Raw genomic sequence first — 57671 nt, 5'->3', positions numbered from 1 at the left:
CAACCCTGACTGGCTGCAACAGCGCCTGTTAGAGAGCGGTTTTGGCCAGCGGGCACCGCAGGATATTCAAGCCACTTTGCTGGAACTGACCGCGGTCAGTATCAGCAATGAAATCATGCAGGTTACGGATGCGGGCTGCGACATTTTTCTCTGTGGCGGTGGCTGCCATAACAGTCTGCTAACAAAGCGCCTGGAAACACTGCTGCAACCTTATACCCTTAGCACGACAGCGACGCTGGGACTGGATCCTGACTGGGTCGAGGCCTGCGCCTTCGCCTGGCTGGCCGGACGCAGGCTCGACGACCTCAGTGGCAACATGCCTGCCGTAACCGGGGCCGTGAACGAACGGGTGCTCGGTGCGGTGTATTCCCCCTAAGTACTGCAGACATGCAGATACGCCCGCGTAGCGGCGGTGCAGGGATACAGGGTCTTATTGGTGTAAACAGAAGAGAAAACGGACAGCGAGTGCTGTCCGTTTTGCCGATCAGATCGAGAAAGACGATCCACAACCACAGGTCGTGGTTGCATTGGGGTTGTTAATTACGAACTGGGAGCCCTGCAGGCCAACCTTGTAGTCAACCTCGGCACCCGCCAGGTACTGATAGCTCATGGCGTCCACCACCAGCGTGACACCGTCGTTATCTACGGCGGTATCGTCTTCGGCTACCGATTCATCAAAGGTAAACCCGTAGGAGAAACCGGCACAACCTCCTCCGGTGATGTAAACCCGGAGCTTGAGGTTGGTGTTATCTTCCTCCTCCATCAGGCTTTTCACCTTCGCAGCCGCCGCGTCGGTGAAGACCATCGGGGAGCTCTGCTCAAAGGACTCAGTCATACCTACTCCAACAAACGTCAATCAGGCCGCTATTCTTTCTTACCCAACTAAACTAGTCAAGTATTATGGCATCAAGCCAACCAGGTTCAGGCCCGCGCGCTCATCCAGCCCGAACATGATGTTCATGTTCTGCACCGCCTGGCCGGCAGCCCCCTTGACCAGGTTATCGATCACCGAGAGCACCACCACCGTATCATCATCCTGCGGCCGGAAAACACTGATACGACAGGTATTGGCACCCTTCACGCTGCGGGTTTCGGGGTGGCTGCCCGCCGGCATCACATCGACGAAGGGCTCGTCGGCGTAACGGGACTCAAACAGCGCCTGCAGACCATCGTTCGGATCCTTGAGTACCGAATACAGGGTGGCGTGGATACCCCGAATCATTGGCGTGAGATGCGGCACGAAGGTCAACCCCACCGGGCGGCCCGCCACGGTGCTCAGCCCCTGCTTGATTTCCGGCAGATGGCGATGCCCTGCCACACCATAGGCTTTCATGCTCTCGCTGGTTTCACACAGCAGCGCACCCACGCTCGCTCCACGACCGGCACCGCTGACGCCTGACTTGCAGTCAGCGACCAGCCGACGCGTGTCCACCAGTCCGTTCTCGATCAGCGGCAAGAAGCCCAGCTGTGCTGCAGTGGGATAGCAGCCCGGGCAGGCGATCATCTGTGCCGTGCGTATCTGCTCCCGGTTGACTTCCGGCAAACCATATACGGCCTGCTCCACCAGCGCCGCCGCCGTATGCTCCATGCCGTACCAGCTCGACCAGAGGTCGATGTCCTTGATACGGAAATCCGCACCCAGGTCAATCACGCGTACGCCGCGCTCTACCAACTCGGGCGCCATGCGCATGGCCACGCCATGGGGTGTGGCGAAAAACACCACATCACAGCTCGCCAGGCGGTCGACATCCGGCACTGTAAAGGCGAGATCAAAGTGACCACGCAGGTTCGGGAACATGTCCGCCACCTTGATGCCGTCTTCAGAGCGGGAGGTGATCACATCGACTTTCACATCGGGATGATTCGCCAGAATCCGCAACAGCTCTACACCGGTATAGCCAGTGCCGCCCACGATACCTACCTTAATCACATCCACCTCTCTTCAGAGTCGAAAACTGTTACCCTTAATCATACAAAGCACACAGCCTAAAAACTATCGGAACACTGCCCATTGATACGCAAGGACCTCTTATCGCTGGAGCATTTCCGCGATCGACTGGCACATATCGACTCGCTGCCGCAAATGCTGCTGCTTGGCGTCCTCTCTGGCCTCACTGCCGGGTTGATCATTATGGCGTTTCGACTCGTCATCGAAATCCCGCTCAGTATCTACCTTCCTGAACAGAATCCCGAAAACTTTGAAGGCCTCCCCGACGCGCTGCGCTTCCTGTTACCGGTCGCAGGCAGCCTGACGTTGATTCTGCTGTTCTGGCGCCTGGCGCCGACCCAGCGCAAGGTGGGTGTGGTACATGTACTGGAGCGCCTGGGCTATCACCAGGGGCAGTTGCCGGCAACCAATCTGCTGGTCCAGTTCAGTAGTGCTACGATTGCGCTGCTCAGCGGCCACTCGGTGGGGCGCGAGGGACCGGCCATTCACCTGGGCGCAGGAGGTGCCAGCCTGATCGGCCAGTGGCTGCGTTTGCCCAATAATTCAATGCGACTGCTGATTGGCTGCGGTACCGCAGCGGGTATATCGGCCGCGTTCAACACACCACTGGCAGGCGTGGTGTTCGCCATGGAGGTAGTGTTGCTTGAGTACACCGTACTGGGATTCACCCCCATCATGGTCGCGGCCGTCACGGCTGACCTGGTCATCCGCGCCAGTATCGGATCAACACCCCTGTTCAGCGTACCCCAGTTCAGTATTGGCGACCTGAGTGAGATCCCTCTGGTCATGCTTTTGGGGCTGGCGATCGGCCTGCTGGCCGGCGGGTTTAACCTCATCATGCTGCACACCGCACGACTCGCGAGGTTTGCCTGGCCGTGGAGACTGCTTCTGGCCGGTGTTCTGACCGGCGCCGTGGCACTGCTGTTTCCGCAAATCATGGGGGTCGGCTATGACACTGTCAGTGACACCTTACTGGGCCCGCAACCATTGCTATGGCTGACCGGACTCTTACTGGCAAAGTGGCTGCTCACACCAATCATACTGGGGCTCGGCGTTCCCGGAGGCCTGATAGGCCCCACATTTTTTATCGGCGCCGTAGCCGGCGCCCTGATCGGATCCCTGGCCCAGTTGCTCAACGACGAAATGCTGTCGCAGACCGGCCTCTATGCCATGATCGGCATGGGTGCCATGATGGGCGCCGTCCTCAATGCACCGCTGGCGGCCCTGATTGCCTTGCTCGAACTGACCGGCAACCCTCACATCATTCTGCCCGCCATGCTCGCCATCGTCATCAGCAACCTGACAGTACGACACCTGTTCAAGCTGCCATCCATTTTCCAGTCGCTGTTGCGCGCCCAGGGCCTCAATCAGACCCAGTCACCACTCGCCCAGGCACTGTCGCGAGCGGCCGTCGGCAGCCTGATGCATCGGAATTTTTTACAGGCCGGCGCACACGAATCCCGTGCCCAGGCGGTATTCCTGTCGGAACAGACTCCAGACTGGATACTGATTCGCGATCCTGAGCTGCGCGCACTCCTGCCACGCTCGGAGTTGATGCTCTGGTTGCAACAGACTGAGACGGATGCTGACGTGGACCTGCTGGAACTGCCGGCCAATCGTCGAGATCCGGTTACCATCAGCTTTCGAGCCACACTGAAAGAAGCGGTCGATTGCATGCAACAGCGCCAAACCGATATTCTCTGCGTCAACAGTAATCGCGGCGACATCATCGGCGTACTGACCCGCGCCCAGATAGAGGCCTACTATCTGCAGCATCAGGCGCTCTGAGCACAAGACCCCCGACCGCTCCAGCAACAACAAGACCCCACGGAACAGCCATGACCACCTACGCACTCCACGGCCTCTACGCCATCACCGACAGTACCCTGATGCCAGACGATGCGACTCTGCTGAGCCAGGTCCGGTCCGCACTGGAGGGCGGCGCGGCCATCGTTCAGTACCGGGACAAAAGTAACGACAATGCAAAGCGCCTGCGCCAGGCCACCCTGTTGCGTGAACTCTGTGACCAGTTCGAACGCCCGCTACTGATCAACGACGACCTGGCATTGGCGCGCGCCTGCAAGGCTCAGGGCGTGCACCTGGGGCAAACCGACGGCTCTGTTGCTGCGGCACGCTCGCAACTGGGCCCCGATGCCATTATCGGCGTAACCTGCCACGACTCGCTGGCACTGGCACGGGAAGCCCAGGCCGCGGGGGCTGATTATGTCGCCTTTGGCGCTTTCTTTGCGTCTACAACAAAGCCCGGCGCGCGACCGGCCCCCCTGTCGCTTTTACCTCTGGCCGCGCAGGAACTTGGTTTGCCCGTGGTGGCGATAGGCGGCATTAGTATGGATAATGCCCGCCAGGTAGCTGAAGCCGGCGCCAGCATGGTGGCCGTCATTCACGCGCTGTTTGCCGCAGCCGACATTCGGCACCAGGCACAGCTGTTCAGCCAACAGTTCTGATTGACCACTTTAGCGTTAGGGAGTTATGTCCATGTCCCGTTCCGAAGCCCTGTTCCAGGCCGCCCAGCTGCACATTCCCGGCGGCGTCAATTCACCGGTTCGCGCCTTCAAGGGTGTCGGCGGCACCCCGCTGTTCTTCAAACATGCCTCCGGTGCCTACCTGTTCGATGAAGATGACCAGCGCTACGTTGACTACGTGGGCTCCTGGGGGCCGATGATTCTGGGCCACCGGTCCCCCGCCGTGATCGATGCCATTCGTGAAGCACTGGATCACGGCACCGGTTTTGGCGCGCCCACCGCGATCGAAATAGAGATGGCCGACAAAGTCTGCGCGCTGATGCCCTCTATCGAAATGGTACGCATGGTCAGCTCCGGCACCGAGGCAACCATGAGTGCGATTCGCCTGGCCCGCGGTTACACCGGCCGGGACAAGATCGTCAAGTTCGAGGGCTGCTACCACGGCCACTCCGACTCCCTGCTGGTGAAAGCCGGTTCTGGCGCCCTGACCCTGGGTGAACCCAACTCCCCCGGCGTACCGGCAGCATTGGCCGAACACACCATCACCCTGAATTACAACGATATCGACAGTGTCCGCACCGCCTTTGCAGCGGTGGGTGACCAGGTTGCCTGCATCATCGTGGAGCCGGTCGCCGGCAACATGAACTGCATCGCCCCGGTGCCGGGCTTCCTCGAAGGCCTGCGCGAGGTTTGCGACCAGTACGGCAGCGTACTCATTTTTGATGAAGTCATGACCGGATTTCGCGTCGCGCTGGGCGGCGCCCAGGCGCATTTTGGCGTTAAACCCGACCTCACCACCCTCGGCAAGGTGATCGGTGGCGGCCTGCCGGTCGGCGCCTTTGGCGGCAAGCGTGAAATCATGCACCATATCGCACCGCTGGGCCCGGTCTACCAGGCCGGCACCCTGTCGGGCAACCCGCTGGCCATGGCAGCAGGCCTTGCGATGCTTAACGCCATCTCGGTACCGGGCTTTCATGAACAGCTCAGCGCCAAGACCGAATTGCTAACCGAAGGCCTGGAGGCCGTCGCGCTGGGTCATCGCATGCCCTTCACGACCAGCCGAGTAGGCGGCATGTTCGGTCTGTTCTTTACCGAGCAGGACGAAGTCAGCAGCTTCGCCCAGACCATGCAGTGCGATGCCGCCAAATTTGGCCGTTTCTTCCACGGCATGCTGGCAGAAGGCGTGTACCTGGCACCGTCGGCGTTCGAGGCCGGCTTTATGTCAGCCGCTCACACCCAGCAGGACATTGAGTTCACGCTGGCCGCTGCCGACCGTGTCTTTGCCAGCCTCTGAGATGCTCAGCCTGGCCGCTAACCTGGCATTATTGTGCAGCGGGCTCGGTATCGCCGTTGTGATATATCGCCAGTCGCAGTCGCTGGCGCAACGAAACCTGCATTACATGTTTGCGCTCAGCGCCCTGTCGCTGGCACTGGCGGCGCTGGGCCGGCTCACCCTGACCAGCACCGGCCAAGATCCGCAGACCCTGCGACTGCTGCTGGATAACCTGGCGTTTTTCGCAGGCCTGCCGATGATCGCCAGCGTAGCCATCGCCCACGGCTGGCAAAGGCAGTGGTCGCGCGCCGCCTGGGGACGCTGGCTGCTGGGTCTGTTTGCCCTGTTCGAATTGGGGCGACGCTCGGATATTGGCCTGTTCTACGCGCAGGCTCTGGCACTGCTGACCTGCCTGGCCCTGCTGGCAGGGGTTATCAAGGGGTATAGCGGCAAAATTCGGCTGTACGCCCTGACAGGCACCGTGTCACTCGCTACCGGCCTGTTACTGTTCGGACCGGCGCCTTTGATCGGCGGCTACCAACAGGATGCGCTCTATCGCTTCGCACTGGCCGCCTTTGTCGTACTGTGTGGTTACAGTTTCAGGCGCAGCACCCAGCCTGCCTGAAAGTTCTCCCTTCCCATAAAGATGTCTCAGTAAAGACAGACGCCTTGTAGCCACAAGAGCCCGGCCTCGCCGGGCTCCTTGCCGCCCAATTCCTGACCAGACTCGACTAAACTGCCTTCAGGGCACTCGACCGACCGCTAAAAAAACAAGAAGGAATCACGCGTATGCATACACTAGACACGGCAACCGTTGCCTCAGTGATGTCCGGCGATGTACTCAAGGTATCAGAGCACTGGTCACTGCACAGTCTGATAGAGTTTTTCAACGCACATGGCATTAGCGGGGCGCCGGTCACCGACACCCATGGCACCCTGAAAGGCGTGGTCAGCCTCACGGATATTCTGCATTTTGACCGCAGTGCACAGCACTCCATCGAGGAAAATCCCCTGACGCAATACTATTACAGCGGACTTGAAGGAATGACGCCCGAGCAACTGGGGCTGGTCGGCGGCGACCAGCATGGCCAGCACCTGGTCAGTGAAATCATGACACCCCACATCATCGCACTGGATCAGCGCGCATCGCTCAACGACGCCGTGGACTTGATGTGCACCAACCACATTCACCGCGTGTTTATCACTCGGGATGGCGAACTGGCAGGCGTCGTGACAACACTGGATATCCTCAACCACCTGCGCCGCTGAACCGCAGTACGGGCAGTGAGTGGCGCCTACTATACTAGTAGCGCCGCGCCTGCTCCAGCGCATCCCGGGCACCGGTCAGGTCCCCGGCATCCTTGCGCACAGAGGCGATCAGCAGCCACAGTTTGCGCAAGGTGTCAGGCTGACCACCGGCCAGTGCGATGCCGCGCCGCGCCAACTGCTCGGCTTCGGCGTATTTTTGCATCTGGCGCTGTATATCTGCCAGCTGGTAATACACCTGCGGATCACGCGGGGCTATGCGCTGAGCACGTTCCAGGCTGGTCTGGGCGGCAGCCAGGGAGCCCGCTACCTGTTGCTGACGGGCACTGTCGAGCAAAGCAACGACCGCCGGATTGGACGAAGCAGGCGCAGCATCGCCACTCTGATAACCACTCTGGGCGCTGCCGTACTGGGAGTTAGTCTGTACACCGCTCTGATAACCATCCTGCACCTGGCCGCTGGCACGGTCCGCGCTCGACGGGTACAGCGGCTGCACCGAGAAGCCGCCATCGCTATCAAGACGCTGTTGGCGAATGACTGGCTCATCATAAACCGGCGTGACCCGCACGCCGGTATCCTGCTCCACCGGTGCCGCCTGGGGCGCTCGGCTCAGCGGGGCGCTGCGGTCCTCGACCGGCGGCAGATAGATACCAGGGCCCGCACAACCAGCCAACAGCAGGGTGGCGACGAGCGGCAGGAGTCTGTAACGGTACATAGTCATTTCCTATCTAAACCAGTTTCTGAACCACTCAAGGGATTCTCCGACCGGATCGTTGAAGCCGCAGTCTACGGATTGCTGCGGTGCAGTGCCATACAAAAACGGCAACTGACGGGAGCCTTCGCAGCGCTGATCCGAACGCAACCCCGTTGCTTCATCTACCCAGACATACTCAATACCGTCCGGCATCCGTGCCAGATAGGGCTGAGGCTGCTCCCGACGCATGAAGTCGGTCCATACCTGGAGTGCGCCGCTGGAGCCGGTAAGCGGCAACTGCGAGTTGTCATCCCGGCCCAGCCAGACCACCGCCAGGCGGTTGCCGGTAAAGCCGGCAAACCAGCTGTCGCGCTGGTCGTTTGACGTACCCGTCTTGCCTGCCACGTTCAGGTTGGCCGGCAGCTGATTGTATACGGACCGCGCCGTACCCTCGCGGGCAACTTCCTGCATGGCGTACTGAATCAGGTGCACCATTTCCACCGGTACCGTCTGGCGCACCTGGAACGGATAGCGAGACAGCTCCTGCCCCTGGGCATCGGTCACCATGCGAATCGCCCGCAGCGGTGTCTGGAACCCGTTAGCCGCGATGGTCTGATACATACCCGCGACTTCAAACGGCGACATGCCCTGACCGCCCAGCAACAACGAAGGATAGGCATTCAGGTCGCGCTCAATGCCCAGCCGGTGCAGCATGTCCACGACCCGTTCGACACCGATGTCCATGCCCAGTTTGGCGGTGGCCAGATTGTACGACAACGCCAGCGCCCTGTGCAGCGGGACAAGCCCATGGGACTTTTTGTCAAAGTTGTTGGGTTCCCACAGGTCGCCGTTCGGCAGCTTGACCCGCAGTGCATTATCCTCCAGTGGACTGGCCAGGGTATAGCCCTGCTCCAGCGCTGCGAGATAGACCGCCGGCTTTACCAGGGAGCCGATGGGGCGCACTGCATCCAGTGCCCGGTTAAATCCCTGAAAGCGGGTATCACGGCCGCCGATCAGCGCCAGCGCATCGCCGGTCTGCGGATCCGTCACTACCATACTGCCTTCCAGGCCGTCGACCCGCTTTCCGTAGCGTTTTTCCAGCTTGGCCATGGTGGCCACCAGCGCCTCTTCGGCACGCCCCTGAACCACCGGATCCATGCTGGTAAAGACCCGCAGCCCCTCGGAGCTCAGGTCTTCATCGCGGTAATCTTCACGCAGCTGCCGCTTCACCAGGTCCAGATAGGCCGGGTAGGCCCCCTTGTGCAGATTCTTTTCCTTTACCACATCCAGGTCTTCGGCCTGGGCCTGGGCCAGCTGCTGCGGGCTGATAACATTACGCTCGGCCAGAATCGTCAGCACCAGGTCGCGGCGTTCCTTCGCCCGCGCAGGGTGGCGACGCGGATCATAGAAGGACGGTCCCTTCACCAGCCCGGCCAGCAGTGCCACCTGATGCAGCTGCAGTTCCTGCAGCGGACGGCCAAAGTAATATTGGCTCGCCAAGCCGAAACCGTGCACGGCGCGGGCACCGGACTGTCCCAGATAGACCTCGTTAAGGTAGGCCTCCAGGATCTCGTCCTTGCCGTAATGCAGTTCCAGCAATACCGCCATGGGAATTTCGGTGAGCTTGCGCAGTAGCGTGCGATCCGCTGTGAGGTAGAAATTCTTGATCAGCTGCTGCGTCAGGGTACTGCCACCCTGCACAAAGCGGCCGGCCTGAAAGTTGACCCACATCGCTCGAGCAATGCCCTTGAACGAGATGCCGTGATGATCGTAAAAGCTGCGGTCCTCGATACCGATCAGCGCCTCAGCCAGGTAGGGCGGCGCCTCCTGCAGCCGGATCAGATCACGGTCTTCATTACTGTTGGGGTAAATTCCGCCCACCAGCAAGGGCTCCAGCCGTGCCAGTGGCAAGGTGCGGCCGTCTTCATCCATGATGCGACTCAGGTTCTCACCGCTAAAATCCAGCAATAGCTGCCGCGACGGCTCAAATCCGTCGGGGAAGGTAAAGCCCCGGGTATAAACCCGGGCGCGGGAACTGGCCCACTCCGCAAGACCCGGTGCACTAGCGCTGCGCACAAAACGGTAACCGAGACTGGTCAGTTCCGCCTTGAGGTCATTCATCGCCAGGGGCTGCCCCGGGTACAGTTCGAGCGGACGGGCATATACCTTGGCTGGTAATGCCCAGCGTTTACCTTCAAACTTGCTACGAACCTGCATGTCCAGATAGGCCATGCCAATGGCAGCAAAGACACTCATAACGAGTGTCAGTTTAAAAAGGAATTTAAACAGGGAAGGCCAAAAACGTCCCCGTGGACGCTTGCTAACAGGCTTGCGCCTGGCTCCGGAACGGGAAGGTTTTGCAGCGGAGGCTCTCTTTTTTGTCATCAGCTCAGTATAATTCCTTACCTAATTGCGCGATACCGGGATTCTATGTTTCCTGAATTTATTCAATCACTTTGTGACCCTGCGGCGTACCCGCATCCGACCAAGGACATTCGCGTCATCGAGACGCATATCTCCTGGCTCCTGCTCACCGGCGACTATGCCTACAAGGTGAAGAAGCCGGTCGACTTCGGTTTTCTGGATTTCACCACCCTCAAGAAACGACAGCATTTCTGTGAGGAGGAGCTGCGCCTGAATCGCCGCCAGGCACCGGACCTCTATCTGGAGGTCGTCGCCATCACTGGCACCCCGCAGCACCCCCGCATCAACGGCGAAGATGAACCCTTCGAGTACGCCGTGCGCATGCACCAGTTTGATACTTCACTGCGACTCGATCTGCTACTGCAGCAGAAACGCTTCGAGCCCGCCTGGATCGACAGCCTGGCGCAGCAGATTGCGCATTTCCACACCGCCTTGCCCATCGTCGCCTCGGACAGCCCCTGGGGTGAACCGGAGACCATTTGGGAGGTTGTCTCGGACAACTTCCTGCACCTGCGCGATGTGCTGACGGATCCCGAAGACTGGTCTGCGGTGCAGCAGCTCTCGCAACAGACGGCGCAGGAATTTCGTGACCTGACCCAGGTCTTCCGCCAGCGCAAGGCCGAGGGTCATGTCCGCGAATGCCACGGCGACCTGCACCTGGCCAACATCACCCTGTTTAACGACAAACTCCGGCTGTTCGACTGTATCGAGTTCAACCTGCAGTTCCGCTGGATAGACACGATCTGCGACCTGGCATTCCTGCTGATGGACCTGGAGGCCAACGGCCAGTTCCGCTGGGCCCACCGCCTGCTAAACCGCTATCTCGAACTGACTGGCGACTATAAAGCATTAAAACTGCTTAATTTTTACAAGGCCTACCGCGCCATGGTCCGGGCCAAGGTAGCGATGCTCGGAGATAACCCCGACCTCGAAACCTTCCGCCGCTACCTCAGACTGGCGCAACATTACGCCCGCCGGCCCCAACCGGCGCTGCTGCTGATGCACGGCCTGTCCGGCAGTGGCAAGAGCTACATCAGCGGCCAGCTGGTCGAACGTATCGACGCCATCCGCATTCGCTCCGACATCGAACGCAAGCGCCTCTACCGCGAGCTGAGCCTCAAGGGCGGGAAACTGGAGCTGTACGGCCAGGAGATGAATATCCGCACCTACCACCAGCTGTTTGAAACCACCCGCGAAATGCTGCGGGCCGGTTACACCGTCGTGGTCGATGCCACCTTTATTCGCCAGCGGCCGCGCACCAGTTATGCCGAGCTGGCCGCATCTCTGGGTGTACCCTTCCGTATTATCAGCTGTCATTGTGAACAGAAGCTGATCGAAGCCCGTCTCAAGCGAAGAAAAGCCAAAGGCCTGGATGCATCCGATGCCGACGTGGCCGTCATGCATCAACAAAAAAAGATGCAGCATCCACTGCAGGATGGTGAGCTCGAGCGTACCGTGGCCGTCTATACCGATGATGACGAAGCGCTGGATCTGCTGACAGACCGGCTAAAGCGGGACGGCGTTGTTCGGGAGTGACGAACTGAAGCGCGGCACGCCCTGCTGCAAACTGACCTCGACACGGACGTCGAACAGCGCACTCAAATGCGGCGCGGTCATGGCCTGCCGCATGGGGCCCTGCACCAGTACCCGACCCTTTTTCAGCAGCAGTACCTCATCGGCATAAAGCGCCGTAAGCGCCAGATCATGCAGAATCACCAGTACCGCAGCCCCCGCATTCGCCAGTGCCCGCAACTGCTGCAGGCACAGATGCTGGTGCCTCAGATCCATTGCGCTGACCGGCTCATCCAGCAACAGCGCCGTTGTCTGCTCGCCACACTGGGCCAGCACGCGCGCCAGCTGCACCCGCTGCTGTTCACCTCCGGATAGACTCAGATAATTGCGCCGCGAGAGGTGTTGCAGTTCGAGTCGCTGCAGCCAGCCCTGACAGTGCGCCCGCTCCTCGGCACGCCCCAGCCCCAGTGGATAAGCCCCCAGCAACACGACCTCCTCTACACCAAAGGGAAAATCCAGCGGCTGATCCTGGGTCATGACCGCCAGTTGGCGGGCGCGTTCAATGCTGGGGAGCGCAGTCAGCGGCCGGCCGCCCAGACGGATAAAGCCTTCCTCTGGCAGTTCCAGCCCCGCCAGCACATGCAACAAGGTGGATTTTCCCGCGCCATTGGGTCCCAGCATCACCGTCAGAGAGCCCGCACGCAGGGCTACATCCACCGACTGCAACAGCGCCCTGCCGTTGCGCAGCAGGGTCAAACCACCGGCCTGCAGCGTCATGTGCGCCCCCGTTGCCGATACAGAATCATACTGAGAAAGAAAGGCCCGCCAATCAGCGCCGTGACGATACCGATAGGCAATTCTGCCGGGCTGACCAGCAGCCGTGCCATTATATCCGCCAGTGTCAGCAGCAGTGCGCCGAGCAGCGCCGATAGCGGCAACAACGCCCGGTTGTCAGGCCCACACAACAACCGCACCAGGTGCGGCACCACCAGCCCAATAAAGCCGATCAGACCTCCGAGCGACACCACCGTACCGACGCCCAGAGCAACCAGCAGTATCAGCCGACCACGCAGACGTGAGGTCACCACACCGAGCAACCGTGCCTGGGATTCTCCGAGAAGCAGAAGGTTGAGTTGCTGCCCTTCCCGAAGCAGCAATGCCACTACCGGCGCACCAATTGCCATCAGCAGCAGCGCACTGCTCCAGTCTGTGCTGTGCAAGTTACCCAGCAACCAGAAGGTCACCTGACGCAACGATAGCTCATCGCTGAAATATTTCATGATACCGATGGCCGCCGCCGCAATGCTGTTGAGTGCAATGCCCGCCAGCAGCATGGTGGTCACCGATACGCCCTGCGGCGTACGTGCAATACGCAGCACCAGCACCGTCACCAGAACACCGCCGGCAAAGGCAGCCAACGGCACCAAAACCGGTCCAAACGGGCCCAGCAGCCAGGCTCCACCGAACACCAGCACGGCCACCGCCGCCAGTGCCGCCCCGGCACTGATGCCGATCAAGCCAGGATCGGCCAGTGAATTGCGAAACAGTGCCTGAATCGATGCCCCGGTAATGGCCAGCACCGCCCCCGCCGCCAGCGACATCACCAGTCGCGGCAAACGCAGCTCAAACAGAATCAGCCAGTCCCGTGAACCGGGCTGTAACAGTGCATCGAAAGACAGCGACACGGGGCCAACCCAGAGAGAAGCGAGCACCACGGGCAGAAACAGCAGCCATAACAGCAGACCCAGCCGGTTTGCGGACAGACATACACTAGATATCATCGAATCGGGGTCACTGGTCCAGCCGAAATTGAACCGGAATTTTCACATAGGAAGCCACACCAACGCCATTGATTCGTGCGGGCTGCAGGCGCCAGTCCGAACCGGCCTGCAACGCAGCCGCATCCAGCAGCGGGTAGCCGGACGATACCAGCACCCGTGCCGACGTTATCCGCCCACGCATATCAAGATCCAGTCGCAGCAGTACCTCGCCCTCCTGCGCGCGGCGCCGCGCCAGCATCGGGTAGACCGGTGGGCGGGGCGGACTGCGCCAAGTGGCCTGTTGCTGCTCCATGGGGCCATCGGCAGGCTGGGCAAGTGACGTCGAAGCAGCCATGGCGCCCCCCGCATTGGCAGCGACCATCGGTTCCTCGACCGGCACCGGCAGAGTCTCGGGAAAAGGATCCGGGGCGGGGGTACGCTGCGGTTCTGGTTCTGGTTCTGGTTCTGGTTCTGGTTCCGGCTGAGGCTGAGGCTGAGGCTGAGGCTGAGGCTGAGGCTGAGGCTGAGGCTGAGGCTGAGGCTGAGGCTGAGCAGTATTGTTCGTGGGGACTGGCGCGCTGAACGGCTGCTCCGGCTCGGATTCTGTCTGTGATACCGGAGGGGCTGCCACGGCAACATCACGCTCGGCGGCCACCATCTGTACGCGAATGTGTGCTTCACCGGCGGCGCTGCCTGGCGCGGCACGTGTGGCGGTCCCCTGCTCCGACGCAAACCAGGACGCCGCCAGCAGAAAGTGTACGCCACCCGATATCAGCAGCATAAGCAGCAGCGGACGCAGGGTCTTGCGGGTTATCGGGCCTTGCACGCGGGATCCGGCTCTCTTAGCATTCGTCAACGCGCATTATAGAGGCCACCTGCCCGGTTGTGGGTGAACAGGCCTCAAGTACGCGTTATCGCCATTCACGTTGGAATAGATATGACAGTCCTGTGCAAGACCTGCGAGATCCCGAGCCAAAGCGCCCGCGGCTTTAACCTGGACGGCCGCGCGCTGGTCGCCGTGCATCATAACGAACGTTTTTTCGTGTACGAGAATCGCTGCCCGCACCGGGGTGTCGAGCTCGAATGGCAACCAGACCAGTTTTTCGACTTCGAGGGTAATTTCATCCAGTGCGCCACCCACGGCGCCCTGTTCAAGATCGACACCGGAGAGTGTATCGCCGGCCCCTGCAATGGCCAGGCGCTGACCGCGGTGGCATTTACTCAGGTCGACGGACAGATCATCCTGCTCTGAGGCCCTGGGTGCCTTTGAGCGCGTTACAGCACCACCTCCAGCCGACGATTCAGCACCAGCTCCTGCGTTGTCGGCGTCGCTCCCCAGGCCAGCAGCTCCACGCCGCAATCCCGCGCCTGACGCAGCAGACGACCGTAAGCCGGGTCGATATCATCTGCCGGTCGTACCCGCTCGATGCCGCCATGCGGCACACAGAACAGCAGCACTGCACGCACATCCTGTTGCGCCAGCAGCATCAGTTCGCGCAGGTGCTTTTGTCCCCGCAGCGTCACCGCATCGGGAAAACTGCCCCAGCCATTCGACTCGAGCAACGTCACGTTCTTGATCTCAACCCAGGCATCGGCCGCGACGCCCTCACTGAGCAGCAGATCAATTCGGCTGCGCTCTGCGCCGTAGGGAACCTCCTGACGAATGCTGCGATAGCCCGCCAGAGGCTCAATCTGCCCCTGCTCGATGGCTTCGCGCACCAGAGAGTTGGCACGTCCGGTATTGACTGACGCCAGGTGACGCCCCTCCACTTCCACCAGCTCCCATCCGAGCGGGTACTTGCGTTTGGGATTGGCCGAGTCCGTCAACCAGACCCGGCTGCCCGGCTCGGCACAGTTACGCATCGACCCCGTATTGGGGCAGTGCACCGTGACACAGCGTCCATCCGGCAACTCGACGTCAGCCAGAAAGCGCTTGTAGCGACGCACCAGGCGCCCCTCGATCAGGTCGGTCAGCTGCATCAGCGCGCCAGCCGCCGTCGCAGGCGCTCCAGTCCAAGTTCAATGCGCGCCAGGCTGGTGGTATAGGAAAAGCGGATAAAATCATTTGCCCGATACTGGCCGAAGTCCAGTCCGGGCGTTACGGCCAGGTGCTCAGACTCGAGCAGATCCCAGCAGAATTCAAACGCATTATCGGTGATGGAACTGACATCGGCATACACATAGAAAGCCCCCTCGGGCGCCACCGGAATCCCCAGGCCCAGCTCGCGCAGGCCGCAGACCAGACGGTCACGTCGTGCGCCAAATTCACGCCGGCGTGCTTCCAGGATCTCCAGGGTTTCGGGCTTGAAGGCCGCCAGGGCGGCATGCTGCGAGATTGTCGTCGGGGAAATGTAGAGATTCTGCGCCAGCTTCTCCAGTTCCGGCACCGCTTGCTCCGGGGCAACGATCCAGCCAAGCCGCCAGCCCGTCATGCCGAAATACTTTGAAAAGCTGTTTATCACGAATGCCTGCGGGTCCACCTGCAACACACTCGGCGCCTCAAAACCGTAGGTCAAACCGTGGTACAACTCATCCACCACCAGGTGACCGCCCTGCTGTCGCACAGCCTCGGCCAGTGCCGCCAGTTCTGCTTTGCTCAACACGGAACCCGTGGGGTTGGCGGGCGACGCCAGCAGGACTCCCGCCGTATCGGGGTGCCAGTACTCACTAACCCGCTGCGGCGTCAGCTGAAAATTGCAATCGGCATCCACCGGCACCAGCTGAGCGCGAGCTTCTACCAGGCGCAGAAACTGCCGGTTACAGGGATATCCCGGATCGCTCATCATGAAGGTCTGACCCGGATTGGCCAGCAATGCAAACACCATCAGCAGCGCGCCGGATGCACCGGCGGTGACGATAATGCGCTGCGGCGCGATATCGAGGCCATAGCGCTGCTGATAAAAAGCCGCGATTGCCTCACGCAGCTCCGGAATGCCGGTGGAAGGCGTGTACTGGGTATGCCCCTGATCAATCGCCACCCGGGCTGCCTCGACGATCGGTGCGGCGGTTGGGAAGTCCGGCTCCCCGACTTCCATATGCACCACATCATGCCCCAGGGCTTCCAGTTCGCGAGCCCGCCTTAGCAAATCCATCACCTTGAAGGAGTCGATATCACCGACCCGATCACTCCAGCGCGCTGCCATCTGCGTCTGCCCCTTTGCCTAAAAGCTCAGGATTATAACGCCCCAGCCCCCCTGTGGCGCTACCATGGCTGCACTGGCGAATTTGGTTATAAAGGCTAGCCTAATGAAAAGGGTTCTGGTAACTTCGTCGCCTTCCAGTGCCGGCGGTTGCACGGCTTTAGGCAGATAGGGATAACCGAACCGGGCTGTAACAGTTCGGAGGACTCGGAGACGTGAGGCGAGACTATGCCAACAAATGATTCTCAGTTTACGCACTTTAAGCCCTACGATCTCGATACGGGCGAAGAGTACATGTGCGATGCTCATCGCGAGCATTTTCGACAGATTCTGAATGCCTGGAAACGGCAGTTGATGGAAGAAGTAGACAGCACTATCCATCATTTGCAGGAAGAAGCATCCAACTTTGCCGATCCCAGTGACCGCGCCAGCCAGGAAGAGGAATTCAGCCTCGAACTGCGCACCCGCGATCGTGAGCGCAAGCTGATCCGCAAGATAGACGAAGCGGTTGAGCGCATCGACGAAGATGAATACGGTTTCTGCGATGCCTGCGGCATTGAAATAGGCATTCGTCGCCTTGAGGCACGGCCTACCGCAACGCTTTGCATCGACTGCAAAACGCTGGCGGAAATCAAGGAAAAGCAGCTCGGCGGCTGACCCATCCTGCACCGGCCGCCCAGGCGGCCGGATACAGCGTAGGACCCTGACCCTTGCGCTATATCGGACGTTTCGCCCCATCTCCAACCGGCCCACTTCACTTCGGTTCTCTACTGGCAGCCCTTGCCAGTTATGCGGATGCCCGCGCCCGTCAGGGTCAATGGCTTGTCCGTATCGAAGATCTCGACCCGCCGCGTGAACAGCCTGGCGCCAGCGCCCTGATTCTCTCGACCCTGGAAGCATTCGGCTTCGAATGGGACGGTGAAGTGCTGTACCAGAGTCAGCGCAGCGAATTTTATCACGACGTCATTGACCAGCTGCTGCAGCAACAGCTGGCCTACCGCTGCTCATGTTCACGCAAGCAGATATTCACGCGTACCGGCAGCATTCGTTATGATGGTCACTGCCTTGCGCAACATCCGCCTCGTGCCGAGGCCTGTGCCATACGCGCGCGCTGCGAAGCGGGCGTTATCAGGCTGCAGGACGCCATTCAAAGCACTCACCACTACGACCTGGCGCGGGCGCACGGCGACTTCGTGATCCAGCGCCGTGATGGGTTGTTCGCCTATCAGCTTGCCGTGGTGGTAGACGATGCCTTGCAGGGCATCAGCCACGTGGTACGCGGCAGCGACCTGCTCGACGAAACCCCCTGCCAGATTCAGCTGCAGCGCTACCTGGGATACGCGCAGCCGGCCTATGCCCATATCCCGGTCGCAACCTCCGCCAGCGGGCAGAAGCTCAGCAAGCAAACGCATGCCCCGGCGCTGGATGCGCTCAACCCGGTACCGGCACTGCTGGCGGCGCTCGAGTTTCTCGGCCAGCACCCGCCGGCTGAACTACGCGATGCCAGCGCCAGCGAATTGTTGCGGTGGAGCATCGAACACTGGAATATGGAGCACATCCCCAAAACCCGCGGACTGCCGTGGTCCGCGGGTCAAGGAGGCCTATGTATCTGCACCGCACCGCCCTGTTAATGATTATCGGCTTTTACCTGACAGGCCCATTGCTGCTCGACTGGTGGCTGCAGCCCGATGCCCCCTGGTATCGACCCTTTTTGATCTGGCTCGTACTGATCGCCCTGAGCTGGCTCATCGACCTGCGCCGGAGTCATCGGGATGTTTAGTATTCATGCTCTTTTCATTGCCGGCGTCAGTTATTTGCTGGTGTTGTTTGGCGCCGCCTACCTGACTGAACGCGGTAAATTGCCCAAGCGACTGGTACGCCACCCCCTGGTACATGCACTCTCACTGGGGATCTATGCCAGTGTCTGGACCTTCTACGGCATCTTCGGCATGGTGCAGGATGCCGGTATCACTTACCTGACCTCTTACTTGGCCGCGACCCTGGCCTTTGTACTGGCGCCAGCCATCATGGTGCCGATTCTGCGGATCTCCCGCACCCATCAGCTCAGCTCGCTGGCCGACCTCTTCGCGTTCCGCTTTCGCAGTGGCCCCGTCGGCACTCTGACGTCATTGCTGGTTGTCGCCGCCACCCTGCCCCTGATTGCCATCCAGATCCAGGCGGTGGCCGATTCGCTATACCTGCTCAACAAGGATGCCCCTCGAGACCTCATCGCCGCCACCTTTTGCGCCGTCATGGCGCTGTTCGCGATTCTGTTCGGCGCTCGTCACGCATCGTTGCGCAACCGCAACAACGGCCTGGTGGTGGCCATGGCGGTGGAGTCGCTGATCAAGCTGGCTGCCCTGCTGGCCATCGCCGGCTATTCGCTGTTCATCATTTTTGGCGGTCCAGCCGGGCTGGAGCAGTGGCTGGCCGATAATCCCGCCGCCCTGAAAAGCATTCAGCACATCCCGGAAAACGAGAACTGGCATACCCTGCTGCTGGCGTTTTTCGCCACAACCATCGTTATGCCGCATATGTACCATCTGGCCTTCACCGAAAACTCATCGGCCCTGAGCCTGCAAAAGGCCTCGTGGCTGATGCCCCTGTACCTGTTTTTTATGGCGCTGACAGTACCGATTATCGTCTGGGCCGGCATGAAGCTCGAGGCCACCGAGGTCACCGAGTACCTGGTACTCAACATCGGTGTCGTACTCGACTCCAAGACACTGACCTTGCTTGCCTTTCTGGGTGGCCTTTCAGCGGCCAGTGGCGTCATTATCGTTGCGACCGTTTCCATGGCCTCCATGCTGCAGAACCATCTACTGCTGCCCATCACCCAGGTACCCGACAATGTGCGCTTCTACAACTGGCTGCTGTGGCTGCGCCGCATCCTGATTGTGGTGTTGATGAGCAGCAGCTATTTGTTCTATACCCAGTATTCCCGGCCCGAGACTCTCTATTTGCTGGCGCTGATCGCCTTTATTTCCTTTCTGCAATTCCTGCCCGGTCTGCTGGCCACCCTGTTCTGGGCCGGCATTAACCGCTGGGGATTCGTGCTGGGCCTGTGCACCGGTACCGGCAGCTGGTTGCTGACCATGCTGCTGCCGATTGCGCTGGATCAGAACATCAATGTGCTGGACTTTGACATCAATACCGATGACTGGCATCAGTCGGCCGTATTTTCCCTGCTGCTCAACTGTGTGGTACTGGTGGTCGCATCACGTCTGCTTCCCACGGGCGACGAAGAACGCAAGGCTGCCGACGCCTGCATGCTGAATGTCATGCAGCAGCCTATGGGCATTCGTCTGAACGCCACCCGGGTGGAAGATTTCGAAGCACTGCTGCGTCCGCGACTGGGCACCGAGACGGCGAAGCGTGAGCTGCAAAGCGCCATTGGCCAGCTGGGTATCAGCTATGAAGTACTGTCGCCGCTGGACCTGCTGCGCCTGCGCACTCAGCTGGAGCAACATTTGTCCGGCCTGGTCGGGCCAGTGGAGGCCGCCACCATCCTCGAGCCACTGGATCGTCACGACCCGATCGAAGGGTTCAGGGCTCGCGATGTGCACTTGCTGGAATCCCAGCTGGAGCAATACCATCAGCGCCTGGGAGGCCTGGCAGCAGAACTGGACGAGCTGCGGCGTTATCACCGTCTCACGCTGCAAAAACTGCCCGTGGGAGTCTGCACGCTGGACAGCGATGGCCGCATTCTGTTCTGGAACGCGGAAATTGAACACTACACCGGCCTGTCGGCAGACGATGTGCTGACCTGGCGTCCCGCCTCGCTGCCAGCCCCCTGGGGCGAGCTGTTCACCTGCTTCACCGAAAGTGACCGGTCACACCTGCCGAACCAGAAACTGGTCGTCAATGGCCAGCCACGCTGGTTCAGCCTGCACAAGGCCCAGCTCAACGAACAAAAAGCGCATTCGGGCATGGTCATTCTGCTGGAAGACGAATCCGACACGCTCATGCTGGCCGACAAGCTGGCGCACAACGAACGGCTCGCGTCCATCGGGCGCTTCGCCGCAGGAGTGGCCCACGAGATCGGCAACCCGGTCACTGGCATAGCCTGCCTGGCACAGAACCTGAAATTTGAAACCGAAAGTCCGCTGGTGCTCGAATCCGGCGAGCAAATCCTCGATCAGACCAAGCGTATCAGCCGCATTGTACAGTCACTGGTCCGCTTTGCGCACACCGGGCGCCAGGACCATGTCACCCAGCATGACCCTGTCGATATATATGCCTGCATCGCCGAAGCCATTCAGCTCGTCTCGCTCGACAGCCGCGGCCGACACCAGCGTTACCAAAACGACGTGCCGCCACACTTGCAGGTCGTGGGCGACCTGCAGCAGCTGCTGCAGGTCTTTGTTAACCTGCTCAATAATGCCTGCGACGCCTCGCCCGAGCTGGGCCTGATCAGCATCAGCGCAGAGCAGGAAGACGAGAAGGTCATCATCCGTATGCAGGACGAAGGCAGTGGCATTCCCGCTGAACTGCAGGACCGTCTGTTTGAGCCTTTTTTCACCACGAAGGATCCGGGCAAGGGAACCGGATTGGGTTTACCGTTGGTCTACAATATTATCGAGGAACACTATGGTAATATCGAAATACTTAGCCCTGCCGACAAAAAACAGAATAAAGGCACTCTAGTGGTCATCACCTTACCTGGACTTCCGCTGTCGGAACTTTGACGCGCGTTATGTCCTGCATGTAGGAATCAAGGTCGAACCGAATGAGCCGTATTCTGATTGTTGAAGATGAAACGATAATTCGCACTGCCCTGCGTCGCCTGCTCGAACGTCACGACTATCAGGTCGATGACGCAGGCTCCGTTGACGAAGCCACCAGCCGCTTCAAGCTGCAGGATTACAACCTTATTATTTCAGACCTGCGTCTGCCCGGCGCGCCGGGCACCGAGCTGATAACGCTGGCCAAACAGGTGCCGGTACTTATCATGACGAGCTATGCCAGCTTGCGCTCTGCCGTAGATGCCATGAAGCTCGGCGCGGTCGATTACATCGCCAAGCCCTTTGACCATGACGAGATGCTGCGTACCATCGACAATGTACTCAGCCGCCAGGCCCAGGCTTCGGACAGTGGCACCGAGGCGCCTTCCAAAGGCAGCAAGAGCGAACTGCTGGGCTCGTGCCCGCCGATGCAGGAGCTGCTGAGCCGCATTGACAAGGTTGCCCGTACCGATGCCACCGTGCTTGTCCTGGGTGAGTCCGGTACCGGCAAGGAGCTGGTGGCCCGCGCCATTCACGAGCAGAGCGATCGCGCCAGCGCGCCCCTCATTTCGGTGAACTGTGCCTCCATTCCGGACACCCTGATCGAGTCCGAACTGTTTGGTCACGAGAAAGGCGCTTTCACCGGCGCCAACAGCGCACGCAGTGGCCTGATCGAGGCCGCCAACGGTGGCACTCTTTTCCTCGACGAAATCGGTGAACTCCCGCTCGAAGCACAAGCCCGGCTGCTGCGCTTCCTGCAGGAAAGCGAAATTCGTCGTGTCGGCGCCGTGCATTCAACCCAGGTCAATGTACGCCTTGTCGCTGCGACCCATCGTAACCTGAAGGAAATGGCCCGCAACGGCGACTTCCGCGAAGACCTCTACTATCGACTGTACGTCATGGAACTGCGTATGCCGCCGCTGCGTGACCGCGGTAACGATATCGCGATACTGGCCAACCGCTTCCTGCAACGGGCCTGCAACAAGATGGGACTGGCACCTGCGCGATTCAGTGAAGGCACACTGGAAGCCATGACCCAGTATCACTGGCCCGGCAACGTACGCGAACTGGAAAACGCCATCGAGCGTGCGCTGATACTGGCAGATGACTTGCTGATCACCACTGAACTGCTCGGGCTTGACCTGGAACCTGCATCGCGGCTGCATCAGTTTGAACGTAGCTACGCTTACCAATCGGGCGACACGCCCACGACCAGCAACCGACGCGAGCCTCAGACAGGCCTGTCGCTGGACGACTACTTTCAGCGCTTTGTACTGGAAAACCAGAATCGCATGAGCGAGACAGACCTGGCCAAGAAGCTTGGCGTCAGCCGCAAGTGTCTGTGGGAACGACGTCAGAAGCTTGGCATACCACGCAAGAGTCGCAGCAAGTAACGTCCGGGTCGCCAGGCGGTAACAAAGTGTTACCGCTTTAGTGTTACCTCTGCACCCAGATATGTTTCGCAAGACGTTCCCTAAGGTAACAAACCGCTGTTACCTTGCGACATGAAAAGCGTTAAATAATAAAAATATTCATATTAAACAGCAAGTTATAAAACATGGCACAGGCCGTGCACTCTTAAGAACCAAGAAAAACAAGAATTAAGAAGAACAACAAAATACTTACCGGCGAAACCTCCAGAATAAAAATAACTGCGGAGAGATCGTACGAGTAGCTAGCCTCACTAAAAATAATAAATGAGGCCTGCGCTGGTCACCGAACATGCATCTGGGATCCCCGATCCTCGCACCTGAATAAAAATAACAACAGGTCATGATGGTTTTTGCCCGGTGATCAGCCACCCATCTCGTAACTGAACCCCTTCTGGCTTCAAACCTCTTTTCCGTTCTACCCTCCTGTACTTCTTCCCCTTGCAACACTGCCTTCGTTTTTTGATTCACAGACACTTGCATCTGGACAAGCACGATACTCGTCACTGGCGCTCAATCCACACCTGCGATGCATTCGGCCACAGCTCCACTCATGCCCGAGCTGACCACCCAGACCCCTATTGGATACCTAAAACTTCGGAGTTGCCGTTACAGGGCAGCGCTTCACGCCACTGCAAGATCCGTCACAGTTTAGCTTCCCATCCAGGCACAGCATCTGCATCTGCATCTGCACCCAAACGCCTGACACCTTTTGGTGATCGCCGCCATCAACATTCTGAGCCGAAGCCTGGTGCCCTTCTGTACACTGGATTCTGCTCTGCACTGCCTGGGGCAGTCACCCCTGTTAATTGTACCGGGCGGGCGCGCTGTTACCCTGCTACCCATCAAGGTGCTACCAAGTCGTTCCAAAAAGTAACACTTTGACGTTACCCTGAGTCTTGGAAAGAACCCAAAAAACGAACATTTACATCAATAACAATGACTTACAAAAACTGGCACAATGCATGCTCTATTACATGCCAGAACAACAACACCGTTACCTGCGAAACCAGACCAACAATAAAAATAAATTCGGTCGACTCTTCCAGATAACCCACCTCGAATAAAAATAACAACGAGGCCTGTAGCTGACTGCCGTGCGTTGTCACGAAGGTCCCCAAACCCTAGATTGAGAATCGCATTGACCTGAATAAAAATAAGTCACAGGTTGCGTTCTAATCACGGTGGTCGGCTAACTCATCTTTTATTCACCCCCCCTTCCGATCTGCCATTCCAGCTTAGCACCGCGCCAAAAAGCCACTCTTATACTGAGCCGGCAACAGTGATATGATGCGCGACTTCCACCGCCAGGGCGAACAAAAAACAAACACTTATGGATATGAGCCTGTTCATAGCCGCGGCTATTGCGGTTATCCTTATTGGCGCCACCCTGCTACTGCGTAGAAGATATATGGCACCCAAGCTGGATACTGATGAGAAGTCTGCCACTGAAGGCAGCACGCTTGAAAGCGTCATCACCCGAGACCAACACAACATCCCCCGCCAGCATCTCGATGAGAATGCGCTGAAAGTCGTTCATCGCCTTAACGATGATGGTCATGAAGCCTATCTCGTGGGAGGTTGCATACGCGATATTCTGCTGGGTCTGCGTCCCAAGGACTTCGATGTAGCCACGTCCGCCACACCGGAACAGGCCGAAGAACTGTTTCGGCGCTCGCGTCTGATCGGCCGCCGCTTCAAGCTGGTCCATGTCCGCTTTGGGCGTGAAGTGATCGAAGTTGCAACCTTCCGCGCCGGACATGACACGGAAGACCGAAACGAAGATGGCGAAGACGGCCGCCAGGCCGCCAGCGGTCTGATACTGCGCGACAACGTCTATGGCACGCTGCGCGAAGACGCCTTGCGCCGCGACTTCACCATCAACGCCCTCTACTACTCGGCCCAGGACCACAGCGTGCATGACTTCGCCGGCGGCTACCGCGATATCGGGCATAAGGTCATTCGCATGATCGGCGACCCTGCGTCACGCTACCGCGAAGACCCCGTACGCATGCTGCGGGCTGTTCGTTTTGCTGCCAAACTGGAGTTCGACATTGAACCGGCTACCGCGGCACCCATCCCTGAACTGGCTCCGCTGTTGCGAGATATTGCCGCCGCACGCATGTTTGATGAAGTGCTCAAGCTGCTGCAGTCCGGCCATGGTGTTGCCGCCTACAAGCAGATGCAGACGTACGGCCTGTTCGAGCAACTGTTCCCCCAGGTCCAGAGTGCAATCAAGCGAGGCCCCGCTGCAGGCCTGCCGGTAGAGGAACTGATTCTCAAGGCACTGCGCAATACCGACCGCCGGCTGGAACAGGGCAAGAGCGTTACACCCGCCTTCCTGTTCGCCGCCTTGCTTTGGTATCCCATGCAGCTGCGTCTGAACAGTCTGATGAAAGAAGGCCGCATGCCGCCCTTGCCAGCGCTGCACGAAGCGGCCAATGAGGTCATCGCCGCCCAGATCCGCCATACCGCGATACCCCGTCGCTTCTCTACCCCGCTACGCGAAATCTGGGAGTTACAGCTACGCCTTCCCAAACGCCAGGGTAACCGCGCAGAACGCCTGATGGAGCATCCACGCTTCAGGGCCGCCTACGACCTGCTGCTTTTGCGTGAGTCCAGTGGTGAAGACCTGGATGGCCTGAGTCAGTGGTGGACTGATTACCAGAGCGCCAATAGCAATGACCGAGCATCGCTCCAGGACGATCTCAGCCCCTCTGCCGCCAAACCGCGCAAGCGTCGGCGCAAGCCTCGTACCCGCCAGCGCGATGCATAAGGCCATCCGCTGCTATATAGGCCTGGGCAGTAATCTGGACTCGCCGCAACAACAGGTTGCGCGCGCTCTGGAGGAGCTGGCGACACTGCCCGGCACTCACTTGCTGACCCACTCCAGCCTGTATCGCTCCCCACCCATGGGACCACAGGATCAGCCGGACTACGTTAACGCCGTGGCACTGCTCGAAACGACACTGGATGCGCACAGCCTGCTGGATCAACTACAGGCATTGGAGCAACTGCATCAACGCGTACGGCTGGAGCGCTGGGGCCCCCGCACGCTGGACCTGGACCTGCTGCTGTACGGTGAGGAAACCATATCCACTGAACGACTGTCGGTTCCTCACCCAGGCATGCATGAACGCAACTTTGTACTTTGGCCCCTGAGTGAAATCAGCCCCGATCTGGCACTGCAGGATGGTCGCCCGCTGGCAACGCTGTTAAGTGAATACCCTATAGGCACACTGGAACGGATCTCGTTATAATCCGGAACCGTTGAAGTCAAACGAAAAGCCGAGCTCCCCTATGAACAACGTCACTCTACACACCCTCTCAGCGCTCAAGCAGGATGGTAAGAAGTTCGCAGTTCTGACCGCGTACGATGCCTGTTTTGCACAGCTGGTCAGTAGCGCTGGTACAGAGGTCATTCTGGTGGGTGACTCCCTGGGCATGGTTCTTCAGGGCCACGACAGCACCCTGCCGGTCACGGTGGATGAAATGGCCTACCACACCCGCTGCGTTGCAGGCGGCAACCAAGGCGCCATGGTGATGAGCGATCTGCCGTTCATGAGCTACGCCACGCCAGAGCAGGCCATGCTCAACGCCGGCAAACTGATGCAGGCCGGCGCCCATATTATCAAGATTGAAGGCGGTGCCTGGCTGGCTGAGACCATCGCCCTGCTGGCCGATCGCGGCGTCCCGGTCTGCGCCCACCTGGGGCTGACGCCCCAGGCGGTTAACCGCCTGGGCGGTTACCGTGTACAGGGGCGCGACGCGACCAGCGCTCGACAGATGATCGATGATGCCATTGTGCTGGAACAACAGGGTGCCAGCATGCTGCTGCTTGAGTGTGTACCGTCGCTGCTGGCCGGAGAAATCTCCCGCGCGGTCGACATCCCGGTGATCGGCATAGGCGCAGGCCCACAGACTGATGCCCAGGTACTGGTCCTGCACGACATGCTGGGCATTACGGCAGGCCGCAAGCCGCGTTTTGTAAAAGACTTTATGGCCGACGCTGACAGCATTGCAGGCGCCATTCAGAGCTACGGTGAACAGGTCCGCGCCGGCACCTTTCCAGCCGATGAGCATGGATTCGAGTGATATGCAGACTATTCACCATATTCCGGCATTACGCGAACAACTGAAAGCAGCACGCCAGGCTGGCAAGACAATCGGCCTGGTACCGACCATGGGTAACCTGCACGCCGGCCATGTGGAGCTGGTCAATCAGGCACGCCAGCACGCTGACATCATCGTCGCGACCGTTTTCGTCAACCCGCTTCAGTTCGGCCCCAACGAAGACCTGGACAGCTACCCTCGCACACTGGAGGCTGATCAGATCAAACTCGCCGCCGCCGGCTGCGACTACCTGTTTGTGCCCAGTGAAGCCGAGATGTACCCCAATGGCCGCGAAAAGCAGACCATTGTTGAAGTACCCGAACTGTCGGAGATGCATTGCGGCAGCACCCGTCCAGGGCACTTTCGCGGCGTCACCACGGTAGTCAGCAAGCTGTTTGGCATCGTCCAGCCGGACTCTGCCTTCTTTGGCAGCAAGGATTACCAGCAGCTGCTGATTATCCGCCGCATGGTGGCCGATCTCTGCATGCCCATCGAGATTCACGGCGTGAGCATCGTGCGCGACCGGAACCAACTGGCGCTCAGTTCACGCAACGGCTACCTCAGCCCTGCGGAGCTTGCCATTGCACCGACATTGAACCGCGTACTGCGCGAAACCGCACAGGTGATTCAGGACGGCCGACGGGATTACGACCAGCTAACGCGCCAGGCCCTTGCCGAGCTGGAAAACGTCGGCTTCAAGGGCGACTTCATGCGCATTGTGCGGCGCAGCGACCTGCAACCGGCCGGTGACTCGGATCAGCAGCTGGTGATTCTCAGCGCAGCCTACCTGGGCGCCGCCCGCCTGATCGACAATCTCGAATTCGATCTCTGATACCCGGATGGCTTCGACCCGTCGTCAGCCATCCTCACGCCCCCCGTATGCCCGCCCCACGCCACAGCATGCGGCCTGCTTGCAGGCTGTGTGCTTGACAAACAGAGAACCGCTCGCGCAGACTGTCCCGGTCGCATTATTAAAAACGTAATAACAAAGTGCGACATGGATCTGCAGGTGGCGATTTGGCCGGCAACCTTCCCGCGTTGCCGAACGTCTGAGTTTTATTTCGCCCCTGCAATAATGGGAACATATTTCCCCGTTATGCTGATCCGCAGCAGTCTGTCTGATCTATCTGAGATGAACGACCACCAGCCGGTTTGCTGGCAGCCCGTAAAGCGCTTGTCCGCATCACGACCCAGCCAGGTGAGCATCACTCAGACTCAACCCGGACAGTCCCGCCGCACCACAATTGAGACGCTACCAACAATTATAGAGGCACACCTATGCGCGACGTTGTAATTGTAGCTGCTGGCCGTACGGCTATTGGCACCTTCAATGGTTCCCTGGCTGCCATCTCCGCAGTCGACCTCGGGGCCACCGTCATCAAGTCACTGCTGGAAAAATCCCAAATTAACCCCGCTCTGGTCGATGAAGTCATTCTCGGCCAGGTTCTGGCCGCCGGTTGCGGCCAGAACCCTGCTCGTCAGTCTGCCATCAAGGGCGGCCTGCCGAACGAAGTGCCGGCCATGACCATCAACAAGGTCTGCGGCTCAGGCCTCAAGGCCCTGCAGCTGGCCACCCAGGCGATTCGCTGCGGCGATGCCGACATCATCATCGCCGGCGGCCAGGAAAACATGAGCGCTTCCCCGCACGTCCTGCCCAACTCACGCAACGGCGCCCGCATGGGCGACTGGAGCATGGTCGATACCATGATCAAGGACGGCCTCTGGGATGCGTTCAATGACTACCACATGGGTATCACCACCGAGAACATCGTTGAAAAATACGGTTTCTCACGCGAAGAGCAGGATGCCTTTGCTGCTGCGTCCCAGAACAAGGCAGAAGCTGCTGTGACCTCCGGTCGTTTCAAGGACGAAATCATTCCGGTAATCATCCCGCAGCGCAAGGGTGATCCGGTTGTCTTCGATACCGATGAACAGCCGCGCTTTGGCGTCACTGCCGAAGCCCTGGGCAAACTGCGCCCGGCCTTCAAGCGTGACGGTACCGTCACCGCGGGCAACAGCTCCACCATCAACGATGGCGCCGCCGCCGTGATCCTCTGCTCGGCCGAAAAAGCCGCAGAGCTGGGTCTCAAGCCGCTGGCCCGCATCAAGGCCTACGCCTCGGCAGGTGTTGATCCGGCCATCATGGGCACCGGTCCGATCTGCGCCACAACCAAGGCACTGGAAAAAGCCGGCTGGGGTGTGAAAGACCTGGAACTGGTTGAAGCCAACGAAGCCTTCGCCGCCCAGGCCATGTCGGTCAACAAGGATCTTGGCTGGGATACCAGCATCGTGAACGTCAATGGCGGCGCCATCGCCATGGGCCACCCGATCGGTGCATCCGGCTGCCGTGTACTGGTCAGCCTGGTGCATGAAATGATCAAACGCGATGCCAAGAAAGGCCTGGCCACACTGTGCATCGGTGGCGGCATGGGCACCGCGCTGGCAATCGAGCGCGACTAAGAGCCTGCATCACCGGGGTGGCATCACGCAGCCCCGGTTTTAACAGCAGAACAACTACCGGGGGCGCGAGCCCCCGGTTCGTTTGCATCAAGCCCATTCCCAGCGCGCCACCCCGCCTTTAACCAGGCTCATCCTCCTGACCGATTTCCCCGCCTGCGCGTCGAACTTGCCAGCCAGCCACGATCACGGCGTCTAAACTGCACTTATTGGATAGCGGGCTTACCGCTGTTGCCCCGCTGATACCCACACAACATTGCGTAACCTTGGGTGCCGCGTTGATGTCATAGCCTGTAAAACACCTGAATATGACTGCGGTCAGACTTCGGCCCCAACTCAAATTGGAGGAGGCTGTATGAAAGCTGGCAAGATTGCAGCACTGATTCTGATCCCGCTGCTGGGGCTGGCGGTCTGGTTCTGGCACCAGCTACCGAACTACCTGCCTGGCACAAGCAAGTACGAACGCATGCCCACCGTGGTGGGGATGGCGCCCAGAGTTAATCAACCTCTGCCCAGTTACGGTGGCCCTCACCCCCGCGACTGGCAGCGCCCGCCAGACCCCTTCCCGTACCCGATTCGCCTGGGCGAGATTGGCCCGCATGAGCCCATCTACGCCGGTCCCCTGCAGTACCCCTTCGCCTGCGACGGCGAAGACTCAGGTCTGGGCCAGCCACTGGTGGACAATCAGGATGGGTTTGGCATTGAAGTCTTTGCGCTTGATGAGCGGGGCGAAAAAACACCGCAGCGGCTCGGCTACAGCAAGGACTGCCTGTACCCGACACAGGTGAGTTACTACTACAACCGCGCTGGTACCAGCCAGTTCTATCCCCTTGACCAGGCCAACGGCGATATCGCCCGTATTCACATCAACGGACAGGACATCGATTTCGTGGTGCGTAGCGAAACGGGCACCATCAATCGCTTTATCTACAACATCACCACCCTGCGCGGCCCCAACGACCGCCCCGCGGTACCAGACATGCAGTACTGGAACCACCAGTTGATCTATCAGTTCCGTGGCGGCGTGGGCATCGGCTATCGCCAGGGACGCCTGCGGAATACCGATCTGCCCGAGCGGCGCATCGATCAGCTTCGCCAGGGCTATGCCATCGCCTATTCGACCGGCAACCAGACCTCAAACCACTACAATATCTGGCTGGCCGAAGAAACGGCCGGGCGCGTAAAGCGCCAGTTCAGCGCTCGCTACGGGACACCTGAGTTTACCCTGGGGATCGGCGGCTCTGGCGGCGCCATACAGCAGTACCTGATTGGCCAGAACGGCACTGGTCTGCTCGATGCCGGCATTGCGCTTTACGCCTATCCGGACATGCTGACCCAGACCATCTACGCGTTCGACTGCGAGCTGCTGGAGTACTATTTCGACCAGACCGCGCAGACGACCTGGAGCTGGCCTGCGCGGCGCAAGGTGGCGGGGCTGAACAGCCGCGACGGTGTCCACGACAGCCGCACCTGGCTGTACGAGCTGGCCATGATCATCCGTGGCCGGGCGCCGCACTGGCCACTGGGCGGCAGCGAATGCAGCCTGGCCTGGCGCGGCCTGACGCCTCTGGTCAACAACCCGCGCTTTGTTCACTTTGATCCGCGCTTCAGCCCCGAAGTCAAACGCCAGGTCCACTGGTCTCACTGGGAGGACCTGCGCTATATCTACGGCGTGGATGAAAACGGCTATGCGCGCCAGACATGGGACAATGTCGGCGTGCAATACGGCTTGCAGGCACTGCTTGAGGGCCAGATCAGCGTCGATACCTTCGTGCACCTGAATGCCAACATTGGGGGATGGAAGCCGCCTGCACAGATGCAGCAAGAGCGCTTCTGGCTCCTGAACGGCGATGACGACCTGTTCGCATTCAGCCCCTGGAGTGACCAGAATATGCAGCTTTCACCGGATGCCGGTTACACCCCCGCAGCGCGCAGCCACGGGGATACTGAGGCCATTCAGGCTGCCGTGCAGGCAGGACTGGTTTTTACCGGCGAGCTGTCGATTCCCATCATAGATCTGCGCCATTACCTGGAGCCGGCACTGGATATGCATCACAGCAGTGCCGCCTTCAGTACCCGCATGCGTCTGCAGCAGCACGGTTATGCAGACAATCAGCTGATCTGGATGACCGCCAAACCGGATAATCCTGTGCCGCTGGCGCTGGATACACTCCTGCAGTGGCTGCGCGAAGGTAAGCGCCCACTTACCGCACAAGACAGTTGTTTCAGCGCGAATGGTCGCCTGATCGCCGCAGGCAAAGACGTGTGGAACGGCAGCTGGAACGGCAAGACGCCCGGAACCTGCATGCAGCAGTACCCGATATACGGTACACCACGCTCAGTCGCGGGGGAGGATTTGCGGGGCGACCTGTTCAAGTGCAGCCTGATCAGTGTGGATCAGGCGCTTAACCGGGGACTTTATGCCCCCATCGACATGCAGCCGCACAGGGCCCAGTTGCAGCGCATCTTTCCGGATGGCGTATGCGATTACAGTGTGCCAGGGCTCGGCCAGCGCTGAGGCAGACCAGGCAGAAGTATCAGGCCGTTGCAATTGCGCCCTTGCCGACACCTTCAAACGCACGCACCATCACCGCGCAAGCGGGATGCGTCTGCTTGATGGCAAGCGCAAGATGCTGCGCGATCTGCTCGACCGTCGTCTCGGTGTCGATCACATAGCAGTACTGTGCCGGCAGCTTAAGCTCAAATTCGCCCTGGGGGGCGTTATAGCGATAGTGATGCATGCCGTCCGCCTCGCTGACCAGGTGTGAGCGAGTGCCGATGTAGATGTCCCGCAACCGCTCACCCCACTGGGCCTCCAGCGCTTCTTCGCGCTGATCGTCGAGGTAGATTTCAATTTTGGAGCGATGCCCATGGGCAATGCGCTGGCAGTTACCATCGTGTTGATGCAGGCCGTGACTGTAATGGTAAAAGGCACCCTCGATGCGTTCGGGTACAAAGGCCAGTTCCAGCCCCTGCACCTCGTCGGGAAACAGCGCCAGCAGCTGCTCTTTGCACCAGGCCGCCAGGGTCTGCGGGCTGATGTCCGGCTCGCCCACCAGGGTAATGGCCTGCTCCGGCGATCGGCAGTAGAAATGACGCCCATCGGGGTAAAGCCAGTCGATTGTTGTTTCACCTGCGTGCTGGGCATGTTGCAGACGCGGCAGCCCGGTGGGCACCAGCAGCGCGTGGTCAATGTGCTTGTCCATCCAGGCCTTGACGGCCTTTTTGACGATACCAAAATCGCAGATCATGCCCTGATCGTTAAGCCGGCCATCCAGTACCAGCTGCACCAGCCAGGATTCGCCCAGCAAACCGCGCTGCGGGTGGAGGTAGGAAAAATCGACGTTGGTAAGGTTATCGACAAACAGTTTCACATGAGTTCCATAGAGGTCTTTGGCTGGGCGCCATTTTAGCCCAAGCGCCTGCGTATTTCATGTTTTGTACACAATTGCGGGCCGACAAAATTCCCCGTGGCTCAGGTATACTAGCCGCATTTACACAGCATTCAGAGCAGCTATGAGACTGGACAAGTATCTATCCCAGGCAACCGGGATTTCACGCAAGGAAATACACCGCATCATGCACCGCGGTGATGTCAGCCTCAACGGCAGCGAAGCGCACAATCCCGCCGTGCATATTGAGCCGGGGGTTGACGAAGTCTGCCTTAATGACGAGCCCATAGGCGCGCCGGGCCCGCGTTATCTGATGCTGTACAAGCCTGAAGGCTACGTGAGCGCCAGCGATGATCCCAGCCACCCCACCATCAACAGCCTGGTGGATCTGCCCCGCAACGACGAACTGCACTGCTGCGGCCGGCTCGACATCGACGCCACCGGGCTGATTCTGCTGACCGACGACGGCAAGTGGTCACACCGCATCACCTCGCCGCGACACAAGCTGGCCAAACGCTACCGTGTGGAAACGGCCGACCCCATTGATGAATCTGCGGTGCAGGCCTTCCAGGACGGCCTCAAGCTACATGGCGAACACAAGCTGACCAAGCCTGCGGAGCTGCACATATTGGCTCCCCGCGAAGCCACCGTCTATCTGACAGAAGGCCGCTATCATCAGGTCAAGCGCATGTTCGCAGCGCTGGGCAACAAGGTCACCGCACTGCACCGTGAGCAGATCGGCAGCATCAGCCTCGATCCCGAACTCGCGCCCGGCGAATACCGCTTCCTCACGGACGAAGAGATCGCCAGTATCAAACCATGAACGATCCGGCCTTCAACCTGCTACTGCCCTTTATACAAGATGCCCCCGCGCATACGCTCTGGCTGGCTGACGAGAACCTGCTGCGCAGCCAGATTGCGCCACGCAGCAATATTCACATGATCGCCAACCGGCTGGACCTGGTGCAGTCCGCACAGGAACGCGGCTGGCAGGCCGACTGGTCCGACTTCGACCTGAGCGGAATCCCGGCAGGCTCGGTTACCCGGGTTATTTACCGCGTCTCCAAGGAAAAGGCACTGGTACACCACAACATCAACCAGGCCCTGCGGGTACTCAAGATCGGCGGCCAACTGATCCTCAGCGGCGACAAGGGCGAAGGCATCAAGGGCTACCTCGACCGCACCCGTGTGCTCTTTGCGGGCCGGGCCGAGACCGAAAAAGCCAGCGCCAACTGCTGGCGCGGCATTTTTACCCGGCCCGAGCAGCCGGGCTCCCCGCTGGATGACCGCGACTACTCGCAACTCAGGCAGGCCTGTGCGGATGAGCACTTCCGCTACTGGAGTAAGCCCGGCGTGTTCGGCTGGGACAAGATCGACCGGGGCAGCGCCTTTCTCATACAGCAGCTCGATACGTTCGTCGCCGAGCTACAGGCACCGCCCAGGCGAATTCTGGACTTGGGCTGTGGTTACGGCTATTTGTCGGTTCAGGCGGCACGCCTGGGGGCTCCGATTACGGCCACCGACAACAATGCCGCCGCCATTGCCGCCTGCCAGCGCAACTTTGCAGAGCTCGGCATTCTCGGCGAGGTCATTCCCGCCAGCTGTGGTGCCGGCATCGACGGCCCGTTCGAGCTTATTCTTTGCAACCCGCCTTTCCATGCGGGCTTTAGCGTCGAGGACGATCTGACCGAGCGCTTTCTCAGTGCCGCCGCACGCCTGCTGGATCGCAATGGCATCGCTGCCTTTGTAGTCAACCGACAAATCATGCTGGAACGCCGTGCCGCATCGCGCTTCAGGCGTATCCAGACCCTGGCCGAAGACGGCAGCTTCAAGCTGGTACTGCTGGCCGACGCCAAAACAGGAGCCTGACCCCTTACCATGACCTTTGAATATATCCGCCAGAGCCTGTTCTTCTTTCGTCGTCACCTGGGCACCATTGCTCGCATTCAGCTGCCCTTTATTATCGGCCTGAACCTGCTGGGCCTGCTGCTCGACTCCGGCTTCGAGGCCAACAGCAACCAGATGCACACCGGCACGGGCCTGTTGATGCTGCTTAACCTGACCCTGCTGCCGCTGTACTGGGGCGCCACTATCCTGTTTCTGCAATCGGCAGTGGATAGCCGTCCGCTGAGCGCCTTCCAGGCCGTGGCCCTGAGTCTCAAATACTGGCGCCGCCTGCTGATTACCTATCTGCTGAGCGGCTTCGCTGTCACCCTGGGCCTGATGCTCCTGATCGTGCCGGGTATCTATGCAGGCGTACGACTGGTGTTTGCCGACTACATCTGCGTACTTGAAGACCGTAAACCGGTGGCATCGCTACGCCAGAGCTGGGCCGAGTCCGAGGTCTACTTCGGGTTGCTTCTCAAGGGGCTGCTGCTCATTTTCGGCGCGCTGTTCCTGATCGAGGCGCCACTGCTTTACCTGGCCGAAACAGCCGGTATCAGCACCCCCCCCGTCGATGCATTCCTGAGCGTGGTCTTCGACCTGATGGGAACACTGGTTACCGTGTACGGCTTTCGCATCTACTCGCTGATGCGCAGCGAAAGCGCGGCGGCCTGACAAGCCCGGTAAAACGCAGACCAAAAAAAACCGCCTTTTCAGGCGGTTTTTTTATTCAGCCGGTCAGGCTCAGGAAGCAGACTCGTCTGCAACCATATCGCGCATGGACAGCTTGATGCGGCCACGGACGTCTACGTCCAGGACCTTGACCTTGACGATATCGTCCATGTTGACGTAGTCGGTGACCTTCTCGACCCGCTTGTCGGCAATCTGAGAGATGTGCACCAGACCATCCTTGCCCGGCAGGATGTTGATGAAAGCACCGAAGTCTTCAATGCGAACAACCTTGCCTTCGTAGATCTTGCCGACTTCGGCTTCTGCCGTAATCGCCTGTACACGCTCGATAGCGGCTTTCGCTGCAGTCTTGTTGTCGGCGTAGATACGCACAGTACCGTTATCATCGATATCGATCATGGCGCCGGTTTCTTCGGTCAGCGCACGGATGGTTGCGCCACCCTTGCCGATCAGGTCACGGATTTTCTCCGGATTGATCTTCAGCTGCGTCATGGCCGGCGCGTTGTCCGGCAGTTCCGGACGGGCATAGCCGATGACCTTGGCCATCTCGCCGAGGATGTGCTTGCGTGCTTCGCAGGCCTGTTCCAGAGCGATCTCCATGATCTCTTCATTGATACCGGTGATCTTGATATCCATCTGCAGAGCAGTAACGCCTGCTTCGGTACCGGCAACCTTGAAGTCCATGTCGCCGAGGTGATCTTCATCACCCAGGATGTCGGTCAGTACGGCAAAGCGATCGCCTTCCTTGACCAGACCCATGGCGATACCGGCTACCGGTGCTTTCAACGGTACGCCCGCATCCATCATGGACAGAGAGGCACCACAGACAGATGCCATGGAGCTGGAACCGTTGGACTCCGTAATCTCGGACACGATACGGATGGTGTACGGGAATTCATCCTGAGTCGGCAGAACCGCCGCGACACCGCGACGTGCCAGACGGCCATGACCGATTTCGCGACGACCAGCGCCCATCATGCGGCCAGCCTCACCTACTGAGTACGGAGGGAAGTTGTAGTGCAGCATGAACGGGTCTTTGCGTTCGCCTTCGATAGCGTCGATCATCTGCTGATCACGGCTGGTGCCCAGCGTACAGGTCACCATGGCCTGCGTTTCGCCACGGGTGAACAGGGAAGAACCATGGGCGCCCTGCAGGGTGTTGATCTGAACATCGATCGCACGCACGGTCTTGTTGTCACGGCCATCGATACGCGGCTGGCTTTCAATGATGCGGTGACGGACGATCTCTTTTTCCAGTGAGCTGAAGATGCCACCGATGGCACGATCGCTCGGCTGGCCTTCTTCTGAGCCGGCCAGGGCATCGACAGCCTGCTTGCGCAGTTCGCCAAGACGGTTCTGACGCTCAACCTTGTCGGCAACCTGATAGGCCCCAGCAATGCCTTCGCCAACCAGTCCACGAACCTGTGCGATCAGGGCTTCGTCTTTCTGCGGCGCCTGCCATTCCCACTTGGACTTGCCGGCTTCGGCAACCAGTTCGTTGATGGCGTTGATGGCCACCTGCATTTCCTGGTGTGCAAACAGAACGGCACCCAGCATTTCGTCTTCAGACAGTTCCTGCGCCTGGGACTCAACCATCAGCACCGCGTCGGCGGTGCCGGCCACGACCATGTCCAGCTCGGAGGTCTCCAGCTGTTCGTAGCTCGGGTTCAGGATGTAACCAGCAGCTTCGGTGAAGCCCACGCGGGCACCACCGATCGGGCCCTGGAACGGCAGACCGGAGATCGCCAGCGCCGCAGAGGTACCGATCATCGCAGCGATATCGGGATCGTTTTTCTTGTCAGCGGACATGACAGTACAGATCACCTGCACTTCGTTCATGTAGCCTTTGGGAAACAGCGGACGGATCGGACGGTCGATCAGGCGCGAGGTCAGGGTTTCTTTCTCGGTCGGACGCGCTTCGCGCTTGAAGAAACCGCCAGGAATACGGCCTACGGCGTAGTATTTTTCCTGGTAGTGCACAGACAGCGGGAAGAAATCCTGGCCTTCGCGCTGGCTTTTGGCGCCAACAACTGTACACAGGACCTGTACGCCACCCATGGTGACCATGACCGCACCGGTTGCCTGACGGGCAATACGGCCGGTTTCCAGCGTGACCTGCTGGCCACCGAAATCGAATGTTTTGGTCGTTACTTGAAACATGGATTACCTCATCGGTTCGAAGAATCGTCCCCTGTACCAAACCGTCGCATTCAGTCCTTCGTTAAAAGCCAGTACTCAGTTGCACTCTGCGACAAAGCGCAATTGAGTACGGGCGGGATGAACAGTCTGGGATGATATCAGGGCGTTTATCTCAGCCGGCAAAAGCGGCTGGCTGAATCTTGCGTGCGGGAACTTTCGCCCCCTGGATAAAACTGGGGCCATACATTGTATGGCCCCGGTAACATCAACTTAGCGGCGCAGACCCAGGCGCGCGATCAGCTTCAGGTAGCGATCAGCATCTTTCTTCTTCAGGTAGTCCAGCAGCTTGCGGCGCTGGTTAACCATGCGAATCAGACCACGACGGGAGTGGTGATCGTGCTTGTGCTCTTTGAAGTGATCCTGCAGTCCCTGAATGTTGAAGGACAGCAGAGCAACCTGAACTTCAGGAGATCCGGTATCACCTTCACCGCGGGCGAAGTCTTTAACGATCTCTGCTTTTTTCTCTACAGCTAATGCCATTTTATCCAGCTCCAATATCAATATGCGTGCGGCTTGTGCCGCCTGTTAAGAAGAAACGATGTACCGAGCATATTATCAGTACAACGCCAATCAGCTTGCCCGCCACTGCGAAGAGCGACAACCCGGGCTATCAGCGACCGTTTCAGCCCGTCGCCAGCAAGCGGCGGGGGCGCAGAACACGGTCGTCAGATATTTCAGCGATACCCAGAAAAACTCCGGTTTCGCCAGCAATCAGTTTTATCAGCTCAGCCGGAGCCTGCTCCGGCAATGCCAGACGCTGCCCCATGAGGATACGCTGCGTCTGCGCTGCATCCAGCGTCAGGGAAGGAATATCCTCCAGGGCACTGGTGACCGGCAATAATAGCGCATCAAGTCGGGCTTGTATGCCCTTTTCCCCGCCATCTTCGGGCCGTTCTACAGCCAGGTCCTGCAGTGCATCCAGCGTGATCATCTGCTCGGCCTTGTAGGGCCCCGCATCGAGGCGGCGCAGCTGCTGTACATGGGCACCGCAGCCAAGCAACAGCCCAAGATCTTCCACGATAGAACGGATATAGGTGCCCTTGGAGCAGCGAATATCCAGCTCGATTTCGTCCTCGCGCAATGCGGTCAGGCGACAGTGAAAGATGGTGACGCGTCGGGGTTTGACTTCAACCTGAATCCCCTTGCGCGCCAGCTTGTAGAGCGGCTGACCGTTGTGCTTGAGGGCCGAGAACATGGAGGGCACCTGCTCGATTTCACCCGAGAAATGCGCTTCCAGCAACGCGAGAATCTGAGCTTCATCCAGCACCGGTACCGGACGGGTTTCCACCACCGCACCGTCAGCGTCGCTGGAATCCGTGCGGATACCCAGCTTGGCCGTGGTCAGGTAGCGTTTGTCGGCATCCAGCAGGAACTGGGAAAACTTGGTGGCTTCACCGAACGCAATCGGCAGCATGCCGGTCGCCAGCGGATCCAGCGCACCGGTATGGCCGGCCTTGGCCGCGCCATACAGCCGCTTGACCCGCTGCAGTACGCCGTTGGAGGTCATCCCGGCGGGCTTGTCGAGCAATAGAATGCCGTCCAGCGCCCGACCGCGGCGTTTTCTGCCCTCGGTCATGCCTTATTCCTCGTCCGCTTTGTCCGCCGAGTCTCCGGCTGGCTCAGCGCCTGGTTCCGGCTGGTTCACCTGAGTAATCAGGCTGTGCAGTCGGCGGCCACGGTCGACGCTTTCGTCGAAGTGAAAGCGCAGTTGCGGCATGACGCGCAGCTTGATACCGCGCGCCAGTTCGTGGCGCAGAAAGCCCGCAGCCTTGTTGAGCACAGAAAGTGATTCCTTCACGGTCTGTGCTTCATCGGACTGCTCGCCGAAGGCCATGACGGTGACATAGACATCGGCATAACCGAGATCCTTTGCCACCTTCACATGACTGACGGTAACCATCCCCACGCGCGGGTCCTTGATCTGTCGCTGGATCAGCTGGGCCAGATCCTTCTGGATCTGGTCCGCTACCCGCTGAGTTCGAGTAAATTCTCGTGCCATGGCGTTTAGAGTGTCCGCTGAACTTCAATGGTATCGAAGACTTCGATCTGGTCGCCGACCTTGACGTCATTGTAGTTCTTGACGCCAATGCCGCATTCCATGCCCTGACGAACGTCCTGCACGGCATCCTTGAAGCGACGCAGCGACTCAAGTTCGCCTTCGTATACCACGACGTTGTCGCGCAGTACGCGGATACGTTTGTTACGGTGCACGGTACCTTCGGTCACCATGCAGCCTGCCACCAGACCCAGCTTGGGCGAGCGGAAGACATCGCGTACTTCGGCAATACCAACGATCTGTTCACGGAACTCCGGCGACAGCAGACCCGTCATGGCCTGTTTCACGTCATCAATGATGTCGTAGATTACGCTGTAGTAGCGCAGTTCCAGACCTTCACGCTCAACGATGGCCTTGGCCTGGTTGTCGGCACGCACGTTGAAGCCGATGATGAGTGCACTCGAGGCCACGGCAAGGTTTGCCTCGGTCTCGGAGATACCACCCACACCGCCTGCGACGATATTGACCTTCACTTCGTCAGTAGACAGGTCTTCCAGCGCCTGGGTCAGGGCTTCGAGCGATCCGCGCACGTCCGCTTTCAGGACGATGTTCAGCGACTTCACATCGCCGGCCTGCATGTTGGCAAACAGGTTTTCCAGCTTGGATGCCTGCTGACGCGCCAGCTTGATCTCGCGGTACTTGCCCTGACGGAACAGAGCAACTTCACGCGCTTTCTTCTCGCTGCTGACCGCGGCAAAGTCGTCACCGGCGCCGGGCGTACCGTCAAGACCGAGGATTTCCACCGGAATGGACGGACCGGCTTCTTCGATGTCCTTGCCGCTCTCATCACGCATCGCACGGATACGGCCATAATGCAGACCCGCCAGGACGATGTCGCCCTTGCGCAGTGTACCGTTCTGAACCAGCACGGTGGAAACCGAACCACGGCCCTTGTCCAGGCGGGACTCGACCACAACACCCTGTGCCGGCGCTTCTGGCACGGCATTCAGTTCCAGAACCTCAGCCTGCAGCAGTATGGCTTCGAGCAGCTTGTCGATGCCCTCTCCAGTCTTGGCAGAAACGTTGACGAACTGAACTTCGCCGCCCCACTCTTCAGGGATAACATCGCGCTGGGCCAGTTCGTTCTTGACACGATCCGGATCGGCGTCTTCCTTGTCGACCTTGTTGACGGCGACAACCAGCGGCACACCAGCCGCTTTCGCGTGCTGAACAGCCTCTTCGGTCTGCGGCATCACGCCGTCATCGGCGGCAACCACCAGAATGACGATGTCGGTCAGCTTGGCACCGCGGGCACGCATGGCGGTAAAGGCCGCGTGTCCCGGTGTATCCAGGAAGGTGATCATGCCGTTGTCGGTTTCGACGTGGTAGGCACCGATATGCTGGGTAATACCGCCGGACTCGCCCGCGGCCACCTTGGTGGTACGGATATAGTCGAGCAGTGACGTCTTACCATGGTCAACGTGACCCATGACGGTCACCACCGGCGCACGGCCCTGGGTTTCGCCCTGCTGCTGCTGGATGGTTTCCATCAGCGCCGACTCAACCGCATTTTCCTGCATCGGCTTGGCAACGTGACCCATCTCCTCGACGATCAGCGTCGCGGTATCCTGGTCAATCACCTGGTTGATGGTCGCCATGGCGCCCATCTTGAACATTACCTTGATGACCTCGGCCGCCTTGACCGACATCTTCTTGGCCAGTTCGGCCACCGTCAGACTCTCGGGCAGCTGAACTTCATGCACCTGGGGTGCCTGAGGCTCCTTGAAACCATGCACGTTCGGCTTGCCACCGCGCGCGCGGCCCTTGCCAGGACCACGGCTCAGTTTGCCACCACGACGACCATCACGGTCGTCGCCAAAGCCACGACCCGGTCCACGGGCAGACTTGGCCCCACGGGACGGTTTCTTGTCATCCGCAGTGCTGCGGCGAGCCAACTGCTGCTGCTTTTTCTTTTCCTTGCGCAGCGCCTCTTCACGAGGATCTGCCTTGGAGGCAGGCGGCGCCAGCTGCTCGTCAGCTTCAACAGCCTTGACGGGCTTGGTATCGACCCGGGGTGCTGCAGGCTTAGCGTCTGCAACCGGCTGCTGTACCGCCGGCGGCGCTTCAGGGGCTGCGACAGGTGCTACGGGCTGTTCAGCCACGGCGCTGACCGGCTGCTCAACGTTCTGCTCTGTTGGAGCAGCTTCGCCTTCAGCGTCGGCACGCTTAACGTAGGTACGCTTCTTGCGCACCTCAATGTTGATTGTCTTCTTCTTGCCCGAGGCACCGGAGACCTTCAACTGAGACGTAGTTTTACGCTTAAGTGTAATTTTCTTCGGTTCGCCCGATTCAGCGTTTTCACCGTGGCTGCGCTTCAGGTAAGTCAGTAGATCCTGGCGCTCGCCTTCGGTAACCTTGGAACCATCGGCCTTACCTTTGATACCCGCTTCTTGCATCTGCTTCAGCAAACGCTCGACCGAAACACCAACCACATCGGCAAGTTGCTGTACTGTTACTTCTGCCATATTGGTTTTCTCTCCTAATCCGTTGACCCAGACTCATCGTCCGCAAACCAGGGAGCCCGGGCGGTCATGATCAGTACTGCGGCTTTCTCTTCATCGATGCCTTCGACATCCAGCAGATCTTCGACAGCCTGTTCAGCCAGGTCTTCCATCGTGATCACGCCCTTGGCTGCCAGCAGGAAGGCGGTATGGCGATCCATACCTTCCATTTCCAGCAAGTCTGCCGCAGGCTCTGCGTTCTCAAGCACCTCTTCACTGGCAATCGCCAGGTTCAGCAGGGCATCCTTGGCTCGGGAGCGCAGCTCTTCAACCATGTCTTCGTCGAAGCCATCGATTTCAAGCATTTCATCAACCGGCACATACGCCACCTCTTCGAGGGACGTAAAACCTTCAGCGACCAGCACTTCGGCAACATCTTCATCCACATCCAGGTGTTTCGTGAAGATATCCATGATGGATCCGAGTTCCGACTCCTGCTTTTCAGCCGCCGCTTCCTCGGTCATCACGTTCAGTGTCCATCCGGTCAGCTCGCTGGCCAGACGTACGTTCTGGCCGCCACGGCCGATCGCCATCGCCAGAATTTCCTGTGCCACGGCCACATCCATTGAGTGCGTCTCTTCGTCGATGACGATAGAGGCGACATCCGCCGGTGACATGGCATTGATAACCAGCTGCGCAGGGTTATCGTCCCACAGGATGATATCGACGCGTTCGCCATTGAGCTCATTGGAGACAGCCTGGACACGCGCACCGCGCATGCCGACACAGGCCCCAACCGGATCAATGCGACCGTCGTTGGTTTTAACCGCAATCTTTGCCCGGGAACCCGGATCACGCGCCGCGGCACGAATCTCGATCACCTCTTCGGCAATCTCGGGCACTTCGATACGGAACAGTTCGATCAGCATCGCTGAACAGGAACGGCTCAATACCAGCTGCGGGCCACGGCCCTCGGCACGCACTTCTTTCAGAATGGCACGTACCCGGTCACCCATACGGAAGGTTTCCCGGCCGATCAGGAATTCACGCGGCAGCAAAGCTTCTGCGTTGTTACCCAGATCTACTATAACATTGTCACGTGTCACCTTCTTGACGCTGCCGGAGATCAGCTCGCCTACGCGATCCTGATACAGTGCAACGACCTTGGCCCGCTCAGCTTCACGTACCTTCTGCACGATAACCTGCTTCGCGGTCTGGGCTGCGATGCGGCCGAACTTGACGGACTCGACCGCTTCCTCATAAATGTCGCCCGGCTGCAGGTTGATATCCTGCTCGTGAGCTTCCTGCAAGGTCAGCTCGGTTCCAAGCGCCGGTACCGCCTCATTGCTTACAACAAGCCAGCGACGGTAAGTATCGTAATCACCCGTCGCCCGGTCGATTTCAACACGGATTTCGGCTTCTTCGTCGAAGCGTTTTTTTGTCGCTGTTGCCAGTGCCAGTTCGATCGCTTCGTATATGACCTCTTTGGGCACATCCTTTTCGTTCGAAACTGCTTCTGCTACCAGTAGAATCTCTTTATTCATGCCACTGCCTCGCTCAACCCTTCGCGTTCCTTAGAACTGCGGAACTACGTTCGCACGATCGATAGAATCGATCGGCAACAGATATTCTTCGTTATCTACGACTACCAGGACTTCGTCGCCTTCGACGCCGTTAAGCAGCCCCTTGAACTTACGGCGCCCTTCAAACGGCGCACGCAGACGTATTTCAACCTTGTGGCCGGTAAAGGCGACAAACTGTTCAAGCGTGAACAGGGGGCGGTCGAGCCCGGGTGATGAAACTTCCAGGTTGTACTGGCCGCTAATAGGCTCCTCAACATCCAGCACACCGCTGATCTGATGGCTCACCTTGGCGCAGTCATCGACGCTAATGCCATTTTCGGAATCAATGTAGACGCGCAGTACACTGTGAGCACCGTGGGCCAGGTATTCGATACCCCACAGCTCGAAACCGAGCGATGTAACACCCGGCTCTATCAATTCATGTAGCAATTTCAGCTTTGCTGACACCGGCAAACCTCTTGTTGGCAAGCACCGATTCGGACGCCGGAAACAAAAAATGGGTCTCTGTTGGACCCATTACTGATCGCGGCATCAATGCCTTGATTTACCTACGAAAAAGCCCCTAAAGAGGGGCCTTTTCGAAGATACACGAATAAGGTGGTAGCGGGGACAGGATTTGAACCTATGACCTTCGGGTTATGAGCCCGACGAGCTACCAGACTGCTCCACCCCGCAACAAACAGGTGCGTATATTACACACTTCCTGTCTTTCTTACAACTTGGTGCCCAAGGCCGGACTCGAACCGGCACGTCCTAGGGACACTACCCCCTCAAGATAGCGTGTCTACCAATTCCACCACTTGGGCAACACCTGATTGGTACTTACTCGGCGCTGGGCACGTCGGCATCAGCCGCAGGCTCAGGCGCACTTTCCAGTACCGGCAGTTGCGGTTCAACCGCACTGCTCTCGATCACGGCCGGCGCTGGAATACCAGCATCGCCAACCGTTTCGGCCTTGTCCTTTGCGAACACGGCCAAAACAAAACTCGTTATAAACAGACCCAGCGCCATCACTGCAGTCATTCGACCCAGGAAGCTGCTATTACCCTGGCTGCCGAATACGGTCTGGGAAGCACCACCACCGAAGGCGGCGCCGGCTTCTGCACCTTTACCCTGCTGCAACAGTACCAAAGCGATAATCGCAGCGGCGAGCAGCACGTGTGCAACCAGAACCAGAGTTTCCATTTAATCAACCATTTGCCGATGCGTCCGCAGCAGCACTGCAGATCGCAAGAAAATCTTTTGCCTTCAGAGAGGCTCCACCTACCAGACCGCCATCGATATCGGGCTTGGCAAACAACTGCGCCGCGCTATCGGCAGTTACACTGCCGCCATACAAAATCCTGACCTTGAGCGCAGCAGCGGCATCATACTCGGCAATCAATGCGCGTAATGCCTGATGCACTTCCTGCGCCTGCTCTGGCGTTGCTGTCAGCCCCGTACCGATTGCCCAGACGGGCTCGTACGCTACAACTGCATCGGCCAGAACTGCCGTGTCGGCAACTTCAAGCACTGCCCCAAGCTGACGCCTCACAACATCGAGCGTCTGCCCGGCCTGGCGCTCTTCCAGCGTTTCGCCAACACAGACGATTGGCGTCGTACCGGAATCCATGGCAGCGCGAAACTTGGCTGCGACCTGGGCATCATCTTCACCAAACAGTGCGCGACGCTCCGAATGTCCCAGAATAACGTACTGGACACCGAACTCGGCGAGCATAGACAGCGAAATGTCGCCGGTGTATGCACCTTTTTCGAAAGCGGATGCATTCTGTGCACCCAGGGAAATATGACTGCCCTGCAGCAGCGCTGCTACCTGCGGAATATACACCGCAGGCGGGCAAACCAGCACATCGACGCTATCGCTGCCAGAACACGTATCCAGAAGGCCTGTAACCAGCTCAGCGTTGGCTGCGAGGTTGCCGTTCATCTTCCAGTTTCCAGCTACGATACTCTTACGCATCGGTGTCCCCTCTCGAAAGAGGCGCAAATATTAACCGAGGCGACTTTAAGATACAAGCGCTTGCAACGCTTTTTCAACGTCATCGGCGAGCTCTCGACACAGCTGGGTCACCAAGGCTCCGTCCTCACCTTCGATCATGACCCGAACCACTGGCTCTGTACCAGATGGACGCAGCAACACACGCCCAGAATTACCCAGTCGCGCCTCGACCCGGGCCACCGCCTCGTCGATCGCCGCAACAGAACTGATGTCCACTCGCCTGGAGACGCGCACGTTGATCATCTCTTGTGGCAGCTTGCTCATGCCGGTTTTAAGCTGCGCCAGCGTCTCGCCACTTTTGACCATGGCCTTGAGCACCTGCAGTCCGGCAACGATTCCATCGCCGGTGCTGGTCAGGTGTCGGCAGACGACATGGCCCGAGTTCTCCGCTCCCAGGAACCAGTCCCTGCGATCCAGCTCTTCAAGTACATAGCGATCACCGACCCGGACCCGAACAAAGGGAATTTCAGCCCGCTGCAACGCCAGTTCAAGCCCATAGTTACTCATCAGGGTACCGACAACACCACCGGTCAGACGCCCGTGCAGTTGCATCTGGCGCGCGATAATAAACAGTATTTCGTCACCGTCCACTACCTCACCGGCAGCATCCACCAGAATCACGCGGTCACCATCGCCATCGAGAGCGATTCCGATGTCCGCCTTTTCGGCCAGCACCCGCTGCTGCAGCGCTGCCGGATCCGTGGCACCGCAATCAGCGTTGATGTTGATACCATCCGGCGAAGTCGCCATGCGAATGACCTTGGCACCGAGTTCCTCGAACACCTGGGGAGCGACATGGTAGGTGGCCCCATTCGCACAATCGAGCACAATACGCAGACCTTTCAAGCTCAAGGCTCCGCTGACCGTGCCCTTGCAGAATTCAATGTAACGCCCCGCGGCATCGTCAATACGGCGCGCCTTGCCCAGCTCATGGGACTCTACAGTGGACATGGCGATATCCATCTGAGCCTCTATCGCCTGCTCGACTTCATCCGGCAACTTGGTGCCGGAGGCGGAGAAGAACTTGATACCATTATCGAAAAACGGGTTATGCGAGGCGCTGATCACAATACCGGCATCGGCTCGAAACGTTTTTGTGAGATAGGCAATCGCCGGAGTCGGCATAGGGCCGGTCAGCAGCACATCAACACCTGCGGCTGACAATCCTGCTTCCAGCGCTGATTCAAACATGTAGCCCGATATGCGGGTATCCTTGCCAATCAGGATTCGACTCTGCCCGGAACGGGCGAAAACCTTGCCTGCAGCCCAACCCAGCTTAAGCACAAAGTCTGGCGTAATGGGGTGCTGACCAACCTTGCCTCGTATTCCGTCCGTGCCAAAATAACGTTTCGTCACGCCTGCTCTCCCTTGGTTTCCATCATCACCGCCTCGGTCATGCGCACCGCATCCACCGTCGCAGCCACATCATGCACTCGAATAATTTTCGCCCCCCTTTCCACCGCCATCACAACGGTCGCCAAACCGCCCGCCAGGCGCTGATCCACCGGGCGATCCAGTGCCTGGCCAATCATCGTCTTGCGCGAAGTGCCAACCAGGAGCGGCAAGCCGAGCGATTGCAAGCGCTGCATTTGATTCAGCAAACGCAGATTATGCTCCAGCGTTTTGCCAAATCCGAAACCCGGATCCAGCAGAAGGCGGTCGCGACCGATACCCGCCTGCTCGCACGCCGTTACGCGTTGGCGCAGAAAGTCGCCGACCTCTGCAATAATATCCTCGTAATGCGGCGCCAACTGCATGTCTGCCGGTGTGTTTCCCTGCATGTGCATCAGGCAGACGGGCAACCCGGTGGCTGCAGCGGCGGCCAAGGCGCCGTCACGTCCCAGCGCCCGCACATCATTGAGCATGCCAGCACCCAGGCGGGCAGCCTCGGTAAACACCTGCGGTGTGCTCGAATCGATCGAGACGATGACGTCAAGCTCGCGCTGAATAAGCTCCAGCGCGGGCAGTACGCGATCGAGCTCCTCCTGCAGACTGACGTCCGAGGCGCCGGGGCGGGTCGACTCGCCACCAATATCAATGATTTTGGCACCCTCCTCCACCATGCTGGCGGCACGCCGCAGCACCTTCTCCGCAACCGGCTGCCCGGCCTGGTACAGGGTATTGCCGTCCGAAAAGGAGTCGGGGGTGACATTCAGGATACCCATAACCTGAACTCGCGAAAAATCGAGTTCTCGAGCCCCACACTTCAGCCTGATGCTATTCACTACTCTGCCTCCAAAACAAAAAGGCCAACCTTTCCAGGCCAGCCTTTTTCGATACTATTCAGTGCCAATTACATCAGTTCAACTTGCGATCTGTTGACTCCGGCAAATCAGGATCTTGCGCAGGGGACGCCTGATCCTGCGAGGAGCCGGCGTTCTGCTGATCGTCATCTGCATCGGCGGGCGCTTCGGCGCGGGGCTCGGTTTCATCCCGGGCCTCACTGCTTTCAGTCGTCTGCGAGTCGCTCTCCGTCTCGACCCAGCCATCTGGCGGCGTAACCGGCTTGCGCGCCATCAGCTCATCAAGTTGTGATGAGTCGACCGTTTCGTACTTGATCAACGCCTGCGCCATGGCTTCGAGAATATCGCGATTATCCTCCAGCAACTGGCGCGCCTTCACATAGCAATCATCAATGATAGTGCGCACGACCGAGTCGATCTGACGCTGGGTTTCTTCCGATGTCTGCTTGGCAGGTGCGCCGTAACCGCGCGTGAAGGGATCACCGTCCTCATCGTCATACAGTAGCGGCCCCAGCTCTTCGCTCAAGCCCCATTTGGTAACCATATTGCGCGCCAGACTGGTCGCACGCTGAATATCGTTTGAAGCTCCAGTGGTAACGCCATCCTTGCCGAGTGTCATTTCTTCCGCGATACGACCGCCATAGAGCGAGCAGATGTTGGAAATAAGCGTACGGCGGCTATGGCTGTAACGGTCTTCCTCGGGCAGGAACATGGTCACGCCCAGCGCCCGCCCACGGGGAATAATGGAGACCTTGTAAACAGGGTCATGCTCGGGCATCAAGCGCCCGACGATAGCGTGACCTGCTTCATGGTAGGCCGTGTTCAGCCGCTCGCTGTAGGACATGACCATGGACTTGCGCTCCGCGCCCATCATGATCTTGTCCTTGGCCTTTTCGAACTGCAGCATGCCAACGGTGCGGCGGCTGTCACGGGCAGCAAAGAGCGCCGCTTCGTTTACCAGGTTAGCCAGGTCGGCACCGGAAAAGCCGGGGGTGCCTCGTGCAATCAGCTCGGGCTTGACGTCATCAGCCAACGGAACCTTGCGCATATGCACCTTGAGGATCTGTTCGCGGCCCCGTATGTCCGGCAGGCCAACGTGAACCTGACGGTCAAAGCGTCCGGGACGCAGCAGAGCGGGGTCCAGCACGTCAGGTCGGTTGGTGGCGGCGATGACGATGACACCTTCAGTGCCTTCGAAACCATCCATCTCAACCAGCAACTGGTTCAGTGTCTGTTCGCGTTCGTCGTTACCACCGCCCATGCCAACACCACGGTGACGACCTACCGCATCGATTTCGTCGATGAAGATAATGCAGGGCGCATTCTTTTTCGCCTGCTCGAACATGTCACGCACGCGGGACGCGCCCACACCGACAAACATTTCGACAAAGTCGGAACCTGAAATGCTGAAGAAAGGCACCTTCGCCTCGCCGGCGATAGCCTTGGCGAGCAACGTCTTGCCGGTACCGGGATTACCGGACATCAGCACGCCGCGGGGAATATGACCACCCAGACGCTGGAACCGACCAGGATCGCGCAGGTAGTCGACCAACTCCTTGACGTCTTCCTTGGCCTCTTCGACACCGGCAACATCATCAAAGGTCGTCTTGATCTGGTCTTCACTCATCATGCGGGCCTTGGACTTGCCAAAGGACATCGGCCCTTTGCCACCGCCACCACCTTGCATCTGGCGCATAAAGAACATGAACACGGCAATAATCACCAGTATCGGGAATGATGCCACCAATAACTGGGTCCAGATGCTCTGCTGTTCAGGCTGCTTACCTTCGATGATGACCTTGTGCAGCAGCAGGTCGTCGACCAGTTTGGGGTCCTGCAGCGCAGGACGAATGGTTTCGAACCGCTCCCCGTTCTGCCGCTGCCCCACGATGGTATACCCATCGATCACAACCTTGGACACGCGATCAGCCTGGACTTCCGCCACGAAATCGGAATATGTAAGTCTGCGGGAATCTCCCTCGGCATTAAAGTTATTGAAAACGGTCAGCAGGACCGCAGCAATAACCAGCCAGAGGACCAGATTCTTTGCCATATCGTTCAAAGGACTACCCTCAATTGACGCTCACGCACGAAAATTCGCGCTTCAAAAGTACACCAGTTTAACTGGCCTGACTACTTCACACACCACCCTGACAGTCAGGCCGGTGGTGTACCGCGGACTGTTTTATGAGCCCTTGAAGCCTGTTCCGAGCAGGTAGACCTCACGGGAGCGCGCGCGCGATGCATCGGGCTTGCGGGTCACAACCTTGGTAAAGCTCTGCCGCACGTCCGCGAGATAGGCGTCGAACCCCTCTCCCTGAAACACTTTAACCAGAAAGGAACCGCCCGGTTTGAGTACCTGACGCACCATATCCAGTGCCAATTCAACCAGGTACATGGCTGCAGGCTGGTCAATTCCAGACATACCACTCATATTGGGGGCCATATCGGAAATTACAAGGTCTGCCGGTGCATCCCCGAGCGCAGCCAGGATCTGCACCAGCACGGCTTCATCGGTGAAGTCGCCCTGCACAAACTCGACACCGGCCAGTGAATCCATTGGCAGGATGTCCGACGCCACAACACGACCATTATCGCCAACCAGCTCACTGGCCACCTGGGACCAGCCACCCGGCGCGGCCCCCAGATCAACCACCGTCATGCCCGAACGAAACAGACGATCCTTTTCATTCAGCTCGCGCAACTTGTAACTTGCGCGGGACCGAAGACCGTCGGACTTTGACTGTTTGACGTAGCGGTCATCAAAATGTTCCTTTAACCACCGACCACTGCTCTTAGATCTTGCCACTTGTAATTCCAGACCGATCAATGGTTGCAACGCTACTCAGCGATGGGCAACTCAGGTAAAATAACTGATTGTTTTCATCGCGGCCCGTTTTAACACGCAAGCCGGACCCACACAATCACGAGGCAACGTATTCTAGTATGAGCCTGACGCCCGAGCAAAAGAAGCAGCTGCGCACCATCGGCCACAAACTGAACCCGATCGTGACCGTTGCCGGTAAGGGACTGACCGAAAACCTGCAGCTTGAAGTGGATCGCGCCCTGGACGACCACGAACTGATCAAGGTGAAGTTTGCGGTCGGCGAGCGCGAGATCAAGAAGCAGCTTATCCAGGAACTCTGCACCATTGTAGAGGCCACCCTGGTGCAGGAAATCGGTAATATCGCCCTGATTTATCGCAAGGCGCTGGAGCCCAATCCCAAGCTGTCCAACCTGTTGCGCTAAGCCTGATTCGCAATATAAAAAAACCGCCAGCTGGCGGTTTTTTTATAGGACAGCACAATCAGATGTGCTTCACCTCAACGATTTCGTATTCAATCTCGCCGCCAGGTGTTGCCACACAAGTGATATCGCCTTCTTCCTTGCCGATCAGGGCCCGGGCAATAGGCGAGTTAACCGAAATCTTGCTCAGCTTGATATCGGCCTCGTCGTCACCGACGATCTGGTAACGCACCTCATCACCGCTGTCGATGTTCGCAATCAGTACCGTAGCACCGAAGAACACCTTGCCGCTATGCGGAATGGTGGTCACGTCAATCACCTGGCACTGAGACAGCTTGGATTCAAGTTCCTGAATCCGGCCTTCAATGAAGCCCTGCTGCTCGCGAGCCGCGTGATACTCGGCATTTTCCTTCAGATCGCCATGCTCACGTGCAGTGGCGATATCCGCGATAACTCGCGGACGGTCTTTGCTCTTGAGGCGATCCAGCTCAACACGCAGAGCCTTTTCACCACTGACTGTCATCGGGACTCGTTTCATTTAACAACACCTGCATGCAAATCCTGAAGGCTGCGAACAACCTTCTCTTCACCATATTCCAGCGCCATGGTCATGGCTTCAGCACCGGCCAGCGTAGTGGTATAAGGCACCTTGTGCTGCAAAGCACTGCGACGAATTTCGGACGAATCGGCAATCGCCTTGCGACCTTCCGTGGTGTTGATCACATAAACGATTTCTTCGTTCTTGATCATGTCCACGATATTCGGACGACCTTCCATCACCTTGTTCACCGCGGTTGCCGGCACATTGTGCTCTGCCAGCAAGCGAACAGTACCGCCGGTACCGACAAGAGAGAAGCCGAGGTCAACCAGAGACTTGGCCACCTTGACCACGCCGGCCTTGTCGACATCACGTACCGAGATGAACGCCTTGCCTTTCTTGGGCATTTTCTCGCCGGCACCGATCTGGGCTTTCATAAAGGCTTCACCGAAGGTTGCACCAACACCCATGACCTCACCGGTGGACTTCATTTCCGGCCCCAGGATCGGGTCTACGCTCGGGAACTTGTTGAACGGGAACACCGCTTCCTTGACGTAGAAATTGCTGGGCACGATTTCCTCGGTGAAACCCAGTTCCTGCAGGGATTTCCCGGTCATTACCAGCGCCGCAATCTTGGCCAGCGACACGCCGATGCACTTGGACACGAAGGGCACGGTACGCGAAGCACGCGGGTTGACTTCAATCACGTAGATCTCGCCATCCTGGTAAGCCAGCTGTACGTTCATCAGTCCGACAACACCCAGTTCCAGTGCCATCTTCTTGACCTGCTCGCGCATCTCGTCCTGCACATCGGCTGCCAGGCTGTAAGGCGGCAGGGAGCAGGCAGAGTCACCGGAGTGTACACCGGCCTGTTCTATGTGCTGCATGATGGCACCGATAACCACGGTCTTGCCATCGCAGATCGCATCGATATCCACCTCAACGGCGGCATTCAGAAAGTGGTCCAGCAGAACCGGTGCATCGTTGGAAACTTTCACGGCACTGGTCATGTAGCGGCGCAGTTCGTCTTCCTTGTAAACAATTTCCATCGCCCGGCCACCCAGTACGTAAGACGGGCGTACCACGAGCGGATAACCAATCTTGGCCGCTTCGATAACCGCCGCCTCCAGGCTGCGAACCGTCGCGTTCTGTGGCTGCTTAAGACCCAGACGCTTCAGCATCTGCTGGAACTGTTCGCGGTCTTCGGCGCGGTCAATCGCTTCCGGGCTGGTACCGATAATCGGCACACCAGCCTGCTCCAGCGCCACCGCCAGTTTCAGCGGAGTCTGGCCGCCATACTGTACGATCACGCCCTTGGGCTGCTCGACCTGAACGATTTCCAGGACGTCTTCCAGCGTGATCGGCTCGAAATACAACCGGTCCGAGGTATCGTAATCGGTCGAAACCGTCTCGGGGTTGCAGTTGACCATAATGGTCTCGAAACCATCCTCACGGGCAGCCAGTGCGGCATGCACGCAGCAGTAATCAAACTCGATACCCTGGCCGATACGGTTCGGACCACCGCCAATGACCATGATCTTGTCGCGCGTCGACGGCTTAGCCTCGCACTCTTCCTCGTAGGTTGAATACATGTAGGCCGTATCAGTGGCGAACTCGGCAGCGCAGGTATCAACGCGCTTGAAGACCGGACGAACGCCCAGACCCTGGCGCTGCTTGCGGAACTGCTTCTCGCTCACACCGAGCAGGGTCGCCAGCCGGGCATCGGAGAAGCCCTTGCGCTTGAGGCGGTAGATCTGATTCTTGTCCATGTCGGACAGGGCCATCTCGGAAACGCGCGCCTCATCCTTGACGAGATCTTCGAGTTGCACCAGGAACCAGGGATCCACACCGGACAGCGCGTAAATTTCATCCACACTCATGCCCAGGCGAAAGGCATCACCGATGTACCAGATCCGTTCGCCGCCCGGCTGCTTGAGTTCGCGAATGATGTCACTGCGGGCATCTTCGCTTTCCAGATCCACGATCGGATCCAGGCCTGTGGCCCCCACTTCCAGACCGCGCAGCGCCTTTTGCAAGGATTCCTGCTGAGTGCGGCCGATCGCCATGACTTCGCCGACGGACTTCATCTGTGTGGTCAGACGGTCATTTGCCTGGGGAAATTTTTCAAAGGTGAAACGCGGAATCTTGGTAACGACGTAGTCGATCGCAGGCTCGAACGACGCCGGTGTGCGGCCGCCGGTAATGTCGTTCTGCAGCTCGTCGAGGGTGTAACCGATGGCAAGCTTGGCCGCGATCTTGGCGATCGGGAAGCCGGTTGCCTTGGATGCCAGCGCTGAAGAACGCGACACGCGCGGGTTCATCTCGATAACGACCATGCGGCCGGTTTTCGGGTCGATACCAAACTGTACGTTGGAGCCACCGGTTTCAACACCGATCTCGCGCAGGACGGCGATGGAAGCATCGCGCATCAGCTGGTATTCCTTGTCAGTCAGCGTCTGAGCGGGCGCTACTGTTATGGAATCCCCGGTGTGCACACCCATGGCATCGAAGTTTTCGATGGTGCAGACGATAATGCAGTTGTCGTTCTTGTCTCGCACGACCTCCATCTCGTATTCTTTCCAGCCAATCAGGGATTCGTCGATCAGCAGCTCATTGGTCGGAGACAAATCAAGACCACGCTCGCAGATCTCGACGAACTCCTCACGGTTGTAAGCAATGCCGCCGCCGGAGCCACCCATGGTGAAAGACGGACGGATGATTGCAGGGAACCCGATAGACGCCTGCACCTGCAGAGCCTCTTCCATGCTATGGGCGATCATCGCACGCGGACATTCCAGGCCAATGGACTTCATCGCCTTGTCGAAGCGCTCACGGTCTTCTGCCTTGTCGATGGCATCCTGGCTCGCGCCAATCATCTCGACACCAAACTCGGCCAGTACACCTTCGCGGTCCAGATCCAGCGCGCAGTTCAGTGCGGTCTGACCGCCCATCGTCGGCAGCAGTGCATCCGGGCGTTCTTTTTCAATGATTTTAGCGACTGTTTTCCAGGTGATAGGCTCAATATATGTCGCATCCGCCATCGCCGGATCGGTCATGATGGTGGCTGGGTTAGAGTTTACCAGGATAACCCGGTAACCTTCTTCACGCAGCGCCTTGCAGGCCTGAGCACCGGAATAGTCAAATTCACAGGCCTGGCCGATTACGATCGGGCCTGCGCCTAGAATCAGAATACTTTTAATGTCCGTACGTTTTGGCATCGATATAAACCAGTCAAATCTGTTAGCTGTAACTACGTATTGCTCAGGCGTCCTTGCGGGACTTCATCTGCTCGATAAAGCGATCGAACAGCGGCGCCACGTCCTGCGGACCCGGGCTCGCTTCAGGGTGACCCTGGAAGCTGAAGGCCGGACGGTCAGTCAGTTCAATGCCCTGCAAAGACCCGTCAAACAGTGACTTGTGGATAGCGCGAACATTGGACGGCAAGGTGGTCTCGTCAACCGCGAAACCATGGTTCTGGCTGGTAATCATCACGCGGGATGAATCCAGATCCTGTACCGGATGGTTGGCGCCATGGTGGCCAAACTTCATCTTCACCGTTTTCGCACCGCAGGCCAGCGCCAGCAGTTGGTGTCCCAGGCAGATGCCGAAAACAGGCAGATCTGTCTCGAAGATTTCCTTGATCGCCTGAATAGCATAATCACAGGGCTCTGGGTCGCCCGGGCCATTCGACAAAAAGACACCGTCCGGGTTCAGCGCCAGCACTTCGGCGGCCGGAGTCTGTGCCGGTACCACCGTCAGGCGGCAACCGCGCTCAACAAGCATGCGCAGGATATTGCGCTTCACGCCAAAGTCATATGCCACGACGTGGAACGGCTGGTCAGCCTCAGCCTTGTCGACGTGACCGACGCCCAGCGCCCAGGTTGAGGAATTCCACTTGTACGATGCGGTAGTAGATACCACCTTGGCCAGATCCATGCCTTTCAGGCCGGGAAATGCCTTGGCTTCAGCCAGGGCCTCAACTTCGTCAATCGAATCGCCCGCCATGATGCAGCCATTCTGAGCGCCTTTCTCGCGCAGAATCCGAGTCAGACGCCGCGTATCAATATCAGCAATACCAATAATATTCTTGGCTTTCAGATACTCATCCAGCGACTGCTCGCTGCGAAAGTTACTCGCCAACAAGGGCAAGTCACGGATCACGAGACCGGAGACCCAGGTATTGCCAGACTCTTCGTCTTCCTGGTTGGTACCAACGTTACCGATATGCGGGTATGTCAGAGTTACGATCTGACGGCAGTAAGACGGATCTGTCAGGATTTCCTGGTATCCGGTCATGGAGGTGTTAAAAACAACTTCCCCGCTGGATTGGCCGTCTGCACCAATTGCCACCCCCCTGAACATACTACCGTCTTCAAGGGCCAAAATGGCTGGTCTCGTCAAGTGAACCTCCCCCGCGCGATGCGTTACAAACAAACCGATGCAAAATGAACACGTGCAAAAAAGCGAGGTAAAACCGAAACTTTACCTCGCTCTAAAGAATTTTGGGCTAAGCCAGCCCTCTGCGGGCAGGCAAACCGGCGGTATTTTAGTCGATTAGCAACCAGCTGTCCACGCACAGTGCAGGCTTACTGTCACGAACCGTCGGAAATCCGGCCTTATTCGCAAAGGTGAATCTACAGCTACTTTGTAATAAGCGGCAACAATCACGGGCTTACGACCAAGATGACCCCACAGCGCTTGTATTGTTGCCATGCTCGCCCCGCAGCACTGAACCGAGCAACTGCGACACAGTCTGACAGTTAGAACCCCAGGTTCCAGGAGCCCCAGATGAAACCGCTGCAAACGACTCTCCTTATGCTCACGACAATATTACTGACCGGCTGCGCCTCGCCCAGCTACTGGTATGAACCGCCAGCACCTGATCAGCTAAACATGATGACCCTGGATGGCAACTGGCAAGGACTGGCTCGCAATGCCTATTCCCATAGAGTGACCTATGGTGCCATCGCAGGGCCGGTGGAAATCGACTGTGCACGCTACCAGGACATAGTCAGTCTGAATGTAGCGAATGGCCAAGTCGAGGGCACACTGGGAAGAGCACCGCGCTTCAGTTTCAAAACGGCTGTCAATGCCAGCGGTGAATTCCAGCATCAGATGCCGGTACGCGGAGATACCTGGATTTATGGTGGCGTGGGAATCTACAACAATAATCCCCAACTCAAAATATGGGGCAAGCTAGACGCCACCCGCGGCACCGGAGCCGGCCAAATAGCGGTAACCCCCACAGGTGAAACTCTCGGCTGCCATGGCCGCTTTAAGGTCAGCCGCAATTCAGGCCTCCCTCCATCGACCAGGCTTGGCGAACCGTTCAAGATTAAATACTGGATCAATCGCTCAGAGGGCAGAAATCGGGACCATCTTATCTGGCCAAGATAGCAATGGAGGTTCGACACAACGACTCGCGGACTTGAGCGAAAAGCCAAGCCTGCCTAAAAGTGCAGCATTGTGCTATCAAACGCCTGGCGCATTAGTCGGCGCCGCGGCAGATAAAACAGGACGGGATCAGGTGCTACGTCGGGCTTTATCCGTAGGAGCTGCGCCCTCGCAGCGAATGCGTTCAGCCGGCACCGTGCAAAACCGATAGGATGCTTGGCGCCTCGTACACGAACCGTCCCGCGGGCACCTGAAGACGGGTGGTAAAGAATGAGCGGCCTTCTGACTCTCTTGTAGGTTGGGCTTCAGCCCAACAATAGCGACGCTCGTTTCAGGTGTTGGGCTGAAGCCCATATATGGCCTCCTCCCCGCGTGCAAGGCGCCGGATCTCGGAGATACTTGGCCCTCCTGACGAAAGCTGAACAGTCAGCTGTGTCCTTTTCGTACGCGATTTTTTCCATCCCACAGACAAAAACGCCCCAACCAATGGTCGGGGCGTTTTCGTTGAATAAATGCTTGGCGATGACCTACTCTCACATGGGGAAACCCCACACTACCATCGGCGATACCGCGTTTCACTACTGAGTTCGGGATGGGATCAGGTGGTTCCACAGCTCTATTGTCGCCAAGCAAAACTTGTACAATACGGATTCTGGTCTCGACCGGTGCTGGCCTGTCGCGACGTACTTAATTCGAGGTGTGCGTGCGTTGTTTCAACGCCCTGTCTTGTCTGCAGCACAAGCTCTCGCCAATGCGTCAATCTTGTCTCTCTCGTGCTTTTC

At 58.7% G+C, this 57671-nt stretch carries 50 protein-coding genes, 2 tRNA genes and 1 rRNA gene (1 of these 53 running past the window's edge); 24 read left to right on the top strand and 29 right to left on the bottom strand.

The window, feature by feature from the left end; all coding sequences use genetic code 11:
* On the top strand, positions 1-376 hold the end of the coding sequence (locus F451_RS0122095) for an anhydro-N-acetylmuramic acid kinase (protein ID WP_020683599.1). The gene continues 734 nt to the left of window position 1, outside the view; the window shows 376 of its 1110 coding nt (coding positions 735-1110); its start codon lies off the left edge, out of view; its stop codon occupies positions 374-376.
* 108 nt (positions 377-484) lie between these two features.
* On the opposite strand, the gene erpA is transcribed toward F451_RS0122095, so the two are convergent.
* Both erpA and argC read right to left on the bottom strand, forming a co-directional pair.
* Positions 485-835, bottom strand: coding sequence for an iron-sulfur cluster insertion protein ErpA (erpA, locus tag F451_RS0122090; protein ID WP_020683598.1), 351 nt, complete (start codon positions 833-835; stop codon positions 485-487).
* A 63-nt stretch (positions 836-898) separates the two neighbouring features.
* Positions 899-1930: an N-acetyl-gamma-glutamyl-phosphate reductase gene (gene argC, locus F451_RS0122085; protein WP_026291977.1), complete on the bottom strand. Its 1032-nt coding sequence runs from the start codon at positions 1928-1930 to the stop codon at positions 899-901.
* A gap of 81 nt (positions 1931-2011) precedes the next feature.
* On the opposite strand from argC, the gene F451_RS0122080 reads away from it, so the two are divergent.
* The 5 genes from F451_RS0122080 (at position 2012) to F451_RS0122060 (ending at position 6973) form a co-directional block, all read left to right on the top strand.
* On the top strand, positions 2012-3736 hold the full coding sequence (locus F451_RS0122080; protein ID WP_020683596.1) for a chloride channel protein: 1725 nt from the start codon (positions 2012-2014) through the stop codon (positions 3734-3736).
* A gap of 50 nt (positions 3737-3786) precedes the next feature.
* Entirely contained in the window at positions 3787-4413 is a 627-nt protein-coding gene (thiE, locus tag F451_RS0122075; protein WP_020683595.1) for a thiamine phosphate synthase, read from the top strand.
* A gap of 31 nt (positions 4414-4444) precedes the next feature.
* Complete coding sequence (gene hemL, locus F451_RS0122070; RefSeq protein WP_020683594.1) at positions 4445-5725, top strand: glutamate-1-semialdehyde 2,1-aminomutase; 1281 nt, start codon at positions 4445-4447, stop codon at positions 5723-5725.
* Positions 5712-6329 carry a hypothetical protein gene (locus F451_RS26955; protein WP_205624055.1) on the top strand — a complete coding sequence of 206 codons (618 nt, stop codon included), beginning with the start codon at positions 5712-5714 and terminating at the stop codon, positions 6327-6329. The genes hemL and F451_RS26955 overlap by 14 nt, the downstream gene beginning before the upstream one ends.
* 164 nt (positions 6330-6493) lie before the next feature.
* A complete protein-coding gene (locus tag F451_RS0122060) occupies positions 6494-6973 on the top strand; it encodes a CBS domain-containing protein (RefSeq protein ID WP_020683592.1) in 480 nt (159 codons plus the stop codon).
* Between the two features lie 34 nt (positions 6974-7007).
* Here the strand turns inward: F451_RS0122060 and F451_RS0122055 are convergent, their stop codons facing one another.
* Positions 7008-7685: a hypothetical protein gene (locus F451_RS0122055; protein ID WP_020683591.1), complete on the bottom strand. Its 678-nt coding sequence runs from the start codon at positions 7683-7685 to the stop codon at positions 7008-7010.
* A gap of 9 nt (positions 7686-7694) precedes the next feature.
* Positions 7695-10049 carry a penicillin-binding protein 1B gene (gene mrcB / locus F451_RS0122050; RefSeq protein ID WP_026291976.1) on the bottom strand — a complete coding sequence of 785 codons (2355 nt, stop codon included), beginning with the start codon at positions 10047-10049 and terminating at the stop codon, positions 7695-7697.
* A gap of 45 nt (positions 10050-10094) precedes the next feature.
* On the opposite strand from mrcB, the gene F451_RS0122045 reads away from it, so the two are divergent.
* Positions 10095-11624, top strand: coding sequence for a bifunctional aminoglycoside phosphotransferase/ATP-binding protein (locus F451_RS0122045; RefSeq protein ID WP_020683589.1), 1530 nt, complete (start codon positions 10095-10097; stop codon positions 11622-11624).
* Here the strand turns inward: F451_RS0122045 and F451_RS26300 are convergent.
* The 3 genes from F451_RS26300 to F451_RS27900 are packed head-to-tail and all read right to left on the bottom strand — an operon-like array spanning position 11595 to position 14186.
* A complete protein-coding gene (locus F451_RS26300; protein WP_020683588.1) occupies positions 11595-12377 on the bottom strand; it encodes a heme ABC transporter ATP-binding protein in 783 nt (260 codons plus the stop codon). The genes F451_RS0122045 and F451_RS26300 overlap by 30 nt on opposite strands.
* Positions 12374-13381 (bottom strand): FecCD family ABC transporter permease, encoded by a 1008-nt coding sequence (locus tag F451_RS0122035; RefSeq protein WP_020683587.1) that lies wholly within the window; start codon positions 13379-13381, stop codon positions 12374-12376. The genes F451_RS26300 and F451_RS0122035 overlap by 4 nt, the downstream gene beginning before the upstream one ends.
* A gap of 10 nt (positions 13382-13391) precedes the next feature.
* The gene (locus F451_RS27900; RefSeq protein WP_020683586.1) at positions 13392-14186 is read right to left on the bottom strand and encodes an energy transducer TonB; all 795 of its coding nucleotides are present in this window, start codon (positions 14184-14186) and stop codon (positions 13392-13394) included.
* A 111-nt stretch (positions 14187-14297) separates the two neighbouring features.
* On the opposite strand from F451_RS27900, the gene F451_RS0122025 reads away from it, so the two are divergent.
* Positions 14298-14612: a Rieske (2Fe-2S) protein gene (locus tag F451_RS0122025; RefSeq protein WP_020683585.1), complete on the top strand. Its 315-nt coding sequence runs from the start codon at positions 14298-14300 to the stop codon at positions 14610-14612.
* Positions 14613-14635: 23 nt separating this feature from the next.
* On the opposite strand, the gene sfsA is transcribed toward F451_RS0122025, so the two are convergent.
* The gene (gene sfsA, locus F451_RS0122020) at positions 14636-15340 is read right to left on the bottom strand and encodes a DNA/RNA nuclease SfsA (protein WP_020683584.1); all 705 of its coding nucleotides are present in this window, start codon (positions 15338-15340) and stop codon (positions 14636-14638) included.
* Positions 15340-16503 (bottom strand): pyridoxal phosphate-dependent aminotransferase, encoded by a 1164-nt coding sequence (locus F451_RS0122015; protein ID WP_020683583.1) that lies wholly within the window; start codon positions 16501-16503, stop codon positions 15340-15342. The genes sfsA and F451_RS0122015 overlap by 1 nt, the downstream gene beginning before the upstream one ends.
* Before the next feature lie 225 nt (positions 16504-16728).
* Between F451_RS0122015 and dksA the strand changes: the two genes are divergently transcribed.
* The 11 genes from dksA (at position 16729) to F451_RS26290 (ending at position 31742) form a co-directional block, all read left to right on the top strand.
* Positions 16729-17157: an RNA polymerase-binding protein DksA gene (gene dksA, locus F451_RS0122010; protein ID WP_020683582.1), complete on the top strand. Its 429-nt coding sequence runs from the start codon at positions 16729-16731 to the stop codon at positions 17155-17157.
* A gap of 53 nt (positions 17158-17210) precedes the next feature.
* Positions 17211-18131 carry a tRNA glutamyl-Q(34) synthetase GluQRS gene (gluQRS, locus tag F451_RS0122005; protein WP_020683581.1) on the top strand — a complete coding sequence of 307 codons (921 nt, stop codon included), beginning with the start codon at positions 17211-17213 and terminating at the stop codon, positions 18129-18131.
* Positions 18104-18280, top strand: coding sequence for a hypothetical protein (locus tag F451_RS28135; protein WP_026291975.1), 177 nt, complete (start codon positions 18104-18106; stop codon positions 18278-18280). Before gluQRS ends, F451_RS28135 begins: the two co-directional genes overlap by 28 nt.
* On the top strand, positions 18273-21188 hold the full coding sequence (locus F451_RS0121995) for an ATP-binding protein (RefSeq protein ID WP_020683579.1): 2916 nt from the start codon (positions 18273-18275) through the stop codon (positions 21186-21188). The genes F451_RS28135 and F451_RS0121995 overlap by 8 nt, the downstream gene beginning before the upstream one ends.
* A gap of 41 nt (positions 21189-21229) precedes the next feature.
* Positions 21230-22618: a sigma-54-dependent transcriptional regulator gene (locus tag F451_RS0121990; RefSeq protein WP_020683578.1), complete on the top strand. Its 1389-nt coding sequence runs from the start codon at positions 21230-21232 to the stop codon at positions 22616-22618.
* Positions 22619-24065: 1447 nt separating this feature from the next.
* A complete protein-coding gene (gene pcnB, locus F451_RS0121985; protein ID WP_156826591.1) occupies positions 24066-25430 on the top strand; it encodes a polynucleotide adenylyltransferase PcnB in 1365 nt (454 codons plus the stop codon).
* Positions 25423-25914 carry a 2-amino-4-hydroxy-6-hydroxymethyldihydropteridine diphosphokinase gene (gene folK, locus F451_RS0121980; RefSeq protein WP_020683576.1) on the top strand — a complete coding sequence of 164 codons (492 nt, stop codon included), beginning with the start codon at positions 25423-25425 and terminating at the stop codon, positions 25912-25914. The genes pcnB and folK overlap by 8 nt, the downstream gene beginning before the upstream one ends.
* 40 nt (positions 25915-25954) lie before the next feature.
* Positions 25955-26749, top strand: coding sequence for a 3-methyl-2-oxobutanoate hydroxymethyltransferase (gene panB / locus F451_RS0121975; RefSeq protein WP_020683575.1), 795 nt, complete (start codon positions 25955-25957; stop codon positions 26747-26749).
* 1 nt (position 26750) lies between these two features.
* Positions 26751-27599: a pantoate--beta-alanine ligase gene (gene panC / locus F451_RS0121970; protein ID WP_020683574.1), complete on the top strand. Its 849-nt coding sequence runs from the start codon at positions 26751-26753 to the stop codon at positions 27597-27599.
* A gap of 446 nt (positions 27600-28045) precedes the next feature.
* Positions 28046-29227 carry an acetyl-CoA C-acetyltransferase gene (locus F451_RS0121965; RefSeq protein ID WP_020683573.1) on the top strand — a complete coding sequence of 394 codons (1182 nt, stop codon included), beginning with the start codon at positions 28046-28048 and terminating at the stop codon, positions 29225-29227.
* Between the two features lie 352 nt (positions 29228-29579).
* Complete coding sequence (locus F451_RS26290; protein WP_020683572.1) at positions 29580-31742, top strand: DUF6351 family protein; 2163 nt, start codon at positions 29580-29582, stop codon at positions 31740-31742.
* A gap of 19 nt (positions 31743-31761) precedes the next feature.
* Here F451_RS26290 and F451_RS0121955 read toward each other — a convergent pair whose 3' ends face one another.
* Positions 31762-32598, bottom strand: coding sequence for a 6-carboxytetrahydropterin synthase (locus F451_RS0121955; RefSeq protein WP_020683571.1), 837 nt, complete (start codon positions 32596-32598; stop codon positions 31762-31764).
* 142 nt (positions 32599-32740) lie between these two features.
* On the opposite strand from F451_RS0121955, the gene rsuA reads away from it, so the two are divergent.
* Genes rsuA through F451_RS0121940 form a run of 3 tightly spaced genes read left to right on the top strand, consistent with a single transcriptional unit; the run spans position 32741 to position 35175 of the window.
* Positions 32741-33439: a 16S rRNA pseudouridine(516) synthase RsuA gene (gene rsuA / locus F451_RS0121950; RefSeq protein WP_020683570.1), complete on the top strand. Its 699-nt coding sequence runs from the start codon at positions 32741-32743 to the stop codon at positions 33437-33439.
* Positions 33436-34485, top strand: coding sequence for a class I SAM-dependent methyltransferase (locus F451_RS0121945; RefSeq protein WP_020683569.1), 1050 nt, complete (start codon positions 33436-33438; stop codon positions 34483-34485). Before rsuA ends, F451_RS0121945 begins: the two co-directional genes overlap by 4 nt.
* A gap of 9 nt (positions 34486-34494) precedes the next feature.
* Positions 34495-35175 (top strand): YciC family protein, encoded by a 681-nt coding sequence (locus F451_RS0121940; RefSeq protein ID WP_020683568.1) that lies wholly within the window; start codon positions 34495-34497, stop codon positions 35173-35175.
* A 69-nt stretch (positions 35176-35244) separates the two neighbouring features.
* Here F451_RS0121940 and pnp read toward each other — a convergent pair whose 3' ends face one another.
* The 15 genes from pnp to rlmE all read right to left on the bottom strand — a co-directional run bounded on the left by pnp (position 35245) and on the right by rlmE (position 50520).
* Positions 35245-37350 carry a polyribonucleotide nucleotidyltransferase gene (gene pnp, locus F451_RS0121935; RefSeq protein WP_020683567.1) on the bottom strand — a complete coding sequence of 702 codons (2106 nt, stop codon included), beginning with the start codon at positions 37348-37350 and terminating at the stop codon, positions 35245-35247.
* Positions 37351-37599: 249 nt separating this feature from the next.
* Positions 37600-37869: a 30S ribosomal protein S15 gene (rpsO, locus tag F451_RS0121930; RefSeq protein ID WP_026291973.1), complete on the bottom strand. Its 270-nt coding sequence runs from the start codon at positions 37867-37869 to the stop codon at positions 37600-37602.
* Positions 37870-38011: 142 nt separating this feature from the next.
* Positions 38012-38965, bottom strand: a complete 954-nt coding sequence (truB, locus tag F451_RS0121925; protein ID WP_020683565.1) for a tRNA pseudouridine(55) synthase TruB — start codon at positions 38963-38965, stop codon at positions 38012-38014.
* 3 nt (positions 38966-38968) lie between these two features.
* Entirely contained in the window at positions 38969-39388 is a 420-nt protein-coding gene (gene rbfA / locus F451_RS26285) for a 30S ribosome-binding factor RbfA (protein WP_020683564.1), read from the bottom strand.
* 5 nt (positions 39389-39393) lie between these two features.
* Positions 39394-41910, bottom strand: a complete 2517-nt coding sequence (gene infB / locus F451_RS0121915; RefSeq protein WP_020683563.1) for a translation initiation factor IF-2 — start codon at positions 41908-41910, stop codon at positions 39394-39396.
* Positions 41911-41924: 14 nt separating this feature from the next.
* Positions 41925-43430 (bottom strand): transcription termination factor NusA, encoded by a 1506-nt coding sequence (nusA, locus tag F451_RS0121910; RefSeq protein ID WP_020683562.1) that lies wholly within the window; start codon positions 43428-43430, stop codon positions 41925-41927.
* A gap of 30 nt (positions 43431-43460) precedes the next feature.
* Positions 43461-43916: a ribosome maturation factor RimP gene (gene rimP / locus F451_RS0121905; protein WP_020683561.1), complete on the bottom strand. Its 456-nt coding sequence runs from the start codon at positions 43914-43916 to the stop codon at positions 43461-43463.
* A gap of 151 nt (positions 43917-44067) precedes the next feature.
* Positions 44068-44144, bottom strand: a tRNA-Met gene (locus F451_RS0121900).
* Positions 44145-44189: 45 nt separating this feature from the next.
* Positions 44190-44275: transfer RNA gene (locus F451_RS0121895), tRNA-Leu, on the bottom strand.
* A gap of 16 nt (positions 44276-44291) precedes the next feature.
* The gene (secG, locus tag F451_RS0121890) at positions 44292-44654 is read right to left on the bottom strand and encodes a preprotein translocase subunit SecG (protein ID WP_020683560.1); all 363 of its coding nucleotides are present in this window, start codon (positions 44652-44654) and stop codon (positions 44292-44294) included.
* Positions 44655-44658: 4 nt separating this feature from the next.
* Positions 44659-45429 carry a triose-phosphate isomerase gene (gene tpiA, locus F451_RS0121885; protein WP_026291972.1) on the bottom strand — a complete coding sequence of 257 codons (771 nt, stop codon included), beginning with the start codon at positions 45427-45429 and terminating at the stop codon, positions 44659-44661.
* Between the two features lie 45 nt (positions 45430-45474).
* Entirely contained in the window at positions 45475-46824 is a 1350-nt protein-coding gene (glmM, locus tag F451_RS0121880) for a phosphoglucosamine mutase (protein ID WP_020683558.1), read from the bottom strand.
* Positions 46821-47633 (bottom strand): dihydropteroate synthase, encoded by an 813-nt coding sequence (folP, locus tag F451_RS26280; RefSeq protein ID WP_020683557.1) that lies wholly within the window; start codon positions 47631-47633, stop codon positions 46821-46823. Before folP ends, glmM begins: the two co-directional genes overlap by 4 nt.
* A gap of 133 nt (positions 47634-47766) precedes the next feature.
* Positions 47767-49764, bottom strand: a complete 1998-nt coding sequence (gene ftsH / locus F451_RS0121870; RefSeq protein ID WP_040880299.1) for an ATP-dependent zinc metalloprotease FtsH — start codon at positions 49762-49764, stop codon at positions 47767-47769.
* A gap of 132 nt (positions 49765-49896) precedes the next feature.
* Positions 49897-50520, bottom strand: coding sequence for a 23S rRNA (uridine(2552)-2'-O)-methyltransferase RlmE (gene rlmE / locus F451_RS0121865; RefSeq protein ID WP_026291971.1), 624 nt, complete (start codon positions 50518-50520; stop codon positions 49897-49899).
* Positions 50521-50657: 137 nt separating this feature from the next.
* Between rlmE and F451_RS0121860 the strand changes: the two genes are divergently transcribed.
* The gene (locus F451_RS0121860; RefSeq protein ID WP_020683554.1) at positions 50658-50960 is read left to right on the top strand and encodes a YhbY family RNA-binding protein; all 303 of its coding nucleotides are present in this window, start codon (positions 50658-50660) and stop codon (positions 50958-50960) included.
* 58 nt (positions 50961-51018) lie between these two features.
* Here the strand turns inward: F451_RS0121860 and greA are convergent, their stop codons facing one another.
* The 3 genes from greA to carA are packed head-to-tail and all read right to left on the bottom strand — an operon-like array spanning position 51019 to position 55896.
* Complete coding sequence (greA, locus tag F451_RS0121855) at positions 51019-51495, bottom strand: transcription elongation factor GreA (RefSeq protein WP_026291970.1); 477 nt, start codon at positions 51493-51495, stop codon at positions 51019-51021.
* Positions 51492-54713 (bottom strand): carbamoyl-phosphate synthase large subunit, encoded by a 3222-nt coding sequence (gene carB, locus F451_RS0121850; protein WP_020683552.1) that lies wholly within the window; start codon positions 54711-54713, stop codon positions 51492-51494. Before carB ends, greA begins: the two co-directional genes overlap by 4 nt.
* Before the next feature lie 43 nt (positions 54714-54756).
* The gene (carA, locus tag F451_RS0121845) at positions 54757-55896 is read right to left on the bottom strand and encodes a glutamine-hydrolyzing carbamoyl-phosphate synthase small subunit (protein WP_026291969.1); all 1140 of its coding nucleotides are present in this window, start codon (positions 55894-55896) and stop codon (positions 54757-54759) included.
* A 387-nt stretch (positions 55897-56283) separates the two neighbouring features.
* On the opposite strand from carA, the gene F451_RS0121840 reads away from it, so the two are divergent.
* Positions 56284-56892, top strand: a complete 609-nt coding sequence (locus tag F451_RS0121840) for a hypothetical protein (protein ID WP_020683550.1) — start codon at positions 56284-56286, stop codon at positions 56890-56892.
* Positions 56893-57403: 511 nt separating this feature from the next.
* On the opposite strand, the gene rrf is transcribed toward F451_RS0121840, so the two are convergent.
* A 5S ribosomal RNA gene (rrf, locus tag F451_RS0121835) occupies positions 57404-57519 on the bottom strand.
* Positions 57520-57671: the final 152 nt, after the last annotated feature.

This window comes from Marinobacterium rhizophilum DSM 18822, assembly GCF_000378045.1.
GTDB lineage: Bacteria > Pseudomonadota > Gammaproteobacteria > Pseudomonadales > Balneatricaceae > Marinobacterium_A > Marinobacterium_A rhizophilum.
Note: the sequence above shows the minus strand (reverse complement) of the source record. Positions and strands in the feature narration are given on the sequence as shown.

What these genes read in the sequence shown, in the direction of transcription:
- F451_RS26300 (WP_020683588.1), bottom strand. Translation starts at nt 12,377, where the DNA reads ATGACGCTGCAGGCCGGTGGTTTGACCCTGCTGCGCAACGGCAGGGCG.
- nusA (WP_020683562.1), bottom strand. Translation starts at nt 43,430, where the DNA reads ATGAATAAAGAGATTCTACTGGTAGCAGAAGCAGTTTCGAACGAAAAG.
- pcnB (WP_156826591.1), top strand. Translation starts at nt 24,066, where the DNA reads ATGGCACCCAAGCTGGATACTGATGAGAAGTCTGCCACTGAAGGCAGC.
- mrcB (WP_026291976.1), bottom strand. Translation starts at nt 10,049, where the DNA reads ATGACAAAAAAGAGAGCCTCCGCTGCAAAACCTTCCCGTTCCGGAGCC.
- tpiA (WP_026291972.1), bottom strand. Translation starts at nt 45,429, where the DNA reads ATGCGTAAGAGTATCGTAGCTGGAAACTGGAAGATGAACGGCAACCTC.
- truB (WP_020683565.1), bottom strand. Translation starts at nt 38,965, where the DNA reads ATGACCGAGGGCAGAAAACGCCGCGGTCGGGCGCTGGACGGCATTCTA.
- sfsA (WP_020683584.1), bottom strand. Translation starts at nt 15,340, where the DNA reads ATGCAGCTGACCGACCTGATCGAGGGGCGCCTGGTGCGTCGCTACAAG.
- carB (WP_020683552.1), bottom strand. Translation starts at nt 54,713, where the DNA reads ATGCCAAAACGTACGGACATTAAAAGTATTCTGATTCTAGGCGCAGGC.
- F451_RS28135 (WP_026291975.1), top strand. Translation starts at nt 18,104, where the DNA reads ATGTATCTGCACCGCACCGCCCTGTTAATGATTATCGGCTTTTACCTG.
- F451_RS0122015 (WP_020683583.1), bottom strand. Translation starts at nt 16,503, where the DNA reads ATGGCAGCGCGCTGGAGTGATCGGGTCGGTGATATCGACTCCTTCAAG.
- folP (WP_020683557.1), bottom strand. Translation starts at nt 47,633, where the DNA reads ATGGGTATCCTGAATGTCACCCCCGACTCCTTTTCGGACGGCAATACC.
- F451_RS0121995 (WP_020683579.1), top strand. Translation starts at nt 18,273, where the DNA reads ATGTTTAGTATTCATGCTCTTTTCATTGCCGGCGTCAGTTATTTGCTG.
- F451_RS0121965 (WP_020683573.1), top strand. Translation starts at nt 28,046, where the DNA reads ATGCGCGACGTTGTAATTGTAGCTGCTGGCCGTACGGCTATTGGCACC.
- panB (WP_020683575.1), top strand. Translation starts at nt 25,955, where the DNA reads ATGAACAACGTCACTCTACACACCCTCTCAGCGCTCAAGCAGGATGGT.
- F451_RS0121945 (WP_020683569.1), top strand. Translation starts at nt 33,436, where the DNA reads ATGAACGATCCGGCCTTCAACCTGCTACTGCCCTTTATACAAGATGCC.
- hemL (WP_020683594.1), top strand. Translation starts at nt 4,445, where the DNA reads ATGTCCCGTTCCGAAGCCCTGTTCCAGGCCGCCCAGCTGCACATTCCC.
- greA (WP_026291970.1), bottom strand. Translation starts at nt 51,495, where the DNA reads ATGAAACGAGTCCCGATGACAGTCAGTGGTGAAAAGGCTCTGCGTGTT.
- ftsH (WP_040880299.1), bottom strand. Translation starts at nt 49,764, where the DNA reads ATGGCAAAGAATCTGGTCCTCTGGCTGGTTATTGCTGCGGTCCTGCTG.
- rpsO (WP_026291973.1), bottom strand. Translation starts at nt 37,869, where the DNA reads ATGGCATTAGCTGTAGAGAAAAAAGCAGAGATCGTTAAAGACTTCGCC.
- F451_RS0121990 (WP_020683578.1), top strand. Translation starts at nt 21,230, where the DNA reads ATGAGCCGTATTCTGATTGTTGAAGATGAAACGATAATTCGCACTGCC.
- F451_RS26290 (WP_020683572.1), top strand. Translation starts at nt 29,580, where the DNA reads ATGAAAGCTGGCAAGATTGCAGCACTGATTCTGATCCCGCTGCTGGGG.
- secG (WP_020683560.1), bottom strand. Translation starts at nt 44,654, where the DNA reads ATGGAAACTCTGGTTCTGGTTGCACACGTGCTGCTCGCCGCTGCGATT.
- F451_RS0122025 (WP_020683585.1), top strand. Translation starts at nt 14,298, where the DNA reads ATGACAGTCCTGTGCAAGACCTGCGAGATCCCGAGCCAAAGCGCCCGC.
- rbfA (WP_020683564.1), bottom strand. Translation starts at nt 39,388, where the DNA reads ATGGCACGAGAATTTACTCGAACTCAGCGGGTAGCGGACCAGATCCAG.
- F451_RS0121860 (WP_020683554.1), top strand. Translation starts at nt 50,658, where the DNA reads ATGAGCCTGACGCCCGAGCAAAAGAAGCAGCTGCGCACCATCGGCCAC.
- erpA (WP_020683598.1), bottom strand. Translation starts at nt 835, where the DNA reads ATGACTGAGTCCTTTGAGCAGAGCTCCCCGATGGTCTTCACCGACGCG.
- dksA (WP_020683582.1), top strand. Translation starts at nt 16,729, where the DNA reads ATGCCAACAAATGATTCTCAGTTTACGCACTTTAAGCCCTACGATCTC.
- pnp (WP_020683567.1), bottom strand. Translation starts at nt 37,350, where the DNA reads ATGTTTCAAGTAACGACCAAAACATTCGATTTCGGTGGCCAGCAGGTC.
- F451_RS0122045 (WP_020683589.1), top strand. Translation starts at nt 10,095, where the DNA reads ATGTTTCCTGAATTTATTCAATCACTTTGTGACCCTGCGGCGTACCCG.
- F451_RS0122055 (WP_020683591.1), bottom strand. Translation starts at nt 7,685, where the DNA reads ATGTACCGTTACAGACTCCTGCCGCTCGTCGCCACCCTGCTGTTGGCT.
- F451_RS0121940 (WP_020683568.1), top strand. Translation starts at nt 34,495, where the DNA reads ATGACCTTTGAATATATCCGCCAGAGCCTGTTCTTCTTTCGTCGTCAC.
- F451_RS0122035 (WP_020683587.1), bottom strand. Translation starts at nt 13,381, where the DNA reads ATGATATCTAGTGTATGTCTGTCCGCAAACCGGCTGGGTCTGCTGTTA.
- rsuA (WP_020683570.1), top strand. Translation starts at nt 32,741, where the DNA reads ATGAGACTGGACAAGTATCTATCCCAGGCAACCGGGATTTCACGCAAG.
- F451_RS0121840 (WP_020683550.1), top strand. Translation starts at nt 56,284, where the DNA reads ATGAAACCGCTGCAAACGACTCTCCTTATGCTCACGACAATATTACTG.
- F451_RS0122060 (WP_020683592.1), top strand. Translation starts at nt 6,494, where the DNA reads ATGCATACACTAGACACGGCAACCGTTGCCTCAGTGATGTCCGGCGAT.
- panC (WP_020683574.1), top strand. Translation starts at nt 26,751, where the DNA reads ATGCAGACTATTCACCATATTCCGGCATTACGCGAACAACTGAAAGCA.
- thiE (WP_020683595.1), top strand. Translation starts at nt 3,787, where the DNA reads ATGACCACCTACGCACTCCACGGCCTCTACGCCATCACCGACAGTACC.
- folK (WP_020683576.1), top strand. Translation starts at nt 25,423, where the DNA reads ATGCATAAGGCCATCCGCTGCTATATAGGCCTGGGCAGTAATCTGGAC.
- infB (WP_020683563.1), bottom strand. Translation starts at nt 41,910, where the DNA reads ATGGCAGAAGTAACAGTACAGCAACTTGCCGATGTGGTTGGTGTTTCG.